This is a genomic window from Pseudomonas sp. P7779, assembly GCF_013386315.1.
In the GTDB taxonomy this organism is placed as follows: domain Bacteria; phylum Pseudomonadota; class Gammaproteobacteria; order Pseudomonadales; family Pseudomonadaceae; genus Aquipseudomonas.
In genome coordinates, this window is the sequence record NZ_JACARZ010000013.1 from 1 (window position 1) to 57671 (window position 57671).

Sequence of the window (57671 nt, forward strand, 5' to 3'; positions counted from 1 at the left end):
CCACCGTGCCTACTTGCGGCCATCGTGGTTGACGGGGCCCGCAGATCAAGATCAAAAGCAAGAGCACAGCGGCCTCCCGGCCGGCTTGAGTGTTAAAAGCAAAGACCAGAGCGAAAACAGATCTGCTTTTCTGTGGGAGCGGGCTTGCTCGCGAAAAACCTGAGAGCGCCGCGTTCATCCAGAATGCCCGCGTCATCGTTAACGACCTTCGCGAGCAAGCCCGCTCCCACATTTGGACCGTGCCCGCTTTAGATTTTGCTTTTGCTTCACAACACTCAAGCCGGCTGGTAGGCCGCTGTGAGAGCGCAACCCGATAGCGGCCATAACCGCAGCAACGGATATTCCCCCAACCCCATCACCCCAATTTCACATTCATGATAATCCGCGCGGTAAACACCAATTTCCCCTCCGCATCCAGCATCTCCACCGGCACCACCTTGTCACCCGCCGTTTGCCAGTCGATACCTTCGCCATTGGCCGTCGCCGTCACGCTGCTCTTGGCCTTGGCCAGATACTCCACCGTCATCCCCTTGGGAATCCACCGCGCACCCGCCGGCACGGAAACGTCCGTCATGGTTCCCGCCGCCAACTCCGCAGCGTTGCACATGGCAATGGCGTGCACCGTTCCCAGGTGGTTGGTGATGGCCTTGCTGAACGGCACTTCCACCGAGGCAAACCCCGGACGCAACTGGGTCATCAACGGATTGATGGTGCTGAAGTAGGGCGCCATCTGGCACGCCAGTTTGCTGAACGCTTCGGGGCCAACGCTGTTGAACATGCTCAGGGCCTGACTCATGGTGCTGCCTCGCTGATTAAATGAATTTTACGGAATATTGTTCCGTTACAGAATAATGTTCTGTAACGGAACAGTATTCTGCCCATGGGAAATCTGTCAAGCTGCCCGGGCTTGTTCTTCTTCACTGACCGAGTTCCTGTTCAGCATGCAAACCCCGGATCTGCTTCAGCGTTGCTTCCCTGGCCGAAGGGCCGAATTGAAGCGCGATATTTTCAAGGCAGCCCTGGACCTGTTCAACGAGCAGGGCCTTGAAGCCACCACCATCGAGATGATCCGCGCGCGCTGCGATACCAGCGTCGGCGCCATTTATCATCACTTCGGCAACAAGGAAGGCCTGGTCGCCGCGCTGTTTTTTACCGCGCTGGAGGATCAGGCCGAATTGCGTGGGCGCTACCTTGAATCGGCCAAAACGGCGAAGGAGGGGGTGTACGCACTGGTCCACAGCTATGTCGATTGGGTGGACAGCGAACCGCAGTGGGCGCGCTTCCAGTACCACGCGCATTTCGCGGTGACCAAGGGCCCGTTCGCCGCTGAACTGGAAAGCCGCAATCAGGCGCGCAACGCGATGCTGAAGGAGTGGATGGTGCTGCCTGGACGGGGTGATCAGCTCAGCCAGGTGCCCGCCGAACTCTTGCCATCACTGATCATCGGCCAGGCCGACAGCTACTGCCGTGCCTGGCTGGCCGGGCGCTCGGCCAGCAGCCCTCGGGTGTACCGGGAAACCCTGGCCGAGGCAGCGTGGCGCTCGGTAGGCGGCGCTTAGGGCGTCGCGTGCATCACGCACAGGGTGCGGGCGTTATCGCCACCCGATAGCGCTCGTCAAAATCATCCGCCAACTGTGCCAGCGTCACCTCTCCCAAACGCTGCAGCAGCAACGCCTGGGCATCGTCAAACGCCTGGTTCAGCGCCGCATTGACGGCCTGTTCCACCAGGCATTGCGGATGATCGGTGGACAGGCCGACGGCAAAGATCGACGACGTGCCAAGGGCATTGTGGATGTCCAGCAGGGTGATTTCACTCAGCGGCTTGCCCAGCATCCAGCCGCCCTGATGGCCTTTTTCCGAACGTACATAACCTTTCTCCTTGAGCAGGCCCAGGGTGCGGCGTACCACCACCGCGTTGGTACCAAGCATCTGCGCGATGGTCTCCGAGGTGGCGCGTTCCTCGTGGCGGCCCATGTGGATCAGCACATGGAGCATGCGCGAAAGCCGGGTGTCGTTTCTCATCTGCAAGCCTCTGGAGTTCCTGCCCGAAAGTATCGTTCGTAACGATTGGAGTTGCGAGACGCTTGACGAGGTATTTTTATGTAACTTATGGTGTGTCGTGAGTGCCCGACAACCGATGCAAGGGCCACCAGAGAGGTCATCTTCATGGTTTACGACGTGATTATCGTGGGCGGCAGCTACGCCGGAATGTCTGCCGGGCTGCAACTGGCGCGGGCTCGGCGCAAGGTGCTGGTGGTTGACGCCGGGCAGCGGCGCAACCGGTTTGCGGCCACGTCCCACGGTTTCCTCAGCCAGGATGGCCAGCCGCCGGAGCTGATCGCTGCCGAAGGGCGAGGGCAGTTGATGGAATATCCGACGGTGACCTGGGTGCAGGACGCCGCCGTTGAAGCGATTCGAAACCAGGATGGCTTCGTGGTGCAAACCCGTTGCAACGGTGAGTTCAACGCTAAACGCTTGATCCTCGCTACCGGCGTGGTGGATGAGTTACCCGAGGTCGAGGGGTTGAAGGAGCGCTGGGGCAAGCATGTGTTCCATTGCCCGTATTGCCACGGCTATGAACTGGATCAAGGCCGCATCGGCGTGCTGGCGACGTCGCCACTGGCCATGCATCACGCGATGCTGCTGCCGGACTGGGGCACCGCCACGCTCTTTACCAACGGCGCATTTGTGCCGGATGCCGAGCAGCAGGCGCAACTGGATCGGCGCGGGGTCAGCGTCGAAAGCTCGGCGGTGCGGCGGATTGTCGGTGAGCGGGCGGATGTGGAATTGGCAGACGGGCGGATGATCGCGCTGGACGGTATTTTCACCCTGTCCCGTACGCGCATGGCCAGCCCATTGGCCGAGCAGTTGGGCTGTGAGTTTGTCGAAGGGCCGACCGGGCCCTATCTGCTGACCAACGAGACGCGCCAGACCACCGTGCCCGGTGTGTTTGCCTGCGGCGATGCCAACCTGGCCGGCGGCTCGGTGGCGCTGGCGGTCGGCGAGGGTGTGCGCGCCGGGGTGGGCGCGCACTTTTCGATGATCTTCAACTGAGGTCAGCGCACCAGGCACGGCCGCTTGTTATCGAACGTCCAGCCCGGAATCATGAACTGCATCGCCACGCTGTCATTGCGCGCACCCAGGCCCATGCCTTTGTACAGTTCATGGGCGTGGGCCACGGCGTCCATGTCGATGTCCACGCCCAGGCCCGGTTTGGCCGGCACCTTGATGTGGCCGTCGACAATCTTCAGCGGAGCCTTGGTCAACCGCTGGCCGTCCTGCCAGATCCAGTGGGTGTCGATGGCCGTGATTTCCCCCGGCGCGGCGGCGGCCACCTGGGTGAACATCGCCAGGGAAATATCGAAGTGATTATTGGAGTGCGAGCCCCAGGTCAGGCCCCATTCGTGGCACATCTGCGCCACGCGCACCGAGCCCTGCATGGTCCAGAAGTGCGGGTCGGCCAGGGGAATATCCACGGACTGCAACTGGATCGCATGCCCCATTTCCCGCCAGTCGGTGGCGATCATGTTGGTGGCGGTGGGCAGCCCGGTGGCACGGCGGAATTCGGCCATGACTTCGCGCCCGGAGTAACCGTTTTCCGCGCCGCAAGGGTCTTCGGCATAGGCCAGCACATGATGCTGGTCGCGGCACAGGGCGATGGCTTCTTTCAGTGACCAGGCGCCGTTGGGGTCCAGGGTAATGCGCGCATCGGGGAAGCGTTCGGCCAGTGCAGTCACCGCCTCGATTTCGTCGCCGCCGCGCAGTACGCCGCCTTTGAGCTTGAAGTCATTGAAGCCGTATTGCGCCTTGGCCGCCTCTGCCAGACGCACGATGGCTTCGGGCGTCATCGCCTTTTCATGACGCAGGCGGTACCAGTCTTCGGCATCGCCTTCGCTGCGATAGGCCAGGTCGGTTTGCTGGCGATCACCGATGTAGAACAGGTAGCCGAGCATCTTCACCGCGTCGCGCTGCTGGCCTTCGCCGAGAAGGGCCGCCACCGGGACTTCGAGGAATTGGCCGAGCAAATCCAGGAGTGCCGCTTCCATCGCTGTGACGGCATGGATGGTGATGCGCAGGTCAAACGTCTGCAAACCCCGGCCCGCCGAATCCCGCGCGGCGAAGGTCTGGCGCATGGCATTGAGAATGCTCTGGTACTGGCCGATGGGCTTGCCGATCACCAGGCTGCGGGCGTCTTCCAGGGTCTCGCGGATGCGTTCGCCGCCGGGTACCTCACCGACGCCGGTACGGCCGGCGCTGTCGGTAAGGATCACGATGTTGCGCGTGAAAAACGGCCCGTGGGCACCGCTGAGGTTGAGCAGCATGCTGTCGTGACCGGCCACCGGGATGACTTGCAGGCCGGTCACGACCGGGGCGCTGTTGGCGTGGTGCTGGTGTTCTGTGTTCATCGTGTAGTCCTTATTTGCTCAAGACGGGGGCGGGTTGCAGCACGCTGCTGGTGGTCGGGCCGGGCAGTGTCCTGGCGAAAAACACCAGGATGGCCGCAAGGATCGAAGTGCCCGCCAGGCCATACAAACCGCCCTGGATCGAGCCGGTGGTCTGTTCCAGGAAACCAAAGGTGGTGGGCGCGACAAACCCGCCGAGGTTGCCGATGGAGTTGATCAATGCGATCACCGCCGCGGCGATGCGTGCATCCAGGTAACCCTGGGGAATCGGCCAGAACAGCGAGGACGCCGACTTGAAGCCGATCGCCGCGAAGCAGATGGCGATAAAGGCAAAGATCGGCCCGCCGGTAGTGGAGAGGAACATGCCGACGGCGGCGATCAACAGCGCCGCAGCGACCCAGGCTTGCTGGAACTTGAATTTGCCCGCCAGTGCCGCGAAGGCGTACATCGCGATGATCGAGATCAACCACGGGATGGAGTTGTAGAAACCCACCTGGATGTCGCTCAGGTCGCCCATCTTTTTAATGATGCTCGGCAACCAGAAAGTGGCGGCATAGATCGTCAGTTGGATGCAGAAATACAGGGCGCAGAACAGCATGATCTGACGGTCCTTGAGCAGCTTGCCCAGGGTCGGCTTGACCGTGGTCGCGGCGTCACGCTCGCGCTGTTCGCGGTCGATCTCGCCCACCAGCGCATCCTTTTCTTCAAGGCTGAGCCACTTGGCGTCGTGGGGTTTGGAGTCCAGCCAGAACCACACGAAAAAGCACAGCAGCACCGACGCCATGCCTTCGATGATGTACATCCACTGCCAGCCATGCAGGCCCAGGCCGGTGATTTGCAGCAGCACGCCGGACAAGGGGCCGGAGATCAGCGAGGCGAGGGCCGAGCCGCTGAGGAAAATTGCAATCGCCTTGCCGCGCTCGACGCCGGGCAACCAGCGGGTGAAGTAGTAGATCACCCCGGGAAAGAAGCCCGCTTCGGCCACGCCCAGCAGAAAGCGCAGGATGTAGAAGTGGGTTTCGTTCTGGATAAAGGCCATCAATGTGGCGGTGATGCCCCAGGTGAACATGATGCGGGTCAGCCAGATGCGCGCGCCGACTTTTTGCAGGAGCATGTTGGACGGCACTTCGAACAGCGCGTAGCCGATGAAAAACAATCCGGCACCGAAGCCATAGGCGGCCGCACCAATGCCCAGGTCGTGCTCCATATGGGTACGCACAAAGCCGATGTTGACGCGGTCGATGTAGTTGACGATGAACATGATCACGAACAGTGGGAGCACATGGCTCTTCACCTTCTTGATCGCGCGGGCCAGGACCGGGTCGGTGGCAGGCGCAGCTGTCGCAGGGCTGGAAGGGGTCACGAGGTCAAACTCCCACTGATTATTGTTGTGCGGGGACGTATTTGGGTTGTCGGAGATGTCTGACAACTTGATAGACATCATACAACTGCAATTTCAGAGATGGCAACCCTCTGTAGGAGCGAGCTTGCTCGCGAAAATCGTCAACGATTGCGCGGTTTTGTGCAATTTTTGCGCTGCGACGGGGTTTTTCGCGGGCAGGTTCGCTCCTACAGGTATTTGTTTGTTGTCATACAAGTTGGCTCGTCTAAGAATGCTAGTATTGCCAAGCGCCCCAGAACGGAATTCCTGATGCAAAACCCCAGCTCGGCACCTCATCGCAAGCGCTCCCCGGGCCTTGCCCACGACATCGTCACCGCATTGACCCAGCAGATTCTCCTGGGACAGATGGCGCCGGGTGAGAAGCTGCCATCCGAGTCCGCTATCGTGGGCGAGTACGGCGTCAGTCGCACGGTGGTGCGCGAAGCGCTTTCCAAATTGCAGGCCGCCGGGCTGGTGGAAACCCGCCACGGTGTCGGCACCTTTGTGCTGGAGCGCGACGAGCGCCACGGCCTGCACCTGACCCACGACACCGCCGCCAGCGTGCGCGGCATTCTTGAACTGCGCATGGGCCTGGAAACCCAGGCAGCCGCCCTGGCAGCCTTGCGCCGTACCGATGAACAACTGCAGCAGATGCGCCAGGCACTGGATGATTACCAGGACTCGCTGGCCAACAACGACAGTGCCGTTGAGCCTGACGTGCGCTTCCATCGCCTGATCGCCCAGGCCACTGGCAATACCTATTTCACCGACGTCATTTATCACCTGGGCCACTCGGTAATCCCACGCACCCGGATCAATGCCGAGGAACGCGGCGACGCGGACCTGATGGAGCTGGGGCGCCTGGCGAACCTTGAGCACGAGGCGATCCTGAAAGCCATCCGCCGCCAGGACCCGGACGCGGCCCGGGCCGCCATGCTGTTGCACTTGAGCAACAGCCTGGAGCGGATGACAGGAGAGTAGGCGGGGCTATTTGCTGTCCAGGAAGTCCAGCAGCGCGGCATTGAACAGCGTCGGGTCCTGCAGGAATGCGAAGTGGCTGGTGTTCGGCAGAATCAGCAGGCCCGCTCCCGGAATGGTCGCCGCGATGTATTCGGTGTGTTCTCGCTTGATCGCCTCATCGTGGTCGCCGTCGACAATCAGGATCGGAGTCTTGATGGACGCCAGTTGCGCGTCGGTCCAGTTGGGTTGGCTGGCCCACATATGGCTGATCTGCTCGACGAAGGCGTCGTACTCTTTTGGCGTCGGCGAGTGCCTGGCGTACTCCTTGCCGGCGCGCTCGATGAAGGCGGCGAAGGTCGGGTTTTTCTCTACGCCATCCTTGACCCCGGAGGTCTGGGTGTTGGCGGCAAAGGCAAACACCTTGCCGATACGGTCGGGATGGCGCAGGGCAAGATCGATACCGATGATTGCGCCGTCGCTCCAGCCGACGATATCGGCGCGGGGGATTTTCAGGCTGTCGAGTACGGCGACCACATCATCGGCCATCAAGTCGTAACCGAAGGGGTTCTCGTCCCGGGAACTGCGCCCGTGGCCACGGCTGTCGAGGCTGATGACCGTGTGTTTGGCGGCCAGCGCCTTGACCTGGTTGCCCCAGTAATCGGAATTGGACAGGCCACCGTGCAGCAGGATGACCGGCGAACCATGCCCGGTCTTGGTGTAGTAGACCTTGATGCCATTGACGGCGGCATAGCCGGTCTTGGCCCCCGCAATCGGCGCCGGGGTGGGCGGAAGGGTTTCCCAGCGTTCCGCGGCCTGAACCCCGGAGAGGGACAGCAACAGGCAGGCAGCTGCCAATAAGCGACGTGACATGGCGATTCCTTTTTTGTGAGCAGGTTGAGGTCATCCGGCCAGATGTGCGCTCGACTCTAGCACCGTGCCTACCTTGGGAAACACGCATTTTTTCCTATCATAAACGCCCTTTGGAAAGAGAAAAATACAGTTATATCAATGGAATAAATTTGTCTTTTGCAGCGGGTGGGCTAAGGGTTTCAACTGATGGTTTTTTCGGTCATTCCCGGCAGGGGCATTTTCTTCAATACCGCGATCCATCTTCTCCTTAAGGTTCAGCTCATACCCGCACAACAAAAAGGAATTGCAATGAGCTTGATCATTTCCATGGCCGCTTTCGCTTTGGCCACTTCCATCACGCCGGGACCGGTGAATGTGGTGGCCATCAGTTCGGGGGCGCGCTTTGGGTTTGCCGCCAGTCAAAAGCACGTGGCTGGAGCCGCGTTGGGATTCACCTTGCTGCTGGTGTTGATCGGCCTGGGGCTGCATGAGGTGCTGGTGCGCTGGCCGCTGCTGACCCAACTGATTCAATGGGGCGGGGTGGCGTTCCTGTTGTACATGGCCTGGAAGCTGGCGGTGGACGATGGGCGCCTGGACGCTGAAGGCACGGCCGCGGCGCCGTCGATGCTCTATGGGGCGATCATGCAATGGCTCAACCCCAAGGCCTGGCTGGCGTGTGTGGCAGGCATGGGGCTGTTTGTCGCCGATGGCGATGCGCAGCAAGTCTGGCTGTTTGCGACGATCTACCTGGTGATCTGCTACCTGTCGGTGGCGTGCTGGGCGTACGCCGGGACGTTCCTGCGCCGCTACCTGAGCAATCCCCAGGGCATGCGCCTGTTCAATCGCTCGATGGCCGCCTTGTTGGTGGCCAGCGTGGGGTATCTGCTGCTGGCCTGATTCAGCCGCGATATTGCCCGGGCGTCGCCGCCAGGTGCTGTTTGAACGTGCGCTGGAAATGCGCCTGATCAGAAAAGCCGGCCGCCAGTGCGACGTCGGCGATCAACTGGCCGCTGCGCAACTGGGTGCGGGCAAACTGAATACGGCGATTGACCAGGAATGCGTGGGGCGTCATGCCGTAATACTGCTTGAACGCACGAATCAGGTACGACGGCGACAGTTCAGCCGCCTGGCAAATGTCTTCGAGCTTCAGGGCCTCGGTGCAATGTTCGCGGATATAGTCGGCGGCCCGCTCCAGCTTGTGATTGACCTCGCGCACCGGGGTCTCCGACGGGTTAAGGCGTTGTTGCACCTCGGTGAAAAAACTCACCACCGCACTCTGCTTGTGCAGGTGTTCGGCGTGGTTGTCCACCAGCACCTCATACAGCTCGTTCAGCCCGCGGTACAACGCGACATCCGTGGTGTGGGTGGCGGTGAACGGACGAAAGTCCTGGTCCTTGCTGAAACCCAGCTGGTGCTGCAGGTCGGTCAGCCAGGCCGTATCGATATACAGCATGTGATAGGACCAGGGCAGATCATCAATGGGGTTGCAGGCGTGGACATCCCCGGGATTCATCAAGACCACGGTGCCGGTGCTGATCTTGAAGGTCGATGCCCCATGGATGTACAGGCTCTGCCCGGCCGTGATCGCGCCGATGGAAAAGTGCTCGTGGGCGTGGCGGGTGTAGCAGACCTTCCGCCCGTCGGCGATGGTGCGAGCCTCAATGAACGGCAGGCGTTCGTCGCGCCAGAAGGACGGGGCAGTCGGTTCGAGGGGCGATCGCATCACTACAAGTCTCACCGGGAAACAATGCAGTGAATGATTACACAGAAATAGGCCTGCAACGTTTCATTTCATGGTTTCGGGTTCCATTCTGCGCAGGAAACCGATCCGCGGATCTACGCCGTTGATGGCGTCTGCCAGGGAAAGGGGTTGCTTCGCCGCCGCTCGCGCCTCATCGGCGCCTACCAGCAAGTGCTGGTCAATCACGATGCTGGCAATGGCCAGGCTGCGTGGCGAGGTGAAGGTGTTGGGTACCACAGGGCCCGGCCCATAGACGGCAGGCAGCTCGGCAAAACGTTGGGCAATGACCGTCGCGTGTTGCTGCCCGTTGGGAATGGTGCCGCGCGCGTACGCTGACCAATCGATCGGCAGCGGGCTGCCTTGGGTATTGCCGGTGCGCAGGGCCTGTTCGAATATTTGCAGGGTCAGGCCCGGTAATGGGGCAACCTTCAGTTGCTTTGGGAGAAATTCGTAGAAGCGCTTGTCGCCGGCGTACCTGCACAACACCAGCACCCCGAATCTCCCGATGCCCGATGTCTGCCCGCCAGCACTGGTGCGTGACGTTTGCAGGCGATGGAATTCCAGGCTGCCATATTCCATGCCTTTACGGCTAAGCAGGGGCAGTTGTGACATCCAATACACGATCGACTGTAGCAGCGCGGCGCGCACCGCCGTGTAGCGCTTCTCGAACTCGGCCGCGAAAGTGGAATGGATTGACCCCAACTCATCGAACCGTGACGCCATGCTGGCGAAATCAACGTCCTTGAGGGGCGAGCGCCATTGCGTTGTGCCTTTGGTCAGCTTGCCTGCCATGTGCAACTGAACCAGGGAAACGGCGGTATTGGCGGCGATATCCGGCTCCGAGCGGTTACCAGTCCTGGCCTGCCATTGTATGACCATTCGCTCCAGATCGGTGCTACCGGCAAACACCCGCTGAAGATCCTGCAAGGCTATCTCATACAGGCTGGTATGCCCGTTCTTCTTCAACTCGGAACTGATCTGCAACTGGTTGAGCTGCTCGTTCAACGCGGCAATGGCGCGATTCTTCTGCGTGGTACTGTGCCCATCAACGTTTTTGGCCAGTACTCCGTTGGCCACGGCCCAGTCGACGATCGGCAGACTGCCTCGGCGAACCCGGCGGGAGGGCATGATGAAGTAGATCACCGCCATGAAGTCGGTGAAGCGCATGGCCCGTGATGCACCCGGTGTTTCAGCTTCGATCAGGTCCACGTATTGCTTGAAATGTACCCAGGTATGGGAACTCATGTACGACACCTCATCAGGGATGTCCCGCACCAGGAATTCCGGGGCGATGCCCGCCAGCAACAGGTGCGCGGCCATGGGTACGGCGCTGGTGCGCAGGACCTTGAACTGGACCATGGCTTCTACGGCGTTACGGACTTCATGGAAGGTCAGGCCCCAGTTGTAGGAATCGGTCAGGTCATAGCCGGCGACAGTGGCCCGCTGCTTACCAGCATTCGCGTCCAGGCTGAGAATCAGTGCGGCAAACAACAGTGCGTTTCTGCTGGCACGGGTGTTTGCAGCGCTGGCGTGTTCACCGTACCAGCCCACGGTTTCCGATAGCCGCGCGGCCAGTGCCTGGGCCGGGGGCGATGCCAATAGTTGGTGCAGCAGCAGATCAGCCTCGGCGCGCACCTGGTCACGGTTTTTTTCGCCGACGATTGTTTCGCTCAGGTAGTCGAACAGTTTTACGTCCTGGTTGGGCAGGAAGGCGGCGACGGTCTGCAGCACCTGTTTGCGTTGCGCCGCCAGCAGTGGCATCACCTGCAATGCCCGCCAGTAGTTGCCGTGGCGTGGCTGTTTGGTTGTCGGGATGCGCAGGATGCGTGCCGTGGCATGGGCTTCGTCACGGGTAGCCGGTAGCGCCATCTGGTAGAGGTTGAGTAACTGGCGCAAGCTGACCTGGCCATTGGTGCTGATGCGCCCGCCGGATTGGCGGGCCAGTTCCAACAGGGGTTCGGCCATCGAGGTCAGGCTTGAAAGCGGTGTGTCCGCACGGGTGAGTACCTTGGGCGCATCGTCCAGCGCGTAACCACTGAGTTCGCCGTCCGCGTTCAGTACATACACCCGGGCAAGGTTGAATTGGCGGGTGGCGCTCACGCGTTGAAAGGCCGATTCCTGGCGCAAGCCTGCGAGCAGTTGCGCCCCTTTGTCCACCAGCATGGCAAAGGGCGAGTCAGCCGCCAGGTTGAACGTCATGTCCTGGGTGCTAGTGAGCTGCGTATCGAGGGTGATCGACTTGAGTGCTGCTTGCATGGTGTAACGGTCATTGAGGACTGCGATATGGCGCATGTGTTTGCTGACGGCCACCAACGAGTGGGCGGCCGAGCTGACATAGGGAAACGTCGCTGCGCTGGTGGCGCGCAGTTGTTCCACCAGGACCTGAACGTCCCCTGCACTGGCAGGACGGGGTAGCCGATACGCCGTCATCAGCGCGGCCAGGCTGAGGCTGGCGTCCGGCAATATGTCGGTATGGGCGAGATTGGCCAGGCGCTCCAGCTCATCCCATTGCTGATTCAGCGCTGAGTTGTTGGAGCGATCCAGAGGTGAGGTATTGGCCTCGCGGCCGTCGGTCACGGCGATCACTACTTTTTGGTCGACGGAATAGCGGTAAGTGGGGGCAGCGCCTTGACTGGCAGGGTTGAGGCTCGCGAACTCTTCGCCCTGCGTCACGGCGTAAAGCAGCTGTGCCGCGTACTTTAAGGTGCTCGACAACATTGAGTCCGAGTCCAGCGTGCATCGTTGCAGGTAGAGTTGCAGCCAATCGAAAGGCGGGCTGCCGTTTGTACTTTGTTCCAGGAGCGTCTGCAGCGCATCGGCCAGTTGTTGGTAATCCCGCTGCTCTTCGGTCAAGCGCTTGCGCAGGGTGGATTTGAGCCGCCCGCTTTCATCGACACCGGGCAGCGTGTCGAGGGTATGGATCTCTTCGAGAATCACCTGAGCCTGCAAATGATTGGTCGGTAACGGGTAGCCATAGAAGGGCAATACCAGGTTCAGAGGCAGTGTCCTCGAATGAGGTTCGACGAGGTTTTCCATGAATGGCAAGCCGGCGTTGACCGTATCGATAATCTGCACCACCTCCAGGATCGGATTCGCGACGCGCCACCAATCAGAGTCTTTGTCCAGGGTGAAGGTGTACGGTGTTTTGACCGTGCCTTCCAGGATCGTGGCCTGCAGATCGCCGCCCCGAAACACCAGGCTCGCCAGTTCCAGGTCATGGCGTGAGGCCCACTCACGGAAGGCCGGGCGGCCGATGGCGTCACAGAAGAGCCGCACCCAGCGACCGAGCATGGTATTTTCCGGCACGCTGATCAAGATGGGTTCGGTTGCCGGGGTGGTGCCTTGGGCAACCAGTCTGATCAAACCGGCGATCAGTTCGGCGATCAGCACTTGATCGTCCTTGAGGCGCAATGCCTGGTGCTTGATCAGGTCCAGGGCGGAGGGAGAAATATTCTTCAACAGGTGGGACAGAAAGGGTAAGTCATCCATGGCGTTCAGGCTCTGTGCAAGGTCGCCCACGTGCTATGGGCGACCGGAGCCTGCATCGTCGGATGGGCCGGGCCAGAACAAAAGACGTACCTTCCTGACGGGGTGTAGCCCGAGTCGACTGCCGTTGCGGGCGCTACGGCAGTCTGGCGTTTGGGCTCAAAAATCCCAGCGGGTCGCCAATTGCAGGCTGCGCGGCTCGCCGTAGAAACCGGTACCGAAGTTGCCCAGGCCGGTGTAGTACTTTTTGTCGAACAGGTTCTTCACGTTCAACGTGGTGCTCAGGTGCTCGTTGAAGCGGTAGCGCGCCATCACGTCCACCAGGAAGTAGCTGTCCTGGGTAATGCGTGAGTTGTGGCCGAAATTCACCGAGTCGTTGGGATCGGGCTGGAACACATTGCCGAAGAACTCGCTCTGCCAATTCACGCCGCCACCCACGGTCAGGTTCTCCAGGGCGCCGGGCAGCCGATAGGTGTTGAACAACCGCACCACTTGCTGGGGCGTGGTGGTTTGCAGCACAGAGCCATAGACGTAATCGCCGTTGGCGTCACGGCTGTGCTGGTAGGTGTAGCCCGCCGCGACGTTCCAGCCGTCCAGCACTTCACCGGCCAGTTCGACTTCAAAGCCCTTGGTGGTGGCGCCGGCAATCGGGCGATATACCGAGTCGGTCTCAAACCCGGAAACGTACTGCGCAACGTTGTCCTGTTCGATGCGGAATGCGGCGAAGCTGGCGTTCAGGCGGCCGTCGAAGAAAGCGGCCTTGAGCCCGGCTTCGTAGGTGTCGCCTTCAATCGGATCGAGCAACTTGCGGTCGGCGTCCTTGCTGTTTTGCGGTTTGTAGATCTTGGTGTAGCTGGTGTACACCGACCAGATGTCATTCAGGTCGTAGACGATACCGGCATAGGGCGTGACGACGCCGGTCTGGCGGTAGGTGAAACGGTTGTCAGCCTTGGTCGGGTCGTAGAAGTCGGTGTTGTCGGTGCCGCTGAAGTTGCTGACGCGGGTGCCAAGGATCACCGACAGGTCATCGGTGGGTTTCAAGCGCGTGGCCAGGTACGCGCCGGTCTGGCGTTGCACGATGTCGTTCTGGCCGCTGCGGGGAATGTCAGGCTTCGGGTATTCGCCGCGCCAGTCGTAAATGCTGCCGCCCACGGGCGGGTAGATCGAGCCGTACACCGGCACGTCCTGCTTCGAGCGGGTGGCCATGAAGCCCATGATCAATTCATGCTCGCGCCCGAACAGGCTGAAGGGGCCATTGAGGTTGATGTCCAGGGTGTTTTGCACCTGGTCACCCTTGTATTTGCCCATGAACATGTACATCCCGTCGCCTGTGACCGGGTCCGGGTTGCCGCCGCTGGCGGAGGCGAGCAGGGTATCGTGCTGGCTGCGCTTGCGGTCAAGGCTGACTTTCAGCGACCAGTCGTTCGCGAGCTTTTGTTGCACCGAGGCAAACAGGGTCTGGTTCTGGAAGTCGCGGCGGCTCCAGTCGGCGGCCGGGTTGAAGGACCGCGAGAAGTCGGTGCGTGAACCGTTGCTGAAGTACATCGGGAAGCCGGTCCAGCTGGCGCCACGGGAGCGGGTGTCCTGCTGGTCGATGCCGAAGGTCAGCAGGGTGTCCGGCGTCAGGTCGGCTTCGAGGATGCCGTAGGCAATGTCCTTGGTGTTCTGGTAGTGGTCCAGGTACGACTGACGATCCTGATACACGCCGACGAAGCGCCCGCGCACGTTGCCGGAGTCGGTCAAAGGCCCGGAAATATCGCCTTCGGTGCGGTAGTTGTCCCACGAGCCGAAGGTCTGCGTGAACGAGGCCTTGAAATCCCGGGTGGGCTTTTTGCGAATCAGGTTGACCGTGGCCGAAGGATCGCCGGAGCCGGACATCAGGCCGGCTGAGCCCTTGATGATTTCCAGGCGGTCATACACCGCCATGTCGGTGCTGGTGGTGCCGTAGTCATACACGCCGTCGTAGGTGGAGTTGACCCCGTCGTACTGGAAGTTGGTGATCGGCAGGCCGCGGCTGGAAAACTCCCAGCGTTCGCTGTCGTAATTCTGCACGCTCACGCCCGGAGCACGGCGCAGGGTGTCGGCGATGCTGGTGGAGCCCTGGTCGTCCATTTGCTGGCGGGTGATCACTGTTACCGACTGCGGCGTGTCGCGCATCGACAACGCCAGGCCGGTGGCCGAGGCCATGGCGCCGGTAGTGTACGAGTGCGTGTCTTCGGTAGTGGCGCCCAGGCCTTCGCCGGAGATGGTGGTGGCACCCAGTACCAGGGCGCCGGTGCTGGCCGGAATCAACTCCAGCACATAGCCGTTGTTGCCCTGGGGCACGGCCTGCAAGCCGCTGCCTTGCAACAGCCGTTGCAAACCGCTGGCTGGGGTGTAGCTGCCGTTGAGGCCCGGGCTGGTTTTGCCGCTGGCCAGGCTGTTGTGGCCGGCGAAAAAGATCCCGGACTGCTCGGCGAAGCTGTTCAGCACGTTGACCAACGAACCCGCGGCGATGGTGTAGTGGCGGGCCGTTTCCTGAGTCGACGGCGACTCGGCGGCTTGCGCGTCGAGCGCGCCCAGGCACAACAAGGTAGCAGTAACGGCCAGCGCCAGTGGGCGCAAAGTGAAGCGAACGGGTTGCGACATGAACATTCCCTTTGGATCAAATCGATCGGCGAATTGAAAGCATCTGCAGGGTTAACCGAACGAGTTTTGGAAAAGGGAACTGACGGCTGAAAGTTTTTATGTGCCTGGGTGTTTGGGCCTGACCGTGACCCACCACGGCATGAGCGTGTCGACCTGAATCGGCAGCGCGGCCTGTAGCAGGCGCAGTGCGTGGTCGCTGTCTTTGAGGGGGAACGAACCCATTACCGGCAATTGCGCCACGGCTGGATCACAGCCCAGGTGGCCTGGGCGAAAACGATTGAGTTCGGCGACCAGTTGGCCAAGCGGCAGGTTGTCGGCCAGCAGTACGCCACGGCTCCAGGCCTCACGGGTGGCGGATGCGGGTGAATGGAGATTGAACCCATCGCGGGTGAAGGCCACTTGTTGCCCGGCCTCGATGATTCGTTGTTGCCGGCTGGCGGCGGTGCGCACTTCGACCCGACCTTCAAACACATTGAGCACGGTGCTGTCGCCGTCCTGCAACACGCTGAAGCGGGTGCCCAGGGCGCGCAGGCGGCCCTGTTGGGTCTCCACCAGGAACGGGCGGTTCGGGTCCTTGGCGGTCTCGATCAGCACTTCGCCGAAACGCAGGTGCAGCAAGCGCTGGACCCGGTCAAAACGTACATCCAGGGCGCTCAAGGCGTTCAACCACAGGCGACTGCCATCGTCCAGCAGCGCTTCGCGGGTTTCACCGCCGGCGGTTGCGTAATCCGCACTCCAGCCTCCCACCAACCGGGGCAGGGCGGTGTTGCGCCAGGTGCCCCAGGCCAGCGTTGAACCGGCACACAGCACCAGCAGGGTCTTGAGCGTCTGGCGCCGAGAGCTGCGCAACGCACGGCTGGCGCTGTGGGATTGCTCGGCCAACGGCGCAAAGCGTTGGCTGACCCGCTCTACATAACCCCAGGCGGCCTGGTGTTCCGGACTTTGCCCGAGCCATGCCTGCCAGTGCTGGGCAGCCTCTGGCTGATCCTGCAGGCGTACGTACCATTGGGCCGCTTGCTCAAGGCTGGCATGGCTGAGCTTTCCGGGGCTGTTCACTCCACGAGCATCCCGTCCAGTTCGGCTTCCAGCACCGCACAATGCAGCAGCGCCTGGGCCAGGTATTTTTTCACCATCCGTTCGCCTACCCCGAGCTGTTCGCCGATCTGCTTGTAGGGCGTACCGTGCAACTGCGCCAGCAGGAACGCTTCGCGCACCTTGTGGGGCAGCCGCGCGAGCATGGCGTCCACTTCGTACAGGGTTTCGACAATGATTGCCCGCTGCTCCGGCGACGGTTGCAGGGCTTGCGGCCGGTCCGCGAGGCTTTGCAGCCACGCTTGTTCCAGTTGGCGCCGACGCCAGTGATCAATGCACAACCCCCGGGCGACGGTGGCCAGGTAGGAACGCTCGCGCGTCTCATCGGCTTGGGCGGGCGGGCGCTTGAGTACCCGAATGAAGGTGTCATGGGCCAGGTCCGCCGCATCCCAGCGATTGCTCAGGCGCCGGCGCAGCAGCCCCAGCAGCCAGGAATGGTGATTGCCGTAGAGGTCGCTGAACGAGGTGGGCGGGGTCGACACAGTATCCATGTGGCGCAGAAGCCTTGGCGTAAATAAGAATTGGTCGCGATTAAACCAAAGGGCCGGGCACTGCGCAAATGATATTGGTTTGCTTTTGCGGCGCTGTCAGCGCCCACGCTTCTCGGCAATCCATGCGGTGGCCAGGTCGATAAAGGCCCGCAGTTTCGGTTGGCTCTGGGTTCGGGCGGGGAAATACAGGTACAGCCCGCTGCTTGGCGGTACGAAAGATTGCAGCACGGGCTCCAGTGCGCCTGAAGCCAGGTCCTCCATGACCTCGAAATCACTCACGTACGCCAGGCCCTGGCCGGCCCGCGCGGCGGCGATCATCAGGTTGCGGTCATTGACGATCAACCCGCCTTGAACGCCGACCGTAAATTCCCGGCCCGCCCGCTCGAATTCCCAGCGGTGTGCCATGCCCGAGGTCAGGAAGCGATAACCGATGGTTTGATGGGCCGTGAGCGCTTCCGGCGTCGTCGGCTTGCCGGCCTTGGCAAAATAGGCGGGAGAGCCCACCACCGACCAGTTCAGGTCCGGGGTCAGGCGCACGGCAACCATGTCTTTGTCGATGGATTCCCCCAGGCGAATACCGGCGTCGAAGCCCTCGGTCACCAGGTCCACCGTGGCATCGTCGAGGGAAATATCCAGTACCACATCGGGAAAGGCCTCGCGAAAACGCGGGATCAACGGCTCGATCAGCAACTTGCCCGACAACCTTGGCACCGTCAGCCGCAGGGTGCCCATGGGCCGGTCGCGGTAGCCACTGAGGGCCGCCAGCGCTTCGTCAATCTCCCCGGCGGCGGGGCGCAGGCGGCTGTAAAGCGTCATGCCGGCCTCGGTCAACGCTACCCGGCGCGTGGTGCGCTGGAACAGCACCACACCCGTGCGCTTCTCCAGGGTTTTCACCGCATGGCTGACCGCCGTCGGTGTTACGCCGAGGCGTGCAGCGGCCTGGGTGAAGCTCTTCAGTTCGGCCACGGCGAGAAATTCGGTCAAGCCATTGAAGGGATCAAGGTTCATCGGTCAGCCATTATGAAATTCTGTTTCAGAGTGCTTGTAGCACGAGACGGTTTTTCAGGCTAATGCCTCAGCGTACCGTGGCTTCACATTCACTCCATCAGGTACGGATCATGACAACGGCACATTCCTTCAAGCGTGTTTGGCTGGTAACCGGGGCTTCCCGGGGCATCGGCGCGAAAATCGTCGCGGCAGCACTGGCCCACGGTGATGCGGTGGTGGCCACGGCCCGCAACGCCCATACCGTCACCGAACGCTTCGGTGAGCAACCCGGGCTGCTGGCGGTGCAACTGGACGTGACCGACGAATCCCAGGCTGCCGACGTTGCCCGTGCCGCCATTGAGCACTTCGGGCGCATTGATGTGTTGGTCAACAATGCCGGTTTTGGCCTGCTGGGCGCGGTGGAGGAGGCGTCTGCCGATGAGGTTCGCCGCTTGTATGAAACCAATGTGTTCGGGCTGCTCAATGTCACTCGCGGTGTATTGCCGTTCATGCGCCAGGCGCGCAGCGGGCATGTGATCAATATTTCGTCGGTGGGCGGTTTCCGTTCCGGGGCGGGGTTCGGCACGTACTGCTCGACCAAGTTTGCCGTTGAAGGGTTGAGCGAGGCGCTGCACGCAGAGCTGGCACCCTTGGGCGTCAAGGTGACGGTGGTGGAGCCGGGCTATTTCCGTACCGACTTCCTGGATGGCAACTCCCTGGTGGAGTCGCCCTTGATCATCGACGATTACGCCGCCACGTCCGGCGAGGTGCGCAAGCTGGCCAAGGTCTACAACCAGCAGCAACCGGGTAACCCGGAGCTGCTGGCAGTGGCCATGATCAAGCTGGTGGAAGCGCCGCATCCGCCGATGCGCCTGGCCCTGGGTACCGACACGTTGCAGGCGATCGAGGACAAGCTGGCCTACGTCAAGGAAGAGACCGCCGCCTGGCGTGAACTGTCGGCCTCAACCGATTTCTGACACCCAATGGCGTAGCAGCTGCTAGGGGCCGGGCACCAAAAACGCCGCCTCCAGCAGTTGCCGGGTGTAGGCATGCTGGGGGTTGGCGAAGATCGCGGGTGCATCTCCCTGTTCAACCGCCTGCCCGTGTTTTACCACCATCAGTTGGTGACTCAAGGCCTTGACCACCGCCAGGTCGTGGCTGATGAACAGGTAGGTCAGGTTGTACTTGGCCTGCAGGTTGCGCAGCAGTTCCACCACCTGGCGCTGCACGGTACGGTCGAGGGCCGAGGTCGGCTCGTCCAGCAGAATCAGCCGGGGCTTGAGCACCAGGGCGCGGGCAATAGCGATGCGCTGGCGTTGGCCGCCGGAAAATTCGTGAGGGTAGCGATTGCGGGTTTCCGGGTCCAGGCCCACTTCCTTCAGCGCGGCGATAATCGCCGCTTCCTGCTCGGCGGCAGTGCCCATCTTGTGGATACGCAGGCCTTCGCCGACGATCTCGCTCACGCACATGCGCGGGCTCAGGCTGCCAAACGGATCCTGGAACACCACCTGCATTTCCCGGCGCAGCGGGCGCACCTGTTGCTGGCTGAGCTTGTCCATCTGATGGCCTTCGAAGCGGATGCCGCCCTTGCTCGCAATCAGCCGCAAAATTGCCAGGCCCAGGGTGGATTTGCCCGAGCCGCTTTCACCAACGATGCCCAGTGTCTGGCCCTGGGGCAGGCTGAAGTTGATGCCGTCCACCGCCTTGACGTAATCGACGGTATTGCGCAGGAAGCCTTTCTTGATCGGGAACCAGACCTTCAGGTCATCGACTTCCAGCAACGGTGGGCCGACTTCATTGGTGGCGGGCCCGCCGCTGGGTTCCGCTGCCAGCAGCTCCTGGGTGTAAGGGTGCTGCGGCGCCTCGAACAAGGTTTCGCATTCGGCCTGCTCGACAATGCAGCCTTTTTGCATCACGCATACCCGGTGGGCGATGCGCCTGACCAGGTTCAAGTCGTGGCTGATCAACAGCAACGCCATGCCCAGGCGCGCCTGCAGTTCCTTGAGCAGCTCCAGGATCTTCAGCTGCACGGTGACGTCGAGTGCCGTGGTCGGCTCGTCCGCAATCAGCAACTCCGGCTCATTGGCCAGGGCCATGGCGATCATCACCCGCTGGCGCTGGCCGCCGGACAGCTCATGGGGCAGCGCCTTGAGGCGTTTGTGGGGCTCGGGGATGCCCACCAGTTCCAGCAACTCCAGGGTGCGTTTGGTGGCCACCTTGCCGGTAAGCCCCTTGTGCAGGCCGAGCACTTCGTTGATCTGCTTCTCGATGGAGTGCAGCGGGTTCAACGAGGTCATCGGCTCCTGGAAAATCATCGCAATCCGGTTGCCGCGGATATGCCGGATGGTCTTTTCCTTCAGGGTCAGCAAATCGTGGTTGGCGTACTGGATCGTGCCCGACGGGTGACGTGCCAGCGGGTAGGGCAGCAGGCGCAATATCGAGTGCGCCGTGACCGACTTGCCCGAGCCGCTTTCGCCCACCAGTGCCAGGGTTTCGCCGCGCTTGATATCGAAGCTGACGTTGTTCACCACCCGCTGGTGGCTGTTGCCTACGACGAACTCGACGGAGAGGTCGCGGACTTCGATCAGATTGTCCTGATTCATCTCATTTCCTCGGGTCGAAGGCATCGCGAGCGGACTCGCCGATAAACACCAGCAGACTCAACATGATCGCCAGCACGGCAAACGCACTCATGCCCAGCCACGGCGCCTGCAGGTTGGATTTGCCCTGGGCCACCAGTTCACCCAGGGACGGCGAGCCGGCCGGCAGGCCAAAACCCAGGAAGTCCAGCGCGGTGAGGGTGCCGATCGCCCCGGTCAGGATGAACGGCATGAAGGTCATGGTGGAGACCATGGCGTTGGGCAGGATATGGCGGAACATGATCGCGCCGTTCTGCATCCCCAGCGCCCGCGCCGCCCGCACATATTCCAGGTTACGCCCGCGCAGGAACTCGGCGCGCACCACGTCCACCAGGCTCATCCAGGAAAACAGCAGCATGATCCCCAGCAGCCACCAGAAGTTGGGTTGCACGAAGCTGGCGAGGATGATCAACAGGTACAGCACCGGCAAGCCGGACCAGATTTCCAGGAAACGCTGGCCGGCCAGGTCGACCCAACCACCGTAGAAGCCCTGCAACGCGCCGGCGATCACGCCGATGATCGAGCTGAGCACGGTGAGCGTCAGGGCAAACAGCACGGAAATCCTGAAGCCGTAGATCACCCGCGCCAGCACATCGCGGCCCTGGTCATCGGTGCCCAGCAGGTTGTCCCGTGACGGCGGGGCGGGGGCCGGAACTTTCAGGTCGTAGTTGATGCTCTGGTAGCTGTACGGAATCGGCGCCCACAACGTCCACGCGTCCTTGGCCTTGAGCAGCTCCTGGATATACGGGCTCTTGTAGTTGGCTTCCAGCGGGAATTCGCCGCCGAAGGTGGTCTCGGGGTAGCGCTTGAGCGCCGGGAAATACCAGTCGCCGTCGTAGTGCACCGCCAGCGGCTTGTCGTTGGCGATCAGCTCGGCGCCCAGGCTCAGGCCGAACAGGATCAAAAACAGCCACAGCGACCACCAGCCACGCTTGTTGGCCTTGAAACGCTCGAACCGGCGACGATTGAGGGGGGATAGATTCATCTCAATGCTCCCGGCTGGCGAAGTCGATGCGCGGATCGACCAGGGTGTAGGTGAGGTCGCCGATCAGCTTCACCACCAATCCCAGCAGGGTGAAGATAAACAGGGTGCCGAACACCACCGGGTAGTCGCGGTTGATCGCCGCTTCAAAGCTCATCAGGCCCAGGCCGTCGAGGGAGAAGATCACTTCCACCAGCAACGAGCCGGTGAAGAAGATGCCGATAAAGGCCGACGGGAAGCCGGCAATCACCAGCAGCATCGCGTTGCGAAACACATGGCCGTACAGCACGCGGTGGTTGGTCAGGCCCTTGGCCTTGGCGGTGACCACGTACTGCTTGTTGATCTCGTCGAGGAAGCTGTTTTTGGTCAGCAGCGTCATGGTGGCGAAGTTGCCGATCACCAGGGCGGTCACCGGCAGGGCAAGGTGCCAGAAGTAATCGAGGACCTTGCCGCCCCAGCTCAACTCATCAAAGTTGTTGGACGTGAGCCCGCGTAACGGAAACCAGTCGAAGTAACTGCCGCCGGCGAACACCACGATCAGCAGGATCGCAAACAGGAACGCCGGGATCGCGTAGCCGACGATGATCGCCGAGCTGGTCCACACGTCGAAGTGGCTGCCGTGCCGCGTAGCCTTGGCGATCCCCAGCGGGATCGACACCAGGTACATGATCAGGGTGCTCCATAATCCGAGGGAGATGGACACCGGCATCTTTTCCTTGATCAGGTCGATGACCTTCGCATCGCGAAAGAAGCTGTCGCCAAAATCCAGCCGGGCGTAGTTCTTGACCATGATCCACAAGCGTTCCGGCGCCGACTTGTCGAAGCCGTACATCTTCTCGATTTCCTTCACCAGCGCCGGGTCCAGGCCCTGGGCGCCGCGGTAGCTGGAACCGGCCACCGAGACTTCGGCACCGCCCCCGGCAATCCGGCTGGTGGCGCCTTCAAAGCCTTCGAGCTTGGCGATCATCTGCTCCACCGGGCCACCCGGGGCGGCCTGGATGATCACAAAGTTGATCAGCAAAATGCCGAACAGGGTCGGGATGATCAGCAGCAGTCGACGAAAAATATAGGCCAGCATCTCAGTCGCCCCCGCTCGCCGGATCGGCGCTCTGGTTGGTGTCCACGGTTATCGCAGGTTTCACGTCGGGTTTGCTCCACCAGGTGGCGGTGCCGACGTCATACCGTGGCGAGACCTTCGGATGGCCGAGGTGGTCCCAATACGCCACGCGGAAGGTCTTGATGTGCCAGTTGGGGATCACGTAGTAGCCGAACTGCAGCACGCGGTCCAGGGCCTTGGCGTGGGCCACCAGGCTCTTGCGCGAGTCGGAGTCGATGAGTTCTTCCACCAACTGGTCGATGGCCGGGTCTTTCAGGCCGATGTAGTTGCGGCTGCCGGGCTTGTCGGCGCTGGATGACTTCCAGTACTCGCGCTGCTCGTTACCGGGCGATGAGGATTGCGGGAAGCTGCCCACCACCATGTCGAAATCCCGCGAACGGATGCGGTTGATGTACTGCGAGATGTCGACCCGGCGAATCACCAGGTCGATCCCCAGGTCTGCCAGGTTGCGCTTGAACGGCAACAGGATGCGTTCGAACTCGGTCTGTGCCAGCAGGAACTCGATGGTCACTGGCTTGCCGGTGGTGTCGACCATCTTGTCGTCGACGATCTTCCAGCCGGCCTCTTGCAGCAGTTGATAGGCCTCGCGCTGCTGGGTGCGGATCATACCGCTGGCGTCGGTCTTCGATGGCTCGAAGGCTTCGGTAAACACCTGGGGCGGGATCTTGTCCCGCAGCGGTTCAAGAATCGCCAGCTCATCCGGGCCGGGCAGGCCGGTGGCGGCCATCTCGGAGTTTTCGAAATAACTGCGGCTGCGGGTGTAGGCGCCGTTGAACAGTTGTTTGTTGCTCCATTCAAAGTCCAGCAACAGGCTGATGGCCTTGCGCACCCGCACATCCTGGAACATCGGTTTGCGGGTGTTGAACACGAAGCCCTGCATGCCGGTGGGGTTGCCGTTGGGAATTTCTTCCTTGATCAGGCGGCCCTGGGTGACGGCGGGGGTGTTGTAGGCACTGGCCCAGTTTTTCGCGCTGATTTCCAGCCAGTAATCGAACTGCCCGGCCTTGAGGGCTTCGAGGGCCACGGTGTTGTCGCGGTAGTAATCGGTGACCCGGTAATCGAAGTTGTAGAAACCCTTGTTGATCGGCAGGTCCTTGGCCCAGTAGTCCTTGACCCGCTCGTAGCGGATCGAACGCCCGGCCTTGACCTCGGCCACCTTGTACGGGCCGCTGCCCAGCGGAATCTCCAGGTTGCCCTTGGAGAAGTCGCGGCCCTCCCAGTAATGCTTGGGCAACACTGTCAGTTGCCCAAGGATCAGCGGCAGTTCGCGGTTGTTGGTGCGCTTGAACTTGAACAGCACCCGCAGCGGGTCCTCGGCGATCACTTCGTCGACATCCGCGTAGTAGGTCTTGAAGATCGGCGAGCCGTCCTTCATCAGCGTCTGGAAGCTGAACACCACGTCTTCGGCACGGATCGGGTGGCCGTCGTGGAAGCGCGCTTCGGGGCGGATGTAGAAGCGCACCCAGCTGTTGTCCGGGGCCTTTTCGATCTTGCCGGCCACCAGCCCGTATTCGGTGATGGGTTCGTCCAGGCTTTGCTGGGCGAGGGTGTCGTAGATCAGGCCGATATCATCTGCCGGCACGCCCTTGCTGATGAATGGGTTGAGGCTGTCGAAGCTGCCCATGCTGGATACGCGGAAGGTGCCACCCTTGGGGGCATCCGGATTTACGTAGTCGACGTGTTTGAAATCGGCGGGGTACTTGGGCGGTTCGTTGTAGAGGGTCAGGGCATGTTGCGGGGCCGCATTGGCCGCGGCGCAAAACAGCAGGCTGCCAAGGATCGCAGTACGCAAAGGTATCATTGGGCTTTCTCCGAAGCTTTCAGCCACCATGCGCTCAGGCCCAGGCTGTAGGGCGGCGTGGTGACGAAGGCGAACCGGTTGCGGTACGCCAGGCGATGATAGTTGAGGTACCAGTTGGGAATACTGTAGTGCTGCCACAGCAGGACGCGGTCCAGCGCCCGGCCGGCGGCCAACTGTTCTTCACGGGTTTGCGCCGCCAGCAGTTGGTCCAGCAGGTGGTCGACCACCGGGTTGGCGATGCCTGCGTAATTCTTGCTGCCCTTGATCCCCGCCTGGCTGGAGTGGAAATACTGCCACTGCTCAAGGCCGGGGCTGAGGGTCTGGTTGAGGGTCATCAGAATCATGTCGAAGTCGAACTGATCGAGGCGTTGTTTGTACTGTGCGCGGTCTACCGTGCGCAAGCGGGCATCGACGCCGATGCTTGTCAGATTCTCGACATAGGGCTGCAGGATGCGCTCCAGGTTCGGGTTCACCAGCAGAATCTCCAGCCTCAGCGGCTGCCCGTCACTGTTGAGCAAGCGTTGCCCGGACAGCTTCCAGCCGGCGTCCGCCAACAATGCGAGGGCGCGGCGCATCGTGTCGCGAGGAATGCCACGACCGTCGGTCTGGGGCAGGCTGAATGGCTGGGTAAACAGGTTGGCCGGCAGTTGGTCGCGATAGGGCGACAGCATCAGCCACTCATGGCCGGTCGGCACGCCGGTGGCGGAGAACTCGCTGTTGGGGTAATAGCTGAGGCTGCGTTTATAGGCGCCGCTGAACAGGGTGCGGTTGGTCCACTCGAAATCGAACATCAGCCCCAACGCTTCGCGGACCTTGGCCTGGCTGAAGGCCGGGCGCCGGCTGTTCATGAACAGTCCCTGGCTCTGGGTCGGTATCTGGTGGGCGATCTGCGCCTTGATCACATCGCCGCGGTTGACCGCCGGGAAGTTGTAGCCGTTGGCCCAGTTCTTCGCCTGGTGCTCGATATAGATATCGAACTCGCCGGCCTTGAACGCTTCGAAGGCCACGTCGCTGTCGCGGTAGAACTCCACCTCGACCTTGTCGTAGTTATACAAACCACGGTTGACCGCCAGGTCCTTGCCCCAGTAATCCTTGACCCGCTCGAACACCAGTTGTCGCCCGGGGCTGACCTTGCTGATGCGGTAAGGCCCACTGCCCAGCGGCGGCTCGAAGGTGGTGGCCTTGAAATCGCGGTTTTTCCAGTAATGCTGGGGCAATACCGGTAGCTCGCCCAGGCGCAGGATCAGCAACGGGTTGCCGGCGCGCTTGAACACAAAACGAATGCGATGCCGGTTAAGAATGTCGACCCGGGCCACTTCCTGCAGGTTGGTGCGGTACTGCGGGTGACCTTCGGTCAGCAGCGTGCGATAGGAAAACGCTACGTCGTAGGCGGTGATCGGCTTGCCATCGTGAAACCGCGCTTCAGGGCGCAGGTTGAACACCACCCAGCTGCGGTCCTCGCTGTATTCCACCGATTGGGCAATCAGGCCGTAGCTGGAAGTCGGCTCATCGCCAGAGGGGGCGTACTGGCCGGTGCCTACCATCAGCGGCTCATTGAGCTCGTTGACGCCGTATTGCAGGAAGTTGGCGGTGGAGACCGGGCTGGAACCCTTGAAGGTGTACGGGTTGAGGGTGTCGAAAGTGCCAAACGCCATGACCCGCAAGGTGCCGCCCTTGGGCGCTGCGGGGTTTACCCAGTCGAAGTGGGTGAATTTGGCCGGGTACTTGAGCGTGCCGAACTGCGCATAACCGTGGCTCTCGGTAATGGTCGCGTTCGCGGAAAAGCTCAAGGCCAGACTTATTAGTAGAAGGAGGGGACGCTTCAAGTCAGGGATCCGATCCAGGCGGCTTGGGCTTTATGAACCGTACAGTAACAGCTTGTTCCGATTGGAAAAAGGCTGGCGCCGCAGGAGGGAGACTACAGGCTTGGATGGGGGTTGGCAGGGTGAAGAACAAAGGGGGAGCTGTTGCCAGTTCCCCCTCGTGTTTGCTGCTTAGCGCGGCCCGGAAACCACCAGCATCTGCCCAGGTTTCAGCGCCTGGCCAGTGCGTGGGTTCCAGCGCTTGAGATGTTGCATCTCGACGTTGAAGCGCTTGGCGACGATGTACAGCGAATCGCCTTTCTTGACCTTGTACTGCACCGGCTTCTTGCTGTCGGTCTTGGCCACCAGCTTGCGGGTGTCCTGCATCACCAGGGTCTGGCCGACCTTGAGCGCCTGCCCGTTGAGCTTGTTCCAGCGCTGCAGGTCATGTACATCGACCTTGTTGGCCTTGGCGATCAGCGTCAGGTTGTCGCCGCTGCGCACCTTGTAGTTGCGGGTGCGACCGGCAATGGCCTTGTGCTCAACGTCGTCGAACACCGGCTTTTTCGGGCGCATGCTCAGCAATTCTTCGGGCTTCATCGCCGAAAGGCTGCTGGCCAGCAACTGCGCCTTGGACGTCGGCACCAGCAAATGCTGCGGGCCGTCCAGGGTGGTGCGCTGTTTCAAGGCCGGGTTGAGCTGGAACAGTTCGTCTTCGTCAATCTCGGCCAGCGCGGCGACCCGTGACAGGTCCATGCTGGTCTTGATTTCTACCACTTCGAAGTACGGCGTGTTGGCGATCGGGTTCAAGTTGACGCCATACGCCTCGGGGGCCAGCACCACCTGGGACAGCGCCAGGAACTTGGGCACGTAGTCCTTGGTTTCCTGGGGCAGTGGCAGGTTCCAGTAGTCCGTCGGCAAACCGAGCTTCTCGTTACGCTCGATGGCCCGGCTGACCGTGCCCTCACCGGCGTTGTAAGCCGCCAGGGCCAGCAACCAGTCGCCGTTGAACATGTCATGCAGGCGAGTCAGGTAGTCGAGGGCAGCGGTGGTGGAGGCGGTGATGTCGCGGCGGCCGTCGTAGGCGCGGGTCTGACGCAGGTTGAAATAGCGCCCGGTGGCGGGAACGAACTGCCACAGGCCGACCGCATCGCTGCGGGAATAGGCCATTGGGTTGTAGGCACTTTCAATCACTGGCAGCAGCGCCAGCTCCAGCGGCATGTTGCGTTCTTCAAGGCGTTCGACGATGTAATGAATGTAGAGGCTGCCGCGTTCGCCGGCGTTCTCGAGGAAGGATGGGTTGCTGGCAAACCACAATCGTTGCTGTTCAATGCGCGGGTTGACGCCTAACCCGTCCTGCAATTGAAAGCCCCGGCGCATGCGTTCCCAGACATCCTGGGGCACTTCCGGGCTTGGCTTCTCTGATAGCCAAAGGGGTTTTTGCTTGATCTTGGCGGTAAGGTTTGGCTTGGGTTGCACGGTGGATTGTGCGGCAAAATGGGTCGATTGGCAGCCCGCCAGAGTAGCGGACACAGCCACCGCCACGGCTTGAGCCAGGCGGGTCAATGCGTCTGAATGGTTGGTTTTACGAATAGATGACGACATTGGCTGGAAGTAAGTTCCGGGCAAAAATGTCGGGCGATTCTAGAAAGCGCGTGGGTTGCGGTCAACCATTCAGAAATTACGTACTAAATTCCGCGCGCTTAGAACGTATCTTTCCACGACCTCAAGCTAGCAAACACCTCACTCCCGGCCCGGTTATCGCGGCCATTCCGTTCGTCCGCTTTTTCTTTAACGGATGTTTCAGAGGTCCGCAGAAAAGGGTTGGTGCGTTTTTCCAGGGCCAAAGTCGAAGGCAATGTTATCTGGCCGTTCGCCCGCAGTTGCCGCACGTTCTCCACCCGTTCGGCGATATCCGCGTTATGCGGTTCCACGGCCTGGGCGAATTTCAGGTTACTTTGTGTGTATTCGTGGGTGCAGTACACCAGCGTGTTGGCCGGCAAGGCCGCCAGGCGTTCCAGTGAGGTGTGCATTTGCTGCGGGGTGCCTTCGAACAGGCGGCCACAACCGGCGGCGAAGAGGGTGTCGCCACAGAACAGCACGCCCTCGTGATAAAAGGCGATGTGCCCCAGGGTATGGCCGGGTACGGCAAACACCTCGAAGTCCCAACCCAGCACGTTGATGCGGTCGTTATCCTGGAGTGCCACGTCCCGCGCCGGGATCTTTTCATTTGCCGGGCCGTAGACCGTGGCGCCTGAAACACTTTTAAGTTGCTCGACGCCGCCGACATGATCATGGTGATGGTGAGTCACTAGGATGTCGCTGAGGGTCCACTCGGGATGCTGCTGGAGCCAGGCCAGCACGGGCGCGGCATCACCGGGATCGACCACCGCGCAGCGCTTGTTCGGCTGATCCTGTAACAACCAGATGTAGTTATCGGTGAAGGCGGGCAGGGCACTGATCTGTATCATTCTTTGATTCGCCAAGCTGAACACATTGGTGCATCTTAGAGCTTCTTGGCGCGTTGGAGAATGCAATGACTGATAAAGCGTTCGCCCAGGCCGATCCCGAGTGGCTGGCACTGATCGGTGCCGCCCGTGAATGGCTGTCCGGGCCTGTCGGGCAATTTTTACTGGATGAAGAACGGCGCATGCTCGAAGACGAGCTGGGTCGGTTCTTTGGTGGTTACCTGGTGCATTACGGGCCGTCGGCACAAACCCCGCCGTCGGCACCCCAGGTGCAACGCAATGTGCGCCTGGGGGCGCCGCTGCCGGGGGTTGAAATCGTCTGCGAGGAGCAGGCCTGGCCGTTGAGCGAACATGCGGCCGATGTGGTGGTGATGCAGCATGGCCTGGATTTCTGCCTGTCGCCCCACGGTTTGCTGCGCGAAGCGGCCAGCAGCGTGCGCCCTGGTGGCCATTTGCTGATCATTGGCATCAACCCCTGGAGCAGTTGGGGCTTGCGCCATGTGTTCGCCCATGACGGGCTGCGCCAGGCGCGCTGCATCTCGCCGTCGCGAGTCGGCGACTGGTTGAACCTGCTGGGCTTTGCGCTGGAGAAACGCCGCTTCGGGTGCTATCGTCCGCCGCTTGCGTCTGCCAAGTGGCAAGGCCGGCTGGCCGGCTGGGAACGCAGGGCCGGTGCCTGGCAATTGTCCGGCGGGGGTTTCTACCTGTTGGTGGCGCGCAAGATCGTCGTTGGCCTGCGCCCGGTGCGCCAGGTGCGTCGCGAGCCGATGGGCAAGCTGGTGCCGATGCCGATGGCCAAGGTCAATCGCAAGCAGAGCGAACAGTAAACATACCTTTTTGATTTCAGGTCGAGCCTCTCGACCTCGGGCACTTGTCGGTCGATTATCGGCAACCCGCTTTGATGGATCCCGCTTTAATGGACAGTGAAATGACCGATACCGTAGAACTCTTCACCGATGGCGCCTGCAAGGGCAACCCCGGCCCCGGCGGATGGGGCGCCTTGCTGGTGTGCAAGGGCGTGGAGAAGGAACTGTGGGGCGGCGAAGCCAACACCACCAACAACCGTATGGAACTGATGGGCGCGATCCGTGGCCTGGAAGAGCTCAAGCGCCGTTGCGACGTATTGCTGGTGACCGACTCCCAGTACGTGATGAAGGGCATCAACGAGTGGATGGTCAACTGGAAGAAGCGCGGCTGGAAGACTGCGGCCAAGGAGCCGGTGAAAAACGCCGACCTGTGGCAATTGCTCGATGAGCAATGCAATCGCCACAACATCACCTGGAAATGGGTGCGCGGGCACATCGGCCATCCCGGCAACGAGCGGGCCGACCAACTGGCCAACCGCGGTGTGGATGAAGTGCGCGGCTACAAACAGAGCTGATGCCGGTTGACGTGTTAAGATCCCGCCCTTTGAAATGTACCAAACCGTTGAGAGCTGAACCCTGATGGCCATCCGATCTGTTGTACTCGATACCGAAACCACCGGCATGCCGGTGACCGACGGCCACCGGATCATTGAAATCGGCTGTGTCGAACTGATGGGCCGCCGCCTCACCGGCCGGCACTTTCACGTCTACCTGCAACCGGACCGGGAAAGTGACGAAGGCGCCATCGGCGTCCACGGCATCACCAACGAATTCCTGGTGGGCAAGCCACGGTTTGCCGAAGTGGCGGATGAGTTCTTTGAGTTCATCAACGGCGCGCAACTGATCATCCATAACGCGGCGTTCGACGTTGGCTTCATCAACAACGAATTCGCGCTGATGGGGCAGACCGACCGGGCTGATATCACCCGGCACTGCTCGATCCTCGACACCTTGATGATGGCGCGTGAGCGTCACCCGGGCCAGCGCAACAGCCTCGATGCGTTGTGCAAACGCTATGGCGTCGACAACTCCGGCCGTGAACTCCACGGCGCGTTGCTCGACTCCGAGATTCTCGCCGACGTCTACCTGACCATGACCGGTGGCCAGACCAGCCTGTCCCTGGCCGGTAATGCCTCGGACGGCAATGGTTCGGCGGAAGGCTCGGGCAATCGTCCTTCGGAAATCCGCCGCCTGCCAGCGGATCGCCAGCCCACTACGATCATTCGTGCCAGCGAGCAGGACATGGCCGAGCATGCAGCGCGCCTCGAGGCGATCGCCAAGTCTGCCGGCGCACCCGCGCTATGGACCCAATTGACCCAGCAATAACCGTCACCCCAGCGCCAGCCCCTGGCTGGCCCTGATCAGGTCATATGCCTTGCGCGCAATCGGGTTCGCCGTGTTCGGACGGATCCACAGGTAGTACGTGACCTCCGGCATCCTCGGCAATCCATCGTTTTCCCCCAATACCCGCATATCCGGCCCTAGCATCTCCATGCTCCGTGGGGTCACGCCCAGCCCTGCGCGGGTCGCGGCCTTGATGCCGATCAGGTTCGATGCCAGGTACGCCTGGCGCCACGGGATATTCGCCCGTTCCAGCGCCTCAAGGGCGTAGCGCCGATAAATGCTCGGCTCATCCACCAGAATCAATGGCAGCGGCTCGCTTGGCGAGTGAATGTATTGCGCCGAACAAATCCACCACACCGGCGAGGTGCGCAGTGCAAAGCCCTCCAGGTTGGCATCGGCGCGGGTGGAAATCACCATGTCGACCTTGCCCCGGTGCAGGTCATCCATCAGGAACGGGCTGCGCCCGACGTCGATCTCCAGGCGCAGGCGCGGTGCCGAGCGGGCGATGTGGCTGAGGATCGGCGGCAGGATGGTGTCGGCGATGTCGTGGGGCGAGCCGATACGCAGTACGCCGCTAAGGCTGCTTTCCCGCAAGGAATTGAGTGCATCGTCATTCAGCGAGAGCATCTGCCGCGCATGCCGCAACAGCTGCATCCCGGGTTCTGTCAGTTGTTTTTGCCGGCCACGTTTTTCAAACAGGCTGACGCCCACTTGTTGTTCCAGACGCTGCATATGCTGGGTGACGGAAGATTGTGTGCGTGCCAGGTGAGTGCCGGCTTCGGCAAAGCTGTGGTGGTCGACCACGGCGATAAAGGTGCGGAGCAGTTCAAGATCGAGGGTCGACATGGCCATTCCAGGGCGTTTTTATATCAAGGGTGCGAAGATAAACATTACAGATGTTTATGTTTTGTCGCGCCGGGTTTTTACGAGGGCTAATGAATTCGAGTATATGGCCAAAAGTCAGCGCGTCCATATACGGGAAGTTATAACGATATTAGATATTTGAATTTCCGTTAGCCCGGCACTCTCCCTAGCATGCCCCCACATCAGGTCGGGGTACGCCGATCGCTAATGAGGGGAGTTCCATGGGGTTTGTGCGCGCGGCGGTAAAACGAAGGTTGCCTGTGGTCCTGGGCGCGTTGATCGCCCTGGGCGGCAGCGCAGTGGCTCAGGCCGATGCGACCCTGGACAAGATCCAGCAGCGCCATGTGCTGGTGGTCGGCGTGCTGCTGTCTGGCGGGCCGTTTGGCGGCATCGACCCCACCACCCAGAAGCCCAGGGGCTTGAACGTCGACCTGGCCAACGAGCTGGGTCGTCAGTTGGGCGCCGAGGTGCAGCTGGTGCCGGTATTGCCGGCCAACCGTGTGCAGTTCCTGCAACAGGGCAAGGTCGACCTGCTGATCGCCAATATGGAATGGACCGCCGAGCGTGGCGAGATCCTCGGGTTCGTGCCGACGCCGTTCTACAAGATCGGCGGCACTGCTGCCGTACTCAAGGACAGCAAGATCACCCGCTGGGAAGATCTCAAGGACCAGCCGGTGTGCACCTCCCAGGGCAGCAGCTACGTCAAGCCGCTGACCGAACTGGGCGCGCAGATCAAGGCCTTCAAGAGCTCTTCGGAATCCCTGCTGGCCCTGCGCGGCAACAACTGCGTCGCTGCGGTGCATGACTCCACCCTGGTCAACCCGCTGATCAACGACAGCGCCGAATGGAAGGATTACCGCACCCTCAGTCCCGAGCTGAACCCTGCGCCATCGGTGATCTGGACCCGCCGTGGCGAGAACGACACCCAGGCCAAACTCGACCCCATCGTCAAGGACCTGCACCGCAGCGGCTGGCTGATCGAAGCCCAGACCCGCAACCACATCACCCCGGCGTCCCCGGCGCTGGTGGAGTTGCAGAAACAGTTCAAGGGCGCCTGACACATGACATTGAGAACCCTGACTGCCTTGGGCCTGGCACTGTGCGCCAGCCTGGCCCACGCCGACGCCACCCTCGACAAGATCCAGCAACGCCACGCCATCAGCGTCGGCGTGATCCTCAGCGGTCCGCCGTTTGGCACCATCGACCCCAAGACCGGCGAACACCTGGGCTACAACGTCGAACTGGCCAAGGGCCTGGGCCAGGCGCTGGGTGTGGAGACCAGGACCGTTTCGGTACTGGCGCCCAACCGCGTGCAGTTCCTGCAACAGGGCAAGGTCGACGTGCTGATCGCCAACATGCAGTACACCGACGAACGCGCCGAGATTCTCGACTACGTGCCCACGCCCTATGAAGAGGTCGGCGGCGCGGCGTTGATCCGCAAAGGCGCCGGGATCACCCAGTGGGCCGACCTCAAGGACAAGCCGGTGTGCGTGTCCCAGGGCAGCAACTTCATCAAGCCGTTGCAGGAAACCTACGGCGCGCAGATCAAGGCGTTCCGCAGCCAGTCCGAATCTTTGCTGTCGTTGCGCGGCAATGGCTGCGTGGCGGCGGTGCACGTCAGCCCGACCATGCACGCGCTACTCGGCGATGCCGAATGGTCCGGCTACGAGATCCCGTTGCCGGGGGATTTGATCCCGTCCAAATCCGTGATCTGGATCCGCAAAGGCGAACACGACACCCAGGCCAGGCTCGACGCCATCGTGCGCGACTGGCATCGCAGCGGCTGGTTGATCGCCCTCGGCGAACGTACCGGCATGGCTCCGTCCCAAGCCCTGCGTGATCTGCACGAGCAGTACAGCCATGAGTGAAGCGCTATTCGCCACCCTGCAACAACTGCTCGGCGCCGCCCATGTGCAGCGCAGTGAAGATGCCGCCCAGTACCTGACCGACAAACAGGGCCGCTACACCGGCGAGGTGATCGCCGTGGTGCATCCGGCCAACACCGAGGAAGTGGCCGCCGTGGTGCGTGCGTGTGTCGCCCTGGAAGCGCCCATCGTGGTCCAGGGCGGCAACACCGGCCTGATGGCGGGTGCCACACCGGATGCCAGCGGCCGCGCGGTATTGTTGCTGCTCGACCGCATGAACCGGGTGCGCGTGATCGATACCGACAACGACACCCTGACCGTCGAAGCCGGCTGCATCCTGCAAAACATCCAGGACGTGGCCCGTGAAGCCGATCGCCTGTTTCCATTGAGTCTGGGCGCCGAAGGCAGTTGCACCATCGGCGGCAACCTTGGCACCAATGCAGGCGGCACCGCCGTGCTGCGTTATGGCAACACCCGCGAGTTGACCCTGGGCCTGGAAGTGGTGACCGCCGAAGGCGAAATCTGGAATGGCCTGCGAGGGTTGCGCAAGGACAACACCGGCTACGACCTGCGGGATTTGTACGTGGGCAGCGAAGGTACCCTCGGGATTATCACCGCCGCGACCCTGAAGCTGTTCCCGCTGCCCAAGGCCCAGGCGACAGCGCTGCTGGCGTTTGACGAGTTGGCCCAGGCGGTGGCGTTCCTGTCCCATGCCCGCGCCGGTTTTGGTGCAAACCTAACTGCATTCGAATTGCTCAGCGCCGATTGCCTGGCGTTGTTACGCGAGCAATTTCCCGAGGGCCCGCAACCGTTTCTCAACGCCAGCCAACCCTGGTTTGCCTTGCTGGAGCTGTCGGATAACCACGGTGAAACCCACGCCCGCGAAGCCTTCGAAACGGTCCTCGGTGAAGCCTTCGAACAGTCACTGCTGGCCGACGCACTGATCGCCGAAAGCCTGGCGCAAAGCGAAGCGCTATGGCTGCTGCGGGAGAACATGAGCGAAGCGCAGAAGCGTGCCGGACGCAATATGAAGCACGATATCTCGGTGCCCATTTCGCAAATCGTCGCCTTCGTCGCCCATACCGATGCGCTGTTGCAGACGCATTTCCCCGGTGTTCGCAACTTCACGTTCGGGCACCTGGGGGACGGCAACCTGCATTACAACGTGGCTCATCCGCTGGATTCAACGGTTGACGAGCACATGCGCAACTACGCCGAATTGAGCTTGCTGGTACACGACAGCGCCCATGCCCACGGCGGCTCCATAAGCGCCGAACACGGGATTGGCCAGCGCAAGGTCGGCCTGCTGGGCCGCTACAAAAGCCCGGTGGAACTGGACCTGATGCGCCGCATCAAGCGGGCCCTCGACCCGAAAAACCTGCTCAATCCCGGCAAAGTCATTGAGGTGCAGCCATGACCGTTCGCCTGTCCAAGCGGGTGCAGCGCGTGTCGCTGTCGGCCAATGCGGCGGCCAAATCCCGCGCCACGGAACTGCGTGACGCCGGCCGCGACATCCTGGACCTGACCACCGGCGAGCCGGATTTCGATACCCCGGAGCACATCAAGCAAGCCGCCTGCGCAGCCATTGCTGCGGGCGCCACCAAGTACACGCCGACACCCGGGGTAAAAGCCTTGCGCGTGGCCGTGCAACGAAAACTGGCCGAAGAAAACCACCTGGACTATTCGCTGCCGAATATCGTGATCGCCAACGGCGCGAAACAAATCATCTTCAACGCCTTCGCCGCAACCCTCGACGACGGCGATCAAGTGCTGGTGCCGACGCCTTACTGGCCGTCGTTCCCCGACAGCGTGCGCTTCAACGGTGGCGAGCCGGTTTTTATCGAGTGCGGGCTGGAGCAGGGCTGCAAACTGCTGCCCGCCCAGCTGGAGCAACACATCAATCAACGCACCCGCTGGCTGATCCTTAACGGCCCGGGCAACCCGAGCGGTGCGGTGTATAGCGAGGCTGAACTGCATGCGCTGGCCGAGGTGCTGCGTCGCCATCCCCAGGTGCTGGTGCTGCTGGATGAACTCTACGAACACATCCGCTTCGACGGGCGCCCGGCCCAGAGCCTGCTGAACGTTGCGCCGGATTTGCAGGACCGTTGCCTGCTGGTGGGCGGCGTGTCCAAGACCTACGCCATGACCGGCTGGCGCATCGGTTTCGGCGCCGGGCCGCAGGCCTTGACCCATGCAATGGCGGTTGTTCAGTCGCAATCCACCTCCGGTGCTTCCTCCGTGGGCCAGGCCGCTGCATTGGCTGCATTCACCGGCGGGCTGGGCTTTTTGGCCGAGCAGGTAGCGGCCTATCAACTGCGCCGGGACCTGTTGATGATGGCCCTCGGCACCGTCGAGGGCCTGGAAGTACTCGAACCCCAGGGCGGCTTTTTCGTGTTCGTGCGTTGCGCCGGGTTGCTTGGCCGCTATCGCCCGGACGGTCAGCGCCTGAACGATGATGGCGATGTCGTCGCGTACTTGCTGGAGGAGGGCGTCGCCGGAGTAGCGGGCAGTGCCTACGGCCTGTCGCCGTGGTTTCGCCTGTCCATCGCCACGGCGACCGACAGCGTGGCCGAGGCCGGCCGCCGTATCGCTGTCGCCTGCGGCAAGCTGCGGGGCGTCGAATGAGTCATTGGCTGGAGCTTTTTGTGCACTGGGCCGCCGGTATCGGCCTCAACTACAGCTTCCTGCTGGATGCCTATCAGCGCGGCACCCTGGAGCAGGGCGCGCTGACCACCGTGCTGTTGTGCCTGTTCACCGTCGTCGGCAGCCTGCTGGCCGGGATCAGCCTGGCAGCGCTGCTGACTTCCGGCAACCCGTGGCTGGCCAAACCGGCGCGGGTGTTTATCGAAGTCACCCGCAACACGCCGACCCTGGTGCAGCTGTACTGCGCATTCCTGGTGTTGAACATGCTGCTGACCCAGGCCGTCGGCGCGGCCAACCCGCTGACGCCGTTTGCCTGGGTGGTGATCGTGATTTCGCTGCACAAGGGCGCGTTCCACGCCGAAGCCCTGCGCGCCGGCATCGAGGCGGTGCCCGCCGTGACCCTGGAAGCCGCCAGCTCCCTGGCGTTCAGCAGCCGGCAATTGCTGTGGAATGTGCAGTTGCCGTTGGCCCTGCGCTTCGCGCTGCCGTCGCTGATCAACAACCTGATCGACCTGGTGAAAATGACCGCCGTGGCCTCGGCCATCGCCGTGGGCGATATCACCTACGCCTCGATCATGATCTGGACCCAGAGCGACAATGTGCTGGAGCTGATGATTCTGATCCTGAGCTTTTTCGGCTTGCTGAGTTTTACCGTCAATTGTGTGGGGCGCTGGCTGGAAGCGCGCCTGAGGATGCCCGGCTATGGCCATTGATTCATTCCCGGTGCTGTCGGCGTTGCTGCAATGGTCGCCGGCGCTGGTGACTGGTTTCGGCCAGAACATCCTGATCAGCCTGGTGGCGATTGGTCTCGGCTCGCTGCTGGGGCTGATGGTGGGCGCGTTAACCCTGTCGCCGTTGCGCCTGCTGCGGTTGCCCGCGCGGATCTGGGTGCAGGTTTTCCGCAATGCACCGTGGCTGGTGCTGATCTATTTCACTACCTACGTGTTCCCGTTCGAGATCCATATCGGCAGCAGCTACGTGTCGTTCCCGGACTGGGTCAAGGTGACGATTGGCCTGGCATTGCCGGCCAGCGCCAACGTGGCGGAGATCTTTCGCGGCGCCATCGGCTCGATCCCCAGCACCCAATGGGAAGCGGCGCGCTCACTGGCATTCACCCGCGGCCAGATATTCAGCTCGATCATCCTGCCCCAGTGCTTCAAGCGCATGTTGCCGCCGTGGATGAACCTCTACGCGGTGGTCACCATGGGCACCGCCCTGGCGTCGCTGGTGGGCGTGCACGACGTGATCGACACCGCACAGATCGCCAGCAACACCGTGAACATGACCGGCTTTACCGTGGTGATCTACCTGAGTTTGCTGGTGCTGTTCTTTGCCTACTGCTACCCGATTTCCCGTTTGACCCAACGCCTGGAGCGCCGTTATGCCTTCTATTGAACCCCTGGTCAGCCTGCGGGATTTGCAGCTGTCGTTCGGTGACAACCGGGTGCTCAAGGGCATCGACCTCGACGTGCATCGCGGCCAGGCGGTGTCGATCATCGGCCCGTCAGGCTCGGGCAAGTCGACCATCCTGCGTTGCATCACCGGCCTGTTGCAGCCCCAGCGCGGCACCATCCGCGTGGGCGAAACCCGGGTCGATACGCTGACCCAGGAAGCCCAGCGCATCGAGCTGCGCAAGCGTGTGGGTTTTGTGTTCCAGCAATACAACCTGTTCCCGCATTTGTCCGTGCTGGAAAACCTGGTGATCGCCCCGCGCAAGGTGCTCGGTCGCAACCGTGCCGATGCCGAGAAAGATGCCCGGGCGCTGTTGGCCAAGGTGCGCATGGAGCACAAGGCCGATGCCTATCCGGGCCAATTGTCCGGCGGCCAGCAGCAGCGGGTGGCGATTGCCCGGGCGTTGGCGATGCGCCCCGAGCTGATCCTGTTCGATGAAGTGACCTCGGCCCTGGACCCGGAAACCGTCGGTGAAGTACTGACGGTGATTCGCGAGCTGACCGAAGAAGGCATGACCTGCGTGCTGGTGACCCACGAAATGCGCTTTGCCGAAGAGATCAGCGACATCGTCTATTTCACCGAGAACGGCGTGATCGTCGAGCACGGCAGCGCCGAGCAGATCTTCCAGCGCCCCACCAGTGAACGGACCCAGGAATTCCTGCGCCATGCCTTGGGCGATCCCGGCCGTCGGCCACCGATCGCCAATGATCCGTACCTGTTGACCAACCTGAGCCGCTACACCCTGTCCGTCTAACAAGAGGAACCTCGTCATGAGTACCGCAAACCGTGCCGCCGTTATCGAAGACTTCCTGCAGCAGATCCGCGTCATCAACCAGCGTGGCGTAGACCGCGCGGCCCTGGTGGAAATCGTCGGGCTGCTGGAAACCCTGGCCGAGCGCCGGGACCTGTTCAACTTCAGCGAATTCCCCGCGCCGGTGCCGGGGCAGGGCAGTACCGCGTTCCGCTATCGCCTGAACGACGACGGCGACACGCCCACCCTGTACCTGAACTCGTTGCTGCCGGGCAAAAGCACCCTCCCGCACAACCACGAAACCTGGGCGATCATCAGTGCCGTTGAAGGCCAGGAAATCAACTACGTGTATGGCCGCAACGATGAAGGGCGTGAGGAAGGCTTCACCACCCTGACCCTTGAGAAAGAAGTCGTCGTGCAGCCGGGCACCTCTATCTCGTTCCTCGGTGAAGACCTGCACGGGATTCGCGTTGAGGGTGAGCAGGCGACCTTGCATTTCCACCTGTACGGCTTGCCGCTGGAATCCCTCAATGGCCGTTATGGCGTTGAAGCAGACGGCCGGATCCTCAACTACAACGCCTCGCAGATGGCGCCTTCAATCCGGGCGTATTCCTGAGCACAACACACATCAAATGTGGGAGCGGGCTTGCTCGCGAATGGGGTGTGTCAGCCAATGAATGCGTTTCTGACCCACCGCATTCGCGAGCAAGCCCGCTCCCACAATTGGATCAGCGTTCATCCAGGGTTTTTTATGATTGATCTGTATTACTGGCCTACGGGCAACGGCCTGAAAGTCGGCATCCTGCTGGAAGAGCTGGAGGCGGAGTACCGCCTGATTCCGGTCAACATCCGCGAAGGCGCGCAGAAGCAGGAAAGCTTCCAGTGCATCAGCGCCAATGGGCGGATTCCGGCGATTGTCGACCACCGCCTTGAAGCACCCCTGAGCCTGTTCGAGTCCGGGGCGATCCTGAACTACCTGGCCGACCAGGCCGGGCGCTTCCTGCCGCCCGCCGGCACCGCCGAGCGCCAGAAGGTCCAGGAATGGCTGTTCTGGCAGGTAGGGCATATCACCCCGTACCTGAGCCAGTTGCAGCTGTTCAAGGAGAAGGCCCCGGAACCGATTCCCTTTGCCCTGGACCTGCTGAACGCCGAAGCCACGCGCCTGTATCGGGTGCTGGAGCAGCGCCTGGCCGAGGTGCCGTATGTGGCGGGCGAATATTCGGTGGCCGACATGGCGATTTTTCCGTGGATCCAGCCCCTGCGCCAAGGCCAGGACCTGGCGGACTACCCGAACATCCAGGCCTGGCGTCTGCGCATCAAGGCGCGCCCGGCAGTCCAGCGGGCCTATGCCAAGGGCCGTGAAGTGGCCGCCGGCGAGCGTTCGCTGGCCTTGCAGTAACCCATCTATTTTTTGCGGGACTTCCATGAGCCAGACCATCACACCCGGGCAATTGCAACAATGGCTGTTTGACGGCCAGGAAATCGCCCTGTTCGACGTACGCGAGCATGGCCAATACGGCGAGGCCCACCTGTTTCACGGGGTGAACCTGCCCTATAGCCGCCTGGAACTGGAGGTGCAGCGCCTGGCACCGAATCCCCGGGTGCGCCTGGTGATCTACGACCAGGACGGCGGCGATGTGGCTGCGCGCACGGCACTGCGTTTGCAAGCGCTGGGCTACCGCCATGTGCATGTACTGGAAGGTGGTGCGAACGCTTGGCAGGCGGCGGGTTTGCAGTTGTTCGCCGGGGTGCATGTGCCGTCGAAAGCCTTTGGCGAATTGGTGGAAGAGGCCAGCCACACGCCCCACGTCACCGCGCAGCAACTGGCGGACTGGCAGGCCACGGGCGAGCCGCTGGTGGTGCTGGACGGTCGGCCGTTCGATGAATACCGCAAGATGACCATTCCCGGTTCGATCTGCTGCCCCAATGGTGAGCTGGGTTACCGCGTGCACGACCTGGTGCCGGATGAAACCACGCCGATCGTGGTCAACTGCGCCGGGCGTACCCGCAGCATTATCGGCGCCCAGACGTTGATCAACCTCGGGGTGAAGAACCCGGTTTATGCCCTGGAAAACGGTACCCAGGGTTGGTACCTGGCGGACTTCAAGCTGGAGCATGGCAGCACCCGGCGTTATGCCGACCAGGTCTCGACGGATCTGGGTCGGCAGCGCGAAGCTGCCCGGCAGTTGGCGGAGCGGGCAGGGGTGGTCAGTGTCAAGGCGGAGCAGGTCCGGCAATGGGCGGCGGACCCGGCCCGTAGCCTGTTCCTGTGCGATGTGCGTACCGCTGAAGAATTTGCCGCCGGCAGTTTGCCGGGGGCGCAACACACGCCGGGCGGGCAGTTGATCCAGTCCACCGACCTGTACATCGGCGTGCGTCAGGCGCGGGTGGTGCTGCTGGACAGTGATGGTGTGCGTGCGCCGATTGTCGCCAGTTGGCTGCGGCAGTTGGGGCATGAGGCGTATGTGCTCGAGGGTGGCGTCCACAGTGGATTGGCGCTGGAGGCCAAGGAGGCCGTGCCCTTTGACGCGCTGCCGCTGATCTCGGTGCAGGCGCTGGCCGATGCGCTGAAGGACGACACCGTGGACCTGGTGGACCTGCGCCCGAGCATGATCCATCGCAAGGGCCGGATTGCCGGTTCGCGCTGGTCGATCCGTTCCCAGTTGACCGCCGGTACGCGTCCGTTGGTGCTGCTGGCGGATGATCCGGCGCTAACTGCTTTTGCTGCGCTGGGGATGGGCGACGATGTGCGCTTGCTCGACGGCGGCTATGCCGCGTGGGTTGCGGCCGGTTTGCCGGTGATCGAGGATGCGCAAACGCCTCCGGACAACCAGTGCATCGACTTCCTGTTCTTCACCCACGACCGCCACAGCGGCAACAAGGACGCTGCCCGCCAATATCTCGCCTGGGAAATTGGCCTGTTGGCACAGATGAGCGAAGCGGAAATCGCCAGTCTCAAGCCGTTGTTGCCCGCGTCACGGGTGCGTACCCGGCTGATTCACGCGGCGCGTACCGAAGGCGGCAATGGTGGTCGGGCGGTGAACGTACCGATCATCCGCCTGAGCACCGTGCTGTTCGACAACCTGGCCCAGATGCGTGACGCCCGCTCCCGACGCGACAGTGAGCGGGTCCTGAGTTACGGCGCACGCGGCAATCCCACTGCTTTTGCCCTTGAAGACCTGGTCACCGAACTTGAGGGTGGCTATCGCACACGGCTGTATGGCACCGGGCTCGCCGCCGCGGCGCAGACGTTCCTGGCCTACCTGCGGCCCGGCGACCATGTGTTGATCACCGACGCCGTCTATTCGCCGGTGCGCAAACTGGCCCGGGAGTTCCTCCAGCCATTCGGCATCGAAGTCAGCTATTTCGCCCCGGACGGCAGCGGCCTGGAAGCGCAACTGCAGGCCAACACCAAAATGGTCTACGCCGAAGTGCCGGGTTCGCTGCTGTATGAGCTGTGTGACCTGCCCGCGCTAGCCGCACTGTGCAAGCCGCGGGGCATTCTGTTGGCGGTGGACAACACCTGGGGCTCGGCGTACCTGTACCGCCCGCTGGCGCTGGGTGCCGACATCTCGATCATGGCCTTGACCAAGTACCTTGGCGGCCACAGTGACGTGATGATGGGCAGCGTCTGCACCACCGAAGCGGCATGGCCGGCCCTGGCGAAAATGAGCGATACCTTTGGCAATGCAGTGAGTGCCGACGATGCCTACCTGATCCTGCGTGGCGCACGCACCCTGGCTTCCCGGCTGGACGTGCACGAGCGCCAGGCGTTGAAGATTGCCCAGTGGTTGCAGGCGCAGCCGCAGGTCAAGCGGGTGTTTCATCCGGCACTGGCGGAGCATCCTGGCCACGCGCTGTGGAAGCGTGACTTCAGCGGGAGCAACGGTTTGCTGTCCTTCGAACTCGACCGCGCGGATGCCGGCTACGTCGAACGGTTTATCGACGGCCTGCAGCTGTTTGGCCTGGGCGCATCCTGGGGCGGCTTTGAAAGCCTGGTGACCCTGGCCGATACACAGGATCGCCAGAACGCCGCCGACCGTGGATTGAACCCGGTGGTGCGCCTGCATGTGGGGCTGGAGGATGTGGAGGCGTTGATCGAGGATCTGCAGCGCGGGTTCGTGGCGGCGGGGCGTTGAGCCTCGCAGCATGACAATTTGCGTCCGCCCATAGGTGCCAATCGAACTTTGTGTTTAACTTCGGCACCTGAAATTCGTTTCACTACCACCACTAGAAGGATTCCGTTCATGGCTCAAGTTACCCTCCGAGGCAACCCTGTCCAGGTCGAAGGCGATTTGCCGAAAGTCGGCGCCAAGGCGCCAGACTTCACCCTGACTGCCGGCGACCTGTCTGACGCGACCCTGGCGACTTTCGCCGGCAAGCGCAAAGTGCTGAACATTTTCCCAAGCGTTGATACCCCGACCTGCGCCACTTCAGTTCGCAAGTTCAACGCTCAGGTCAACGACGTGAACAACACCGTAGTGTTGTGCATCTCCACCGACCTGCCATTTGCCCAGGCGCGTTTCTGCGGTGCCGAAGGCCTGGAAAACGTGAAGAACCTGTCGGACTTCCGTGAGGCAGCCTTTGCTGTCGACTACGGTGTAGCGCTTGCTGATGGCCCGCTCCGCGGCCTGACCGCCCGTGCCGTCGTGGTACTGGACGAGAACGACAACGTGCTGCACAGCGAACTGGTCAGCGAAATCGGCCAAGAGCCGAACTACGAGGCAGCCCTGGCTGTTTTGAAGTAACTGTTACTACGCATTACTGTCGTTTTGCAGTAACACGCGTGATGCAGTATTACGGCCTGGCCTAGTCCAGGCCGTTTTTATTTGTGCTTCAGATGCTTAGCCAGATAGCGAATGGACTAAGCACAGAAGTTAAAAGTTGTAATCCAAGGTAAATAGCCGGTAAAGGCGCTTTTCTTAACGCGCCCCAGTGCTTATCTTTCAGCCTCCCGAAGAAGAAGCTCTCGTACCCAATGGTTGATCACTCCATGCAATCCACCCCTCGTCACTCCCGCCGCTGGCTGTTCGGCCTTCTCGTACTGCTGGTCATTGCCGGCCTGTGCTGGAAGTTCTGGCCTGGCACCAGCCACAAGGACAGCGCCGAGAAGAAGCCCGCCGGGCATGCCGGCAAGTCGGGGATGATGCGCCCGGGCTTTGGGGGTTCCACTGGCCCGGTGCCGGTGCGTGTGGCGCCGGCGGTGCTGGGCGAATTCCCGGTGTACTACAAGGCGCTGGGTACGGTGACGGCACTCAACACCATCAATGTGCGCAGCCGGGTTGGCGGAGAGCTGGTCAAGATCGCCTTTGAAGAGGGGCAGATGGTCAAGGCCGGTGACCTGCTGGCGGAAATCGACCCGCGCAGTTACCAGAATGCCTTGCTCCAGGCCCAGGGCACGTTGCTGCAGAACCAGGCCCAGCTGAAAAACGCCCAGGTCGACGTGCAGCGTTATCGCGACCTGTATGCCCAGGACAGTATCGCCAAGCAGACCCTGGACACCGCCGAAGCGCTGGTGTTGCAGTACCAGGGCACGGTCAAGACCAACCAGGGCGCGGTGGATGACGCCAAGCTCAACCTCGAATTCACCAAGATCCGCGCACCGATTACCGGGCGTGTCGGCCTGCGCCAGGTGGACGTGGGCAACCTCGTCGCCGCCAACGACACCACCTTCCTGGCGGTGATCACCCAGACCCAACCCATCAGCGTGGTCTTCACGTTGCCGGAAAACACCCTGGAAACCGTGCTGGCGCGTTATCACGCCGGCAACAAGCTGCCGGTGGAAGCCTGGGACCGTGGCGATGTCGCGGTGAAAGCCACGGGCGTGTTGCAGAGCCTCGATAACCAGATCGACGTCACCACCGGCACCCTGAAATTCAAGGCGCGGTTCGATAACAAGGACCAGGCGCTGTTCCCCAACCAGTTCGTGAACGTGCACTTGCTGGCCGACACCCTGCACAACGTGGTGCTGGCGCCGTCGGCGGCGATTCAGTTCGGCAATACCGGCACCTTCGTCTACGTGCTCGATGGCGACAAGAAGGTCAAGGTGCGTCCGCTGGTAATCGGTGATTCCGACGGCGACAACACCGTGGTCAAGCAAGGCCTGGCCGCCGGCGACCGCGTGGTGCTGGAAGGCACCGACCGCCTGAAGGACGGCAGTGACATTGAAGTGGTCAACGACAGCACTGAAGTGCCGACCACGCCGACCGAACACCTCCAGGGTCAACCGGCAGCCAAGACGCAACAAGGCCCGGCTGATGCCGCCAAGGCGCAAAAGGGCGGCGCATGAACCTCTCGCGGCTGTTCATCCTTCGCCCGGTAGCCACTACCCTGAGCATGCTGGCCATTGTCCTGGCCGGCGTGATCGCTTATCGCCTGCTGCCGGTCTCGGCCTTGCCCCAGGTGGATTACCCGACCATCCGGGTGATGACCCTGTACCCCGGCGCCAGTCCGGACGTAATGACCAGCGCGGTCACGGCGCCCCTTGAGCGTCAGTTCGGGCAGATGCCCGGCCTGACCCAGATGGCGTCCACCAGCTCCGGCGGCGCCTCGGTGCTGACCCTGCGTTTCAACCTCGACATCAACATGGATGTCGCCGAGCAACAGGTGCAGGCCGCGATCAACGCCGCCACCAACCTGCTGCCCAAGGACCTGCCGGCGCCGCCGGTGTACAACAAGGTCAACCCGGCGGACACCCCGGTGCTGACCCTGGCCATCACCTCCAAGACCATGTTGCTGCCCAAGCTCAATGACCTGGTCGACACGCGCATGGCGCAGAAGATCGCGCAGATCAGCGGCGTCGGCATGGTCAGCATCGCCGGCGGCCAGCGCCAGGCGGTGCGGATCAAGGTCAACCCCGAGGCCCTGGCGGCCAACGGCCTGAACCTGTCGGACGTGCGCACCCTGATCGCCGCCTCCAACGTCAACCAGCCCAAGGGTAACTTTGACGGCCCCACGCGGGTGTCGATGCTCGACGCCAACGACCAGTTGGTCTCGCCCAAGGAATACGCCGAACTGATCCTCGCCTACAACAACGGCGCGCCGTTGCGGCTCAAGGATGTGGCGCAGATCGTCGACGGCGCCGAGAACGAACGCCTCGCGGCCTGGGCCAACGAAAACCAGGCGGTCCTGCTGAACATCCAGCGCCAGCCCGGGGCCAACGTCATCGAGGTGGTGGACCGCATCAAGGCGCTGTTGCCAAGCATCACCGACAACCTGCCGGCGGGCCTGGACGTGACGGTGCTTACCGACCGTACCCAGACCATCCGGGCCTCGGTCAAGGATGTACAGCACGAATTGCTGATCGCCATTGCCCTGGTGGTGATGGTGACGTTCCTGTTCCTGCGCCGCTTCAGCGCGACCATTATTCCGTCCATCGCCGTGCCGCTGTCCCTGGTGGGCACCTTCGGCGTGATGTACCTCGCCGGTTTCTCCATCAACAACCTGACGCTGATGGCGCTGACCATCGCCACCGGTTTTGTGGTGGACGACGCCATCGTGATGCTGGAGAACATTTCCCGCTACATCGAGGAAGGCGATACACCGCTCAATGCGGCGCTCAAGGGCGCCAAGCAGATCGGCTTCACCCTGATTTCCCTGACCCTGTCGCTGATCGCGGTATTGATCCCGCTGCTGTTCATGGCGGACGTGGTGGGGCGCTTGTTCCGTGAATTCGCGATCACCCTGGCGGTGGCGATCCTGATTTCCCTGGTGGTGTCCCTGACCCTGACGCCGATGATGTGCGCGCGGTTGCTCAAGCGTGAGCCGAAAGAGGAAGAGCAGGGCCGTTTCTACAAGGCCAGCGGCGCCTGGATCGACTGGCTGATCGAGGCCTACGGGCGCAAGTTGCAGTGGGTGCTCAGGCATCAGCCGCTGACCCTGCTGGTGGCCATCGCCACCCTGGGCCTGACCGTGGTGTTGTACATGGTGGTGCCCAAGGGCTTCTTCCCGGTGCAGGACACCGGTGTGATCCAGGGCATTTCCGAAGCGCCACAGTCGATTTCCTTTGCGGCGATGAGCCAGCGCCAGCAGGAACTGGCGAAGATCATCCTCGAAGACCCGGCGGTGGAGAGCCTGTCGTCCTATATCGGGGTAGACGGTGATAACGCCACCCTCAACAGTGGTCGCCTGCTGATCAACCTCAAGCCCCACGGCGAACGGGACCTGAGCGCGGCACAGATCATCACGCGTCTGCAGCCGCAGTTGGACAAGCTGGTGGGGATTCGCCTGTTCATGCAGCCGGTGCAGGACCTGACCATCGAAGACCGCGTCAGCCGTACCCAGTACCAGTTCAGCATGTCCTCGCCGGACGCCGAGCTGCTGGCCTTGTGGAGTGAAAAGCTGGTACACGCCCTCAGCCAGTTGCCGGAACTCTCCGACGTCGCCAGCGACCTGCAGGACAAGGGCCTGCAGGTGTACCTGGTGATCGACCGTGACGCCGCATCGCGCCTTGGTGTGTCGGTGTCGACCATCACCGACGCGCTGTACGACGCGTTCGGCCAGCGGCAGATATCCACCATCTACACCCAGGCCAGCCAGTACCGCGTGGTATTGCAGGCCCAGTCCGGTGAAACCCTCGGCCCGGACGCCCTGAACCAGATCCATGTGAAAACCACCGACGGTGGCCAGGTGCGGCTGTCGAGCCTGGCCCATGTGGAACAGCGCCAGGCCCAGTTGGCAATCGCGCATATCGGTCAGTTCCCGGCGGTGATGATGTCGTTCAACCTGGCCCCCGGCGTGGCGCTGGGCAAGGGCGTCGAACTGATCAACCAGACCCAGAAAGACATCGGCATGCCGGTGGGCGTGCAGACCCAGTTCCAGGGCGCGGCCCAGGCATTCGAGGCTTCGCTGTCGAGCACCTTGCTGCTGATCCTGGCGGCGGTGGTGACCATGTACATCGTGCTCGGGGTGCTCTACGAGAGCTATATCCACCCGATCACCATCCTCTCGACCCTGCCGTCGGCAGCGGTGGGCGCCTTGCTGGCCTTGCTGCTCAGTGGCAACGACCTGGGGATGATCGCGATCATCGGCATCATCCTGCTGATCGGCATCGTGAAGAAGAACGCGATCATGATGATCGACTTTGCCCTCGACGCTGAGCGCAACCAGGGCCTGGACCCGCAAACCGCGATCTACCAGGCGGCGCTGTTGCGCTTCCGGCCGATCCTGATGACCACCCTGGCGGCGCTGTTCGGTGCCGTGCCGTTGATGCTCGCCACCGGCTCCGGCGCCGAGTTGCGCCAGCCGCTGGGCCTGGTGATGGTGGGCGGGTTGCTGGTGAGCCAGGTGTTGACCCTGTTTACCACCCCGGTGATCTACCTGTATTTCGACCGCCTCGGCCGTCGCTGGCGCAAAGAGCCGGTGCGCCTGGAGCCGGTTGAGTCATGAACCTGTCCGGACCATTCATTCGCCGGCCGGTAGCCACCATGCTGCTGAGCCTGGCGATCATGCTGCTGGGCGGCGTCAGCTTCAACCTGTTGCCGGTGTCGCCATTGCCGCAGATCGATTTCCCGGTGATCGTGGTGTCGGCCAGCTTGCCGGGGGCCAGCCCCGAGGTGATGGCGTCGACGGTGGCCACGCCGCTGGAGCGCTCCTTCGGCGCGATTGCCGGCATTACCACCATGAGCAGTTCGTCGAGCCAGGGTTCGACCCGGGTGATCCTGGCGTTCGACTCCAATCGCGACATCAACGGCGCGGCGCGGGAAGTGCAAGCGGCGATCAACGCCTCGCGTAACCTGCTGCCCAGTGGCATGCGCAGCATGCCCACCTACAAGAAGATCAACCCGTCCCAGGCGCCCATCATGGTGCTGTCCCTGACCTCGGACGTGTTGCCCAAGGGCCAGCTGTACGACCTGGCCTCGACCATTCTGTCCCAGAGCCTGTCCCAGGTGCCGGGCGTGGGTGAAGTGCAGATCGGCGGCAGCTCGTTGCCCGCCGTGCGTATCGAACTGGAACCCAAGGCCCTCGACCAGTACGGCGTGGCCCTGGACGATGTGCGGAATACCATCGCCAATGCCAACGTGCGCCGGCCCAAGGGTTCGCTGGAGGACAGCCAGCGCAACTGGCAGATCCAGGCCAACGACCAGCTGGAAAAGGCCAAGGACTATGAACCGCTGCTGATCCGCTACCAGAATGGCGCGGCCTTGCGCCTGGGGGATGTGGCGAAGATCAGCGACGGCGTCGAGGACCGCTACAACAGCGGCTTCTTCAACAATGACTCGGCGGTGCTGCTGGTGATCAACCGCCAGTCCGGCGCCAACATCATCGAGACGGTGAAGCAGATCAAGGCACAACTGCCGGCCTTGCAGGCGGTGTTGCCGTCCAGCGTCAAGCTGAACCTGGCCATGGACCGTTCGCCGGTGATCACCGCCACCTTGCACGAAGCCGAGATGACCCTGCTGATTGCCGTGGCCCTGGTGATCCTGGTGGTGTACCTGTTCCTCGGCAACTTCCGCGCCTCGCTGATTCCCACCCTGGCGGTGCCGGTGTCGCTGGTGGGCACGTTTGCAGTGATGTACCTGTTCGGCTTTTCCCTGAACAACCTGTCGCTGATGGCGCTGATCCTCGCCACCGGCCTGGTGGTGGACGATGCCATCGTGGTGCTGGAGAACATTTCCCGGCACATCGACGAGGGTGTGCCGCCGATGAGGGCGGCGTACCTGGGGGCCCAGGAAGTCGGCTTCACCTTGCTGTCAATGAACGTCTCGCTGGTGGCGGTGTTCCTCTCGATCCTGTTCATGGGCGGTATCGTTACCAGCCTGTTCCGCGAGTTTTCCATCACCCTGGCAGCGGCGATCATCGTCTCGCTGGTGGTGTCGCTGACCCTGACCCCGATGCTCTGCGCCCGCTGGCTCAAGCCGCATGTCAAAGGCCAGGAAACAGGCTTGCAGCGCTGGAGCCAGAAGATCAACGATCGCATGGTGGCCGGCTACGCCCGCAGCCTGGACTGGGTGCTGCGCCACAAGCGCCTGACGCTGCTCAGCCTGTTGGTGACCATCGGAGTCAACGTCGCGCTGTATGTGGTGGTGCCGAAAACCTTCATGCCCCAGCAGGACACCGGGCAACTGATCGGCTTTGTGCGTGGCGACGACGGGCTGTCATTCAGTGTGATGCAGCCGAAGATGGAAATCTTCCGCAAGGCGGTCCTGCAGGACCCCGCGGTGTTGAGCGTGGCAGGCTTTATTGGCGGCAACAGCGGCACCAACAACGCGGTGATGCTGGTGCGGCTCAAGCCCATCAGCGAACGCAAGATTTCTGCCCAGGCGGTGATCGAGCGCATGCGCAAGAATGTGCCACTGGTGCCCGGCGGGCGCCTGATGCTGATGGCTGACCAGGACCTGCAATTCGGCGGCGGCCGCGACCAGACCACCTCGCAGTATTCCTACATCCTGCAAAGCGGCGACCTGGCGGCCTTGCGCCTGTGGTACCCGAAAGTGGTTGCCGCGTTGCGTGAGCTGCCGGAGCTGACCGCCATCGATGCCCGTGAAGGACGTGGGGCGGCCCAGGTGACGCTGATTGTCGACCGCGACCAGGCCAAGCGCCTGGGCATTGACATGGACATGGTCACTGCCGTGCTCAACAACGCCTACAGCCAGCGGCAGATTTCCACCATCTACGACAGCCTCAACCAGTACCAGGTGGTGATGGAGGTCAATCCGAAGTACGCCCAGGACCCGATCACCCTCAATCAGATGCAGGTGATCACGTCCACCGGTGCGCGCGTGCCGTTGTCGGCCATCGCTCACTATGAGAACAGCCTGGCGGACGACCGGGTCAGCCATGAAGGCCAGTTCGCCTCGGAAAACATTGCGTTTGATATGTCGCCCGGCGTCACGGTGGAGCAGGGCACGGCTGCCATTGAGCGGGCGATTGCCAAGGTCGGCCTGCCGGAAGAGGTGATCGCGAAGATGGCCGGTACGGCCGACGCCTTCGCCGCCACCCAGAAAGGCCAGCCGTTCATGATCCTCGGTGCACTGGTAGCGGTGTACCTGGTATTGGGGATTCTGTATGAGAGCTATATCCACCCGCTGACCATTCTGTCGACCTTGCCGTCGGCGGGGGTGGGCGCCTTGCTTTCGATTTACCTGCTGGGGGGCGAGTTCAGCCTGATCTCGCTGCTGGGGCTGTTCCTGCTGATCGGGGTGGTGAAGAAAAACGCGATCCTGATGATCGACCTTGCGCTGCAACTGGAACGCAAGGACGGCATGAGCCCGCTGGAATCGATCCGCGCCGCCTGCCTGGTGCGGCTGCGCCCGATTCTGATGACCACGCTGGCGGCGATTCTTGGCGCCGTGCCGCTGCTGCTCAGCACGGCCGAAGGCGCGGAAATGCGCCAGCCCCTGGGCCTGACGATTATCGGCGGGCTGGTGTTCAGCCAGATCCTGACCCTCTACACCACGCCTGTGGTTTACCTTTATCTCGACCGCCTGCGCCACCGTTTCAACGGTTGGCGCGGAGTGCGTACCGATGCTGCCCTGGACACTGCGCTATGACCGATTCAACGTTTCCCACCGTGCAACGTCTGGCGATGACTCGCGGCTCAAAGCTGCTGAGCCTGGCCCTGTGCGGCGTGATGCTCAGCGCCTGCGCCGTCGGCCCGGACTACAAACGCCCCGAATTGACCGAGCCTGCCCAGTACAAAGAGGCCCAGGGCTGGCGCCAGGCCGCGCCCAGCGACTCGCTGGCCCGGGGCGCCTGGTGGGAGCTGTACGGCGACAAACAACTCAATGAGCTGGTAGAAAAACTCAACAGCTCCAACCAGACCGTGGCCCAGGCCGAGGCGCGTTATCGCCAGGCCGCCTCGCAGGTGCGCAGTGCCCGTGGGGCGTTCTTCCCCACGGTTGACCTGAGTGCCTCGAAAAGCCGGGCCAGCCAGGGTACCGGCAGCAGTAACGCCAGCCTCAGCAGCTCCAGCAGCGGTATTCGCGACACCCTCAACACCCAGTTGGGCGTGAGCTGGGAAGCCGATATCTGGGGCAAACTGCGCCGGGGCCTGGAAGCCAATGAAGCCAGCGCCGAAGCCAGCGCGGCGGATCTTGCGGCGATGCGCCTGAGCCAGCAATCGGAACTGGTGCAGGATTACCTGCAACTGCGGGTCATGGACGAACAGACCCGTTTGCTGCAGGCCACGGTGGACACCTACCAGCGCTCCCTGCAGATGACCCAGAACCAATACCGCGCCGGTGTCTCGGGCAAGGACGCCATCGCCCAGGCCCAGACCCAGCTGAAAAGCACCCAGGCCAGCATGATCGACCTGATCTGGCAGCGGGCGCAGCTGGAAAACGCAATTGCCGTGCTGATCGGTGTGCCGCCGGCCAACTTCAACCTGGCGGTGAGCAAGGACATTCCGGCGCTGCCGCAGATTCCGGTGAGCCTGCCGTCGCAACTGCTGGAGCGCCGCCCGGATATCGCCCAGGCGGAGCGCTCGGTGATCGCGGCCAATGCCAACATCGGCGTGGCCAAGACCGCTTACTACCCGGACCTGACCCTGAGCCTGGCCGGCGGCTACTCCAGCAGCACCTACGCCGACTGGATCAGCCTGCCGAACCGCTTCTGGTCGGTGGGGCCGAAACTCGCCATGACCCTGTTCGACGGGGGCCAGCGTTCGGCCGAAGTTGACCGCGCCGAGGCGTCCTACGATGAAACCGTGGCCAAGTACCGCCAGACCGTACTCGACGGTTTCCGCGAGGTGGAAAACTACATGGTCCAGCTCAAGGTCCTGGAAGACGAGGCGGTCGTGAGTAACGAGGCCCTCGAAGCGGCCCGGGAATCCCTGCGCCTGACCCAGAACCAGTACAAGGCCGGGTTGATCGCCTATCTCGATGTGGTCACCGTGCAAGCCACCGCCCTGAGCAACGAGCGTACGGTGCTGACCCTGCTGCAAACCCGGCTGGTTGCCAGTGTGCAACTGATCGCTGCACTGGGCGGTGGTTGGGATGGCCAAATGCAGCTGAGCGACAAGAAGTAAACCCCGCTCTGGCTGGTGTACGGGCTTGTGTGGGAGCGGGCTTGCTCGCGAAAACGGCGGGTCAGTCAACTGTGTATGAACTGACCCGCCGCTTTCGCGGGCAAGCCCGCTCCCACAAGGGTTCTGCGGTGTTTTTGAGCCAGCGGATTGGCGTCAAATTTTGAATGATGGCTATACGACAATATTTCAGGTGTACAAGATTTATTCTCGCTACAATCCCTGACTTTTCAGCCCGGCACGGATGCCGTTCGGCCCATAGGTCACGAGAAGTCCCATGCTCACCGGTAGTTATTCCCCCGCCCTGGTCCTGATTTCCCTGTTCGTCGCGATCCTCGCATCCTATACGGCGTTGGACCTGACCGGCCGCATCGCCACTGCCAGGGGCCGCGCGGTGTACCTGTGGATGGGCGGCGGCGCGCTGGCGATGGGCGTGGGGATCTGGTCGATGCACTTTATCGGCATGCTCGCCTTCCGCCTGCCCATCAGCCTTGGCTATGACGTCGGCATCACGGCGCTGTCGTTGTTGATCGCGATCCTGTCCAGCGGTTTTGCCTTGTGGCTGGTGAGCCAGCCGCGTTTGCCGGCGTGGCAACTGGCATTTGGCGCATTGATCATGGGCGCCGGCATCAGCGCCATGCACTACACCGGCATGGCCGCCATGCGCATGACCCCCGGCATCGACTACGACCCCACGCTGTTCACCGCCTCGTTGCTGATTGCCGTGGGTGCGTCGGCGGCGGCGTTGTGGATTGCCTTCAACCTGCGGCGCAACACGCCGTATGTGCGGTTGGCCCGAGGCGGGGCGGCGATGGTGATGGGTGTGGCGATTGTCGGCATGCACTACACCGGCATGGCCGCCGCGCGTTTCGCCGATGGCAGCTTCTGCGGCGCGGCCCTGGACGGCTTGAGTGGCAAGGGCCTGGATAACCTGGTGCTGGTCACCACCCTGGCAGTGTTGATCATCGCGCTGCTGACCTCCCTGGCCGACGCCCGCCTGGAAGCCCGCACCGCGGTGTTGGCCGACTCCCTGACCCAGGCCAACCAGGAACTCACCCACCTGGCCCTGCACGACATGCTCACCGGCTTGCCCAATCGCACCCTGCTCGCCGACCGGATCCAGCAGGCGATACAGCGGGTGAACGAAGAGGGCGGCTGCTTCGCGCTGATGTTTATCGACCTGGACGGCTTCAAGCCGGTGAACGACGCTTTTGGTCACCACATGGGCGACCAGCTGTTGCAGCAAGTCGGCCTGCGCCTGCGCGAAGACTTGCGCAGCCAGGACACCCTGGCCCGCATCGGCGGTGACGAGTTTGTATTGCTGGTGCAGTTGGGCCAGCCCGACGATGCGTTGCGCCTGGCCGAGCGCCAGGTGGGCATGATCAACCAGGCCTTCCACGTCGCCGAGCATGAGCTGAAAATCTCCGCCAGCATCGGCATCGCACTGTTCCCCGGCAACGGCGCCACGCCCCAGGAACTGCTGATGAACGCCGACGCGGCGATGTATCACGCCAAGGGCATGGGCAAGAACGGCTACAGCTTTTTCGACGTATCGATGAACACCAATGCGCGCAAGCAACTGCAACTGCTGCAGGACTTGCGCAATGCCGTGGAGCACGAGCAGTTCCGGCTTTATTACCAGCCCAAGTTCGACGCCATCAGCGGCCGCCCGGTCGGTGCCGAGGCGCTGCTGCGCTGGGAGCACCCGCAACAAGGCCTGTTGTTGCCGGACAAGTTTATCGAGCTGGCGGAAAAGACCGGGCTGATCATCCCCATCGGCGAATGGGTACTCAACGAAGCCTGCCGCCAGATGCAGGTGTGGTATGCCCAGGGCTATCACGACTGGCGCATTGCCGTGAACCTGTCGGCGTTGCAGTTCTGCCACGCCGGGCTGGTCAAGAGTGTCGCCGCTGCCCTGGAACGCCACCGCTTGCCAGCCAACAGCCTGACCCTGGAAATCACCGAAACCACCGCCATGAGCGATGCCGACGCGAGCATGACGGTGTTGCAGAAGCTTTCGGACATGGGCGTCGACCTGTCCATCGACGACTTCGGTACCGGCTATTCGAGCCTGATGTACCTCAAGCGCCTGCCGGCCAATGAGTTGAAGATCGACCGGGGATTTGTGCGTGACCTGGAGCACGACAGCGACGACGCCGCCATCGTCTCGGCCATCGTTGCCCTCGGTCAGGCCCTGGGCCTGCGTATTGTGGCCGAGGGTGTAGAGACCGACTCACAGCAGAGCTTCCTCACCCGGCTGGGCTGCGATTCGCTTCAGGGGTATCTGCTGGGGCATCCGTTGCCGGCCGAGGGTTTCATGGCCGACATCCAGCGCGCCGAGCAGGTGGTGAGTGTGCATTCGGTGATGTGAGCCCATGCAAAACCTGCAGGGCGCAGGTAGTATTGGATCCATCAGCTCACGTTGAACCAGGAGACCTTACACATGGACAAAGTCGTCGTCATCACCGGTGGCAGTCGTGGGATCGGCGCCGCCACGGCGCTGCTGGCCGCCGCCCAGGGCTATCGCATCTGTATCAATTACCAGGCCGATGAAGACGCCGCCCACCGCGTACTTGAGCAAGTGCGTGCCCTCGGCGCCCAAGCGATTGCCGTGCGGGCTGATGTCAGCATCGAAGACGAAGTGATTGGCCTGTTCCACCGGGTCGATACCGAACTGGGCCGAGTGACGGCACTGGTCAACAACGCAGGTACCGTCGGGCACAAGTCGCGGGTCGATGAGATGTCCGAGTTCCGCATCCTGAAGACCCTCAGGACCAATGTGTTGGGGCCGATCCTGTGTGCCAAGCATGCGCTGCTGCGCATGTCGCCCAAGCATGGCGGGCAGGGCGGCAGCATCGTCAACGTTTCATCGGCCGCCGCGCGGTTGGGCTCGCCGGGGGAATATGTGGATTACGCCGCGTCCAAGGGCGCGCTGGATACCTTCACTCTCGGGCTCTCCAAGGAAGTGGCGGGCGAGGGGATCCGGGTCAATGGCGTGCGTCCCGGGTTTATTTTCACCGACTTCCACGCCCTGAGCGGCGACCCGGATCGGGTCAGCAAGCTTGAACCGGGCATCCCCATGGCCCGTGGCGGGCGTGCAGAGGAAGTCGCGGAAGGGATTATCTGGCTGCTCTCGGACAAGGCGTCCTATGCGACGGGAACCTTTCTTGACCTGGCGGGCGGTCGTTAGTTTTGTACCGCCTGTGGCGAGGGGCACGCCGCTCGCCACAGCCCAGGTATCAGGCGCCGCGCAGCGCTTCATAGCCCCTGAGGGAAAACGCCTTGAGCAGGCTGGCCTCCGAGTCTGGATGAATGGCGTAGCCGTGATTCGAAAAACCGTCCAGGACACCGTTGCGGCTATGGCTGGCGCTTAATTTGAGATCGTCCACGTTGTCGATAAATCGCAGTACCTTATCCAGGTTGTAGGTGGCGTCGGCGCGAGAGTCCGGGTCTTGGTTGGCCGCGCTCCAGTCACCCACCTGGCGCTTCAGGTCATCGCTCACTTCGTAGTGGTCGCGGTTATCCAGGAAGTTCTTCAGCACAGGGCTTTGTTCAGTAATCTGGTCACTCGATCGATGATCTCCCTCGGGGCGCCCGGTAGCGCCTGTCATTTCGCGCACCTGTTGCTGCTCTGCGGCACGCATATAGTGGGGAGGAACGGGAAGGGGTCGCAGGCCGGCAGCTGAAGAAATAGTCATAAGGCATCTCTGATGTGAACCAAGTGAATGCGCTCTTTCTATCGTAAGAAATAGCGCACTCCTGTGTGGTTCTTAGCCCGGCTACGGTTCCCATCCGTAGGTTAAAACGACCGCACAATCTTCCCCAGCGTCTCCATCGCCTTCTCACACGACTCATCCCACGGGCTGCCGTAGTTCAAGCGAATGCAGTTCCTGAAGCGCTGTGTCGGCGAGAAGATCGGTCCCGGTGCGATGCTGATGCCCTGGGCCAGCGCCATCTGGAACAACTTCAACGAGTCGGTCTGCTCCGGCAATTCCAGCCACAGGAAGTACCCGCCGGCAGGCTGGCTGACCCGTGTCTGCGCCGGGAAATAGCGCGCGATGGCGGCGAGCATGGCGCTTTGCTGTTCTTCCAGCGCGTAACGCAATTTACGCAGGTGCCGGTCGTACCCGCCGTGTTGCAGGTAATCGGCAATCGCCGCCTGGGCGGGCATCGAGGCACACAGCGACGTCATCAACTTCAGCCGCTCGATCTTCTGCGCATAACGTCCGGCGGCGACCCAGCCGATGCGGTAGCCCGGAGCCAGGCTCTTGGCGAACGAGCCGCAATGCATCACCAGGCCTTCGGTGTCGAACGCCTTCGCCGGTTTGGGCGCCTGTTGACCGTAGTACAACTCGGCGTACACGTCGTCTTCGATCAGCGGCACCTGGTGGCTGCGCAGTAACTCCACCAGTTCCTGTTTCCGGGCCTCGGGCATGGTTGCGCCCATCGGGTTCTGGAAACTGGTCATGCACCAGCAGGCCTTGATCGGGTAGCGCTCCAGGCTTTGCGCCAGCACCTTGAGGTCGATGCCATCGCGCGGATGTACGGGGATTTCCACCGCCTTGAGTTTCAGGCGCTCGAGGATTTGCAGGCTGGCGTAGAACGCCGGTGCTTCGATGGCCACCAGGTCGCCCGGCTCGGTCACGGCTTGCAGGCACAGGTTCAGTGCTTCAAGGGCGCCGTTGGTGATCAACAGTTCTTCCATGGGCAGCATCAGCCCGCCCACCATGTAGCGCAAGGCAATTTGCCGGCGCAGTTGCGGGTTGCCCGGCGACATGTCGGTGACCACCATGCGCGGGTCCATTTCCCGGCTGGCGCTGGCCAGGGAACGGGCCAGGCGTTGCAGCGGGAACAGCGTCGGGCTGGGGAAGGCCGAGCCGAAGGGCACGGTTTGCGGGTCCTTGATGGAATCGAGCACCGAGAACACCAATTCGCTGACGTCCACCTCGGTGGACTCGTGCACATGGGCACTCACCACCGGCTCGGAAAACGGGCTGGGCGCATGGGTGTTGACGAAGTACCCGGAGCGCGGCCGGGCGCGGATCAGCCCGCGTCGCTCCAGCAGGTAGTACGCCTGGAACACCGTGGACGGGCTG

46 protein-coding genes (1 of these 46 running past the window's edge) are annotated in these 57671 nt (G+C 62.2%); 25 read left to right on the forward strand and 21 right to left on the reverse strand.

From position 1 onward, the window contains the following. Positions 1–355 precede the first annotated feature (355 nt). Complete coding sequence (locus tag HX869_RS04140) at positions 356–796, reverse strand: hotdog fold domain-containing protein (RefSeq protein WP_008435232.1); 441 nt, start codon at positions 794–796, stop codon at positions 356–358. A gap of 145 nt (positions 797–941) precedes the next feature. On the opposite strand from HX869_RS04140, the gene HX869_RS04145 reads away from it, so the two are divergent. Beyond that, on the forward strand, positions 942–1559 hold the full coding sequence (locus HX869_RS04145) for a TetR/AcrR family transcriptional regulator (RefSeq protein ID WP_087692405.1): 618 nt from the start codon (positions 942–944) through the stop codon (positions 1557–1559). Between the two features lie 13 nt (positions 1560–1572). Here the strand turns inward: HX869_RS04145 and HX869_RS04150 are convergent, their stop codons facing one another. Continuing rightward, entirely contained in the window at positions 1573–2022 is a 450-nt protein-coding gene (locus tag HX869_RS04150) for an Rrf2 family transcriptional regulator (protein ID WP_008435227.1), read from the reverse strand. A gap of 144 nt (positions 2023–2166) precedes the next feature. Here HX869_RS04150 and HX869_RS04155 point away from each other — a divergent pair, with 144 nt between their 5' ends. Then, positions 2167–3054: an NAD(P)/FAD-dependent oxidoreductase gene (locus tag HX869_RS04155; protein WP_178902773.1), complete on the forward strand. Its 888-nt coding sequence runs from the start codon at positions 2167–2169 to the stop codon at positions 3052–3054. A 2-nt stretch (positions 3055–3056) separates the two neighbouring features. Here HX869_RS04155 and gudD read toward each other — a convergent pair whose 3' ends face one another. Both gudD and HX869_RS04165 read right to left on the reverse strand, forming a co-directional pair. Continuing rightward, the gene (gudD, locus tag HX869_RS04160) at positions 3057–4406 is read right to left on the reverse strand and encodes a glucarate dehydratase (protein ID WP_178902774.1); all 1350 of its coding nucleotides are present in this window, start codon (positions 4404–4406) and stop codon (positions 3057–3059) included. Positions 4407–4416: 10 nt separating this feature from the next. Next, complete coding sequence (locus HX869_RS04165) at positions 4417–5766, reverse strand: MFS transporter (RefSeq protein WP_008435222.1); 1350 nt, start codon at positions 5764–5766, stop codon at positions 4417–4419. Positions 5767–6054: 288 nt separating this feature from the next. Between HX869_RS04165 and HX869_RS04170 the strand changes: the two genes are divergently transcribed. Then, on the forward strand, positions 6055–6765 hold the full coding sequence (locus tag HX869_RS04170; protein ID WP_008435219.1) for a FadR/GntR family transcriptional regulator: 711 nt from the start codon (positions 6055–6057) through the stop codon (positions 6763–6765). A 6-nt stretch (positions 6766–6771) separates the two neighbouring features. Here the strand turns inward: HX869_RS04170 and HX869_RS04175 are convergent, their stop codons facing one another. Then, positions 6772–7614, reverse strand: a complete 843-nt coding sequence (locus HX869_RS04175; RefSeq protein ID WP_003207440.1) for an alpha/beta fold hydrolase — start codon at positions 7612–7614, stop codon at positions 6772–6774. 288 nt (positions 7615–7902) lie between these two features. Between HX869_RS04175 and HX869_RS04180 the strand changes: the two genes are divergently transcribed. After that, a complete protein-coding gene (locus tag HX869_RS04180) occupies positions 7903–8490 on the forward strand; it encodes a LysE family translocator (protein ID WP_003207442.1) in 588 nt (195 codons plus the stop codon). Position 8491: 1 nt separating this feature from the next. Here HX869_RS04180 and HX869_RS04185 read toward each other — a convergent pair whose 3' ends face one another. From HX869_RS04185 to HX869_RS04210, 6 genes are all read right to left on the reverse strand, one after another. Beyond that, entirely contained in the window at positions 8492–9316 is an 825-nt protein-coding gene (locus HX869_RS04185; RefSeq protein WP_003207444.1) for an AraC family transcriptional regulator, read from the reverse strand. A 63-nt stretch (positions 9317–9379) separates the two neighbouring features. Beyond that, a complete protein-coding gene (locus tag HX869_RS04190; protein WP_178902775.1) occupies positions 9380–12823 on the reverse strand; it encodes a hypothetical protein in 3444 nt (1147 codons plus the stop codon). Positions 12824–12979: 156 nt separating this feature from the next. After that, positions 12980–15448, reverse strand: a complete 2469-nt coding sequence (locus tag HX869_RS04195) for a TonB-dependent siderophore receptor (RefSeq protein WP_372865089.1) — start codon at positions 15446–15448, stop codon at positions 12980–12982. Positions 15449–15544: 96 nt separating this feature from the next. Further along, a complete protein-coding gene (locus HX869_RS04200) occupies positions 15545–16504 on the reverse strand; it encodes a FecR domain-containing protein (protein ID WP_102368871.1) in 960 nt (319 codons plus the stop codon). After that, positions 16501–17031 (reverse strand): sigma-70 family RNA polymerase sigma factor, encoded by a 531-nt coding sequence (locus HX869_RS04205; protein WP_178902777.1) that lies wholly within the window; start codon positions 17029–17031, stop codon positions 16501–16503. Before HX869_RS04205 ends, HX869_RS04200 begins: the two co-directional genes overlap by 4 nt. A 96-nt stretch (positions 17032–17127) precedes the next feature. Next, positions 17128–18039: a LysR family transcriptional regulator gene (locus tag HX869_RS04210; protein ID WP_003207454.1), complete on the reverse strand. Its 912-nt coding sequence runs from the start codon at positions 18037–18039 to the stop codon at positions 17128–17130. Positions 18040–18149: 110 nt separating this feature from the next. Between HX869_RS04210 and HX869_RS04215 the strand changes: the two genes are divergently transcribed. Next, the gene (locus tag HX869_RS04215) at positions 18150–18995 is read left to right on the forward strand and encodes an oxidoreductase (RefSeq protein WP_008435212.1); all 846 of its coding nucleotides are present in this window, start codon (positions 18150–18152) and stop codon (positions 18993–18995) included. Between the two features lie 21 nt (positions 18996–19016). Here HX869_RS04215 and HX869_RS04220 read toward each other — a convergent pair whose 3' ends face one another. The 7 genes from HX869_RS04220 to gloB form a co-directional block, all read right to left on the reverse strand. Then, complete coding sequence (locus HX869_RS04220; RefSeq protein WP_102368872.1) at positions 19017–20621, reverse strand: ABC transporter ATP-binding protein; 1605 nt, start codon at positions 20619–20621, stop codon at positions 19017–19019. 1 nt (position 20622) lies between these two features. Then, on the reverse strand, positions 20623–21642 hold the full coding sequence (locus HX869_RS04225; RefSeq protein ID WP_008435209.1) for an ABC transporter permease: 1020 nt from the start codon (positions 21640–21642) through the stop codon (positions 20623–20625). Between the two features lies 1 nt (position 21643). Further along, positions 21644–22717: a microcin C ABC transporter permease YejB gene (locus tag HX869_RS04230; protein ID WP_008435207.1), complete on the reverse strand. Its 1074-nt coding sequence runs from the start codon at positions 22715–22717 to the stop codon at positions 21644–21646. 1 nt (position 22718) lies between these two features. Then, a complete protein-coding gene (locus HX869_RS04235) occupies positions 22719–24557 on the reverse strand; it encodes an extracellular solute-binding protein (protein ID WP_178902778.1) in 1839 nt (612 codons plus the stop codon). Further along, entirely contained in the window at positions 24554–26383 is a 1830-nt protein-coding gene (locus tag HX869_RS04240; RefSeq protein ID WP_008435204.1) for an extracellular solute-binding protein, read from the reverse strand. The genes HX869_RS04235 and HX869_RS04240 overlap by 4 nt, the downstream gene beginning before the upstream one ends. Before the next feature lie 168 nt (positions 26384–26551). Next, positions 26552–27964 carry a lytic transglycosylase domain-containing protein gene (locus tag HX869_RS04245; protein WP_178902779.1) on the reverse strand — a complete coding sequence of 471 codons (1413 nt, stop codon included), beginning with the start codon at positions 27962–27964 and terminating at the stop codon, positions 26552–26554. A 98-nt stretch (positions 27965–28062) separates the two neighbouring features. Next, positions 28063–28830: a hydroxyacylglutathione hydrolase gene (gloB, locus tag HX869_RS04250; RefSeq protein WP_003207471.1), complete on the reverse strand. Its 768-nt coding sequence runs from the start codon at positions 28828–28830 to the stop codon at positions 28063–28065. Positions 28831–28895: 65 nt separating this feature from the next. Between gloB and HX869_RS04255 the strand changes: the two genes are divergently transcribed. The 3 genes from HX869_RS04255 (at position 28896) to dnaQ (ending at position 31019) form a co-directional block, all read left to right on the forward strand. After that, positions 28896–29654 (forward strand): class I SAM-dependent methyltransferase, encoded by a 759-nt coding sequence (locus tag HX869_RS04255; RefSeq protein WP_008435200.1) that lies wholly within the window; start codon positions 28896–28898, stop codon positions 29652–29654. A 101-nt stretch (positions 29655–29755) separates the two neighbouring features. Next, on the forward strand, positions 29756–30208 hold the full coding sequence (rnhA, locus tag HX869_RS04260) for a ribonuclease HI (RefSeq protein WP_003207474.1): 453 nt from the start codon (positions 29756–29758) through the stop codon (positions 30206–30208). Between the two features lie 70 nt (positions 30209–30278). After that, entirely contained in the window at positions 30279–31019 is a 741-nt protein-coding gene (dnaQ, locus tag HX869_RS04265; RefSeq protein WP_162835175.1) for a DNA polymerase III subunit epsilon, read from the forward strand. A 3-nt stretch (positions 31020–31022) separates the two neighbouring features. Here dnaQ and HX869_RS04270 read toward each other — a convergent pair whose 3' ends face one another. Further along, a complete protein-coding gene (locus HX869_RS04270; protein ID WP_003207477.1) occupies positions 31023–31883 on the reverse strand; it encodes a LysR substrate-binding domain-containing protein in 861 nt (286 codons plus the stop codon). Positions 31884–32122: 239 nt separating this feature from the next. Here HX869_RS04270 and HX869_RS04275 point away from each other — a divergent pair, with 239 nt between their 5' ends. The 17 genes from HX869_RS04275 (at position 32123) to HX869_RS04355 (ending at position 55765) form a co-directional block, all read left to right on the forward strand. Further along, the gene (locus tag HX869_RS04275) at positions 32123–32959 is read left to right on the forward strand and encodes a transporter substrate-binding domain-containing protein (protein ID WP_177068285.1); all 837 of its coding nucleotides are present in this window, start codon (positions 32123–32125) and stop codon (positions 32957–32959) included. Positions 32960–32962: 3 nt separating this feature from the next. Next, the gene (locus HX869_RS04280; protein WP_178902780.1) at positions 32963–33769 is read left to right on the forward strand and encodes a transporter substrate-binding domain-containing protein; all 807 of its coding nucleotides are present in this window, start codon (positions 32963–32965) and stop codon (positions 33767–33769) included. Continuing rightward, positions 33762–35183, forward strand: a complete 1422-nt coding sequence (locus HX869_RS04285; protein ID WP_178902781.1) for an FAD-binding oxidoreductase — start codon at positions 33762–33764, stop codon at positions 35181–35183. The genes HX869_RS04280 and HX869_RS04285 overlap by 8 nt, the downstream gene beginning before the upstream one ends. After that, positions 35180–36391: an aminotransferase class I/II-fold pyridoxal phosphate-dependent enzyme gene (locus HX869_RS04290; RefSeq protein ID WP_003207484.1), complete on the forward strand. Its 1212-nt coding sequence runs from the start codon at positions 35180–35182 to the stop codon at positions 36389–36391. Before HX869_RS04285 ends, HX869_RS04290 begins: the two co-directional genes overlap by 4 nt. Next, on the forward strand, positions 36388–37122 hold the full coding sequence (locus HX869_RS04295; protein WP_178902782.1) for an amino acid ABC transporter permease: 735 nt from the start codon (positions 36388–36390) through the stop codon (positions 37120–37122). The genes HX869_RS04290 and HX869_RS04295 overlap by 4 nt, the downstream gene beginning before the upstream one ends. Continuing rightward, a complete protein-coding gene (locus tag HX869_RS04300) occupies positions 37112–37804 on the forward strand; it encodes an amino acid ABC transporter permease (RefSeq protein WP_178902783.1) in 693 nt (230 codons plus the stop codon). Before HX869_RS04295 ends, HX869_RS04300 begins: the two co-directional genes overlap by 11 nt. Beyond that, positions 37791–38615: an amino acid ABC transporter ATP-binding protein gene (locus HX869_RS04305; protein ID WP_003207489.1), complete on the forward strand. Its 825-nt coding sequence runs from the start codon at positions 37791–37793 to the stop codon at positions 38613–38615. Before HX869_RS04300 ends, HX869_RS04305 begins: the two co-directional genes overlap by 14 nt. A 16-nt stretch (positions 38616–38631) precedes the next feature. Next, on the forward strand, positions 38632–39228 hold the full coding sequence (locus HX869_RS04310) for a cysteine dioxygenase (RefSeq protein WP_008435185.1): 597 nt from the start codon (positions 38632–38634) through the stop codon (positions 39226–39228). Positions 39229–39363: 135 nt separating this feature from the next. Beyond that, positions 39364–40011, forward strand: coding sequence for a glutathione S-transferase family protein (locus HX869_RS04315; RefSeq protein ID WP_178902784.1), 648 nt, complete (start codon positions 39364–39366; stop codon positions 40009–40011). 25 nt (positions 40012–40036) lie between these two features. Then, positions 40037–42751 carry a cystathionine beta-lyase gene (gene metC / locus HX869_RS04320; protein WP_178902785.1) on the forward strand — a complete coding sequence of 905 codons (2715 nt, stop codon included), beginning with the start codon at positions 40037–40039 and terminating at the stop codon, positions 42749–42751. A gap of 108 nt (positions 42752–42859) precedes the next feature. Further along, positions 42860–43360, forward strand: a complete 501-nt coding sequence (tpx, locus tag HX869_RS04325; protein ID WP_134326424.1) for a thiol peroxidase — start codon at positions 42860–42862, stop codon at positions 43358–43360. A gap of 230 nt (positions 43361–43590) precedes the next feature. Continuing rightward, on the forward strand, positions 43591–44901 hold the full coding sequence (locus tag HX869_RS04330; RefSeq protein WP_003207498.1) for an MdtA/MuxA family multidrug efflux RND transporter periplasmic adaptor subunit: 1311 nt from the start codon (positions 43591–43593) through the stop codon (positions 44899–44901). Continuing rightward, complete coding sequence (locus HX869_RS04335; protein ID WP_178902786.1) at positions 44898–47999, forward strand: MdtB/MuxB family multidrug efflux RND transporter permease subunit; 3102 nt, start codon at positions 44898–44900, stop codon at positions 47997–47999. Before HX869_RS04330 ends, HX869_RS04335 begins: the two co-directional genes overlap by 4 nt. Then, a complete protein-coding gene (locus tag HX869_RS04340; RefSeq protein ID WP_102605669.1) occupies positions 47996–51103 on the forward strand; it encodes an efflux RND transporter permease subunit in 3108 nt (1035 codons plus the stop codon). Before HX869_RS04335 ends, HX869_RS04340 begins: the two co-directional genes overlap by 4 nt. After that, positions 51100–52578, forward strand: coding sequence for an efflux transporter outer membrane subunit (locus HX869_RS04345; protein ID WP_003207503.1), 1479 nt, complete (start codon positions 51100–51102; stop codon positions 52576–52578). Before HX869_RS04340 ends, HX869_RS04345 begins: the two co-directional genes overlap by 4 nt. Positions 52579–52852: 274 nt before the next feature. Then, complete coding sequence (locus tag HX869_RS04350; RefSeq protein ID WP_003207505.1) at positions 52853–54946, forward strand: bifunctional diguanylate cyclase/phosphodiesterase; 2094 nt, start codon at positions 52853–52855, stop codon at positions 54944–54946. Between the two features lie 72 nt (positions 54947–55018). After that, the gene (locus HX869_RS04355; protein ID WP_008435175.1) at positions 55019–55765 is read left to right on the forward strand and encodes an SDR family oxidoreductase; all 747 of its coding nucleotides are present in this window, start codon (positions 55019–55021) and stop codon (positions 55763–55765) included. A 49-nt stretch (positions 55766–55814) separates the two neighbouring features. On the opposite strand, the gene HX869_RS04360 is transcribed toward HX869_RS04355, so the two are convergent. Continuing rightward, positions 55815–56186 (reverse strand): hypothetical protein, encoded by a 372-nt coding sequence (locus tag HX869_RS04360; protein ID WP_178902787.1) that lies wholly within the window; start codon positions 56184–56186, stop codon positions 55815–55817. A gap of 188 nt (positions 56187–56374) precedes the next feature. Next, positions 56375–57671, reverse strand: partial view of a GntR family transcriptional regulator MpaR gene (gene mapR / locus HX869_RS04365; RefSeq protein WP_003207510.1) — the 3' portion only. It continues 113 nt past the right edge of the window; only the last 1297 of its 1410 coding nucleotides appear in the window; its start codon lies off the right edge, out of view — the gene reads right to left on this strand; its stop codon occupies positions 56375–56377.

What these genes read in the sequence shown, in the direction of transcription:
- HX869_RS04300 (WP_178902783.1), top strand. Translation starts at nt 37,112, where the DNA reads ATGGCCATTGATTCATTCCCGGTGCTGTCGGCGTTGCTGCAATGGTCG.
- HX869_RS04170 (WP_008435219.1), top strand. Translation starts at nt 6,055, where the DNA reads ATGCAAAACCCCAGCTCGGCACCTCATCGCAAGCGCTCCCCGGGCCTT.
- HX869_RS04290 (WP_003207484.1), top strand. Translation starts at nt 35,180, where the DNA reads ATGACCGTTCGCCTGTCCAAGCGGGTGCAGCGCGTGTCGCTGTCGGCC.
- HX869_RS04305 (WP_003207489.1), top strand. Translation starts at nt 37,791, where the DNA reads ATGCCTTCTATTGAACCCCTGGTCAGCCTGCGGGATTTGCAGCTGTCG.
- gloB (WP_003207471.1), bottom strand. Translation starts at nt 28,830, where the DNA reads ATGATACAGATCAGTGCCCTGCCCGCCTTCACCGATAACTACATCTGG.
- HX869_RS04190 (WP_178902775.1), bottom strand. Translation starts at nt 12,823, where the DNA reads ATGGATGACTTACCCTTTCTGTCCCACCTGTTGAAGAATATTTCTCCC.
- HX869_RS04355 (WP_008435175.1), top strand. Translation starts at nt 55,019, where the DNA reads ATGGACAAAGTCGTCGTCATCACCGGTGGCAGTCGTGGGATCGGCGCC.
- tpx (WP_134326424.1), top strand. Translation starts at nt 42,860, where the DNA reads ATGGCTCAAGTTACCCTCCGAGGCAACCCTGTCCAGGTCGAAGGCGAT.
- HX869_RS04275 (WP_177068285.1), top strand. Translation starts at nt 32,123, where the DNA reads ATGGGGTTTGTGCGCGCGGCGGTAAAACGAAGGTTGCCTGTGGTCCTG.
- HX869_RS04225 (WP_008435209.1), bottom strand. Translation starts at nt 21,642, where the DNA reads ATGAATCTATCCCCCCTCAATCGTCGCCGGTTCGAGCGTTTCAAGGCC.
- gudD (WP_178902774.1), bottom strand. Translation starts at nt 4,406, where the DNA reads ATGAACACAGAACACCAGCACCACGCCAACAGCGCCCCGGTCGTGACC.
- HX869_RS04195 (WP_372865089.1), bottom strand. Translation starts at nt 15,448, where the DNA reads ATGTCGCAACCCGTTCGCTTCACTTTGCGCCCACTGGCGCTGGCCGTT.
- HX869_RS04220 (WP_102368872.1), bottom strand. Translation starts at nt 20,621, where the DNA reads ATGAATCAGGACAATCTGATCGAAGTCCGCGACCTCTCCGTCGAGTTC.
- HX869_RS04245 (WP_178902779.1), bottom strand. Translation starts at nt 27,964, where the DNA reads ATGTCGTCATCTATTCGTAAAACCAACCATTCAGACGCATTGACCCGC.
- HX869_RS04180 (WP_003207442.1), top strand. Translation starts at nt 7,903, where the DNA reads ATGAGCTTGATCATTTCCATGGCCGCTTTCGCTTTGGCCACTTCCATC.
- HX869_RS04235 (WP_178902778.1), bottom strand. Translation starts at nt 24,557, where the DNA reads ATGATACCTTTGCGTACTGCGATCCTTGGCAGCCTGCTGTTTTGCGCC.
- HX869_RS04205 (WP_178902777.1), bottom strand. Translation starts at nt 17,031, where the DNA reads ATGGATACTGTGTCGACCCCGCCCACCTCGTTCAGCGACCTCTACGGC.
- HX869_RS04230 (WP_008435207.1), bottom strand. Translation starts at nt 22,717, where the DNA reads ATGCTGGCCTATATTTTTCGTCGACTGCTGCTGATCATCCCGACCCTG.
- HX869_RS04340 (WP_102605669.1), top strand. Translation starts at nt 47,996, where the DNA reads ATGAACCTGTCCGGACCATTCATTCGCCGGCCGGTAGCCACCATGCTG.
- HX869_RS04350 (WP_003207505.1), top strand. Translation starts at nt 52,853, where the DNA reads ATGCTCACCGGTAGTTATTCCCCCGCCCTGGTCCTGATTTCCCTGTTC.
- HX869_RS04150 (WP_008435227.1), bottom strand. Translation starts at nt 2,022, where the DNA reads ATGAGAAACGACACCCGGCTTTCGCGCATGCTCCATGTGCTGATCCAC.
- HX869_RS04330 (WP_003207498.1), top strand. Translation starts at nt 43,591, where the DNA reads ATGGTTGATCACTCCATGCAATCCACCCCTCGTCACTCCCGCCGCTGG.
- HX869_RS04140 (WP_008435232.1), bottom strand. Translation starts at nt 796, where the DNA reads ATGAGTCAGGCCCTGAGCATGTTCAACAGCGTTGGCCCCGAAGCGTTC.
- HX869_RS04215 (WP_008435212.1), top strand. Translation starts at nt 18,150, where the DNA reads ATGACAACGGCACATTCCTTCAAGCGTGTTTGGCTGGTAACCGGGGCT.
- HX869_RS04155 (WP_178902773.1), top strand. Translation starts at nt 2,167, where the DNA reads ATGGTTTACGACGTGATTATCGTGGGCGGCAGCTACGCCGGAATGTCT.
- HX869_RS04360 (WP_178902787.1), bottom strand. Translation starts at nt 56,186, where the DNA reads ATGACAGGCGCTACCGGGCGCCCCGAGGGAGATCATCGATCGAGTGAC.
- rnhA (WP_003207474.1), top strand. Translation starts at nt 29,756, where the DNA reads ATGACCGATACCGTAGAACTCTTCACCGATGGCGCCTGCAAGGGCAAC.
- HX869_RS04185 (WP_003207444.1), bottom strand. Translation starts at nt 9,316, where the DNA reads ATGCGATCGCCCCTCGAACCGACTGCCCCGTCCTTCTGGCGCGACGAA.
- HX869_RS04210 (WP_003207454.1), bottom strand. Translation starts at nt 18,039, where the DNA reads ATGAACCTTGATCCCTTCAATGGCTTGACCGAATTTCTCGCCGTGGCC.
- HX869_RS04175 (WP_003207440.1), bottom strand. Translation starts at nt 7,614, where the DNA reads ATGTCACGTCGCTTATTGGCAGCTGCCTGCCTGTTGCTGTCCCTCTCC.
- HX869_RS04310 (WP_008435185.1), top strand. Translation starts at nt 38,632, where the DNA reads ATGAGTACCGCAAACCGTGCCGCCGTTATCGAAGACTTCCTGCAGCAG.
- HX869_RS04280 (WP_178902780.1), top strand. Translation starts at nt 32,963, where the DNA reads ATGACATTGAGAACCCTGACTGCCTTGGGCCTGGCACTGTGCGCCAGC.
- HX869_RS04285 (WP_178902781.1), top strand. Translation starts at nt 33,762, where the DNA reads ATGAGTGAAGCGCTATTCGCCACCCTGCAACAACTGCTCGGCGCCGCC.
- HX869_RS04145 (WP_087692405.1), top strand. Translation starts at nt 942, where the DNA reads ATGCAAACCCCGGATCTGCTTCAGCGTTGCTTCCCTGGCCGAAGGGCC.
- HX869_RS04255 (WP_008435200.1), top strand. Translation starts at nt 28,896, where the DNA reads ATGACTGATAAAGCGTTCGCCCAGGCCGATCCCGAGTGGCTGGCACTG.
- metC (WP_178902785.1), top strand. Translation starts at nt 40,037, where the DNA reads ATGAGCCAGACCATCACACCCGGGCAATTGCAACAATGGCTGTTTGAC.
- HX869_RS04295 (WP_178902782.1), top strand. Translation starts at nt 36,388, where the DNA reads ATGAGTCATTGGCTGGAGCTTTTTGTGCACTGGGCCGCCGGTATCGGC.
- HX869_RS04335 (WP_178902786.1), top strand. Translation starts at nt 44,898, where the DNA reads ATGAACCTCTCGCGGCTGTTCATCCTTCGCCCGGTAGCCACTACCCTG.
- HX869_RS04345 (WP_003207503.1), top strand. Translation starts at nt 51,100, where the DNA reads ATGACCGATTCAACGTTTCCCACCGTGCAACGTCTGGCGATGACTCGC.
- HX869_RS04315 (WP_178902784.1), top strand. Translation starts at nt 39,364, where the DNA reads ATGATTGATCTGTATTACTGGCCTACGGGCAACGGCCTGAAAGTCGGC.
- HX869_RS04270 (WP_003207477.1), bottom strand. Translation starts at nt 31,883, where the DNA reads ATGTCGACCCTCGATCTTGAACTGCTCCGCACCTTTATCGCCGTGGTC.